This window comes from Acetobacter sp. P5B1 (genome assembly GCF_018811985.1).
Classification (GTDB): domain Bacteria; phylum Pseudomonadota; class Alphaproteobacteria; order Acetobacterales; family Acetobacteraceae; genus Acetobacter; species Acetobacter cerevisiae.
This window is the reverse complement of the sequence record NZ_JACRVS010000021.1, coordinates 1-47,026: the sequence shown is the minus strand read 5'-3', so window position 1 is coordinate 47,026 and position 47,026 is coordinate 1. Positions and strand designations below refer to the sequence as shown.

The window sequence follows — 47,026 nt, the reverse complement described above, 5'->3', positions numbered from 1 at the left end:
ATTATAATGGTCCGCAGCGCGATCCGATACCGTGCGTTGTGTGGTGGTACCTGTGGCTGCTGCCTTGGCTGCACCGACTGCACCCGTTACCTGATTTGTGATATTGCCGTACTGGTCCGGCTGCACGTAGCCGTTTGGCTTGTTAGCGTCGGCCTGTTGCACGCTGCTGTCGGCCATACGCGCCGTCTGCTCAACGGTGCCGCTTGACCCGTCTGCATACACGCCCGGCAGTAGCGTTGCGATTGCAAGACCTCCCTGCGGCGCAAACGGCTGATACGAAGCAGCCGAAACAACACCAGCGCCGAAGAAAAAAGCGCAGCCAGCAATAAGGATTTGTTTTGCGTTCATGTTATTTCCCTGTGGTCGGAGCGCCTGGCGTTACCGGTGCAGACGGGGTTGTTTTCTGGGGATGGGGCTGCACGCTCAGCTTTTTGAACTCGGGCCGGTCATGGTTGGGGCCTGCGAAAGCGGGCGCGGACAGAAGGACGGAAAGTGTGAGAGCTGTCAGGAGCTTTTTCATGATGTAGGGCCTTGGGAGATGTAGAGTGTGCCGCCGTTGTTCCAGAGGGCACCTTTGACCCCCGGGTCACTATCAGGGAGATCAAGAATCAGCAGCAAATGCCCGTCAGGCGTTGTCTCCCAAGCCTCAGCAATATTCGCGAGCTTTTCGAGCATTTCCTCAAGGGTCATATCGCCAACTGTGGCTTTACTTAGGTCCAAACCGGCAAACTGTAGCGCTTGAATGAGGGGGGCCACGAGGGCAGCCACCTGTCGGATTGGAACAGGCGTGTATTGGTCTGCGTCAGCCATAAGCCCTCGCATAAAAAAGCCGCTCAATGGCGACTATAAGTTTAAGGATTTTCCGGATTAGGTAGTAGTGTAGGTGCTGCCTATCGGATATTTTCCGGCTGGGTCAGCGATTGCTGCCAGTCCGTCGCCTGGGCTGTATTCAGATTTCCCGTCCCAGACAATCCTGTTCACGACAAAACCCACCTCTTCTGCATCAGAGGCGGCTGTTCGATAAACGGCATATGTAGATGTGCTGTCCGACATTTGCGCCTCAGGAGTATTCGTAAACGATGACTATCCCAGGAGCGCCCTTGCCGCCAGCCAAAGCTGCCCCACCTGAAGGAGAAAACGTCCCGCTTCCTCCAGCCCCCCAGCCGGTACCATCGTCTCCACTCGCGCCTCCAGACGCATTGCCGCCGCCTGCTCCGAATTTTGAGCTTCCGCCATTAGCACCCCACCCAACCGTGTTAGAAAGAGCCACTCCTTCTCCTCCAGCAACATCTCTCATAATTTCTAAAGGAGTAACGCTAGAAGAGTATGTTGGGGATCGATAAGGGTGGCCGCCCGTTGCCAAAGGTGCTGCCTGCTGGTTCCATCCCGAAGGGGAGCCTCCACCAGGGCACGTTATATAATCACCGAAGGATGATGCATTCCCTTCAATGCCAGCACCATTCCAACCATTCCCGGTCTGAGCCCCGATTGTTACCGTGCAGGCAATAGGATTTAATATTAACCCTTTCAAGTAAGTCCCCGCATTCCCACCCGACCCAACAGAGCATGTCCCAGCAGCAGCCTGACCAGTACAGCCATACCCTGATGATCCGCCGCCCTGAACTTCGACAATGATGCTTCTTGTGCCTAAAGTTTTCGTATATGTGCCTGATGATTCAAATCTCTGAATATTTAGGAGACGACCGCGTGCTAGCTGAGGAATCGTAGGGTAGAAGGCATCCAGCGGCGTAATAGTAGTGCCGGCTGCATTAGTGGCTCCAGAAGGGGTGCTAACGGTGTATAGGGGAACGACCGATCCGCCCGCCGGGGCCTCCGGAACAACACTAGCCAGCGTCAACATTACCTGAGCAACACGAGTAACTGGCAGAGATGTTCCCGCATTATTAGGGCCAGCCTGCGTCTGCGAGGGGGTATCCGCATTGTAGAACGGCAGGACAGTGGCGTCCGTGTCCGTCTCTGCGCAAACAGCATAAACCGTGGCAGTCTGTCCTGCGGTCAAAGTGAGAGTTGCACCGGGGCATTCGTATACGACGAAACCGGCGGACGTATCGGCGGTGATGCCGCCGCCATTACCTCCAAAGGCCACCTGATCTACCGCCCCGGACGCGCAAACCACACCCTCTCCAATCGTGAGAGAGAGGCCGCCAGCATCCTGCGTGATAGCGAAGCCAAAAGCAGCTGACACGGCGGAGAAGTCGCCATAAAGCAGATTTAGAGCCTGCCCCAATGCAGTTTTCAAGTTGCGCTGTCCCCACAGAAAATCTGCGTCGAGCGCCACCTGCCCTTGATAAACAATCCTACGCTGCATCAGTCCTCAACCCTTACCCAAGCCGCGACACCTTCGGCCCGCACGTTATTGATCGCGGCATAAATTGCCGCAGTAGAGGGTGCATTGCCCCTCTTGGTGGTCACGAAAAACTGCCCGCCATTCAGGCCGCCATAGTAAAAGCCCGGCACCCCGTATCCGTAGCCACCGCCCACAGCAGGCGACGCCAGCGTGGCCAGCCCCTTGCAGTCCGTCGCATTGGTTGGCTCCACAATGGCCGGCTCCTCTCCCGTCAACGACCGGAGCGTTTGCGCGATAGCGGCCCTCGTGTTCTTAGCCGCCACCAGAGATTGTTGAATGCGCGCCCTGTAGGCGTTGTCCGTCTCACCGGATGCTCTCGGCAGGCTATCGCCGAAATAATCGTAGACGATCATGTCGAGCATATCGCCGGATGCAGTCGCCAAGCGCATCTGAGCATTGACCTGAGTAAAAAGGGATAACACCCACTCGAGGACATTCCCCATTCCCTGCAAAACGCCATTTAGGACCGGCGCTTTTTCTTCCAGCGTCTGGCCGGGAGGCGAGGGGAACCAGCCAAACGGCAAAAGCTGTCGTATCCGCCGGGCGAAGTCTGCCTGATCTCCTGTTGCCATCAGCTTGAGGTCTCCAGCACATTTACTGTTACGGTCCCGGCGCGGATAACCTGCTTACTTTCCGCAGCAAGGTCTGCCTGCTCCCCGTTCAGCAGGACGCTGGTGATAGAGACAATATCGACCCCGGCATTATTGTAGGCCACCACAGGCAGGCGGCTGTAGGCATACCCGGCCCCGACTTTTTGCTTGTCTATATCCGCAGTGATGGCCGTCTGAATATTGTTCTGGACGGTCGCTGTTGCTGATCCGGCAGGCACTGTGACCGTCATGCTTACCGTCGCCAGCACTTCAATGGGGCCGATCACTGCAAAGCCAACACCATCAGCTCGGACCACATCGATTGCGGCGTATACGGACGCCACTAGCGTATCTGATGGCGTGCCGGTGCCGTCATCGACAACCACGGTGAAATATCCGGGGCGAAATGATCCATCTGCGGCCTGACAATTCAGGATCTGCCAGGTCAGATTGGTCTGGATGCCTGCAATGGCATTTTCGATTGCAGCATTACTGGCAGTTGCTTTTGCAGCCAGCCATTCTGGGAAGCGCGCCCGGAGCTGTGCGTCAGTCTCTTCATCAGATCCATTCACAAACGCCACCTCATTGGTGACGGTATCAATGCCCGCGATACTGGTCCCCAGCAGGCAAATCGCGCCCGCATCCACATTCCCCGCGCTTCCGGTTGCCTGGCACTCCACCGGCACGGAAATTGATCCTGTTCCCGCAGGCCTGATGTAGGACTGCGTTTCTGCCGACCACGCCGCATTGGAGCTATCCTCCAGCACCGCGAAATTCACGCCCGCAACAGTCCGCACGATAGCACCAACCTCAACCGATGCTGATTGCTGGTCTGGCTGGAACGAGGTCAACGTGACGGACCCTGTTGACGCGACACCCAGCATGCGCGCCATGCCGAAATCTGCGACCCAGCTATCAGCATCGGCCCCTTCAGACGTAGCAAGGCGCGACCGGGAGAGGATCAGCAGCGCGATATATTGCAGCCAAAGGCCAACACCGGCCATCGCCTCCATTATGGCCCGCAGAGGCGTTCCAACCGCCATATCTATCAATGACGAGCACGCGCCCTGTGTCGCGGCCACGGCTTGAGCAACCAGCGCACTATACGTTCTCAGAGGTAGAGACATGTGTTTCCCGTCAGGTCAGCGCCAAGGCATGCACGCTGTTGGTTTGGGCGTCTGTGTAGGCAATCAGGCAGGAGTATCCGCCGTTGCCATTTTCATTCAGCGTCACGGTCACGGGCTGAGTTTGGTCAATGCCATCTTCAAGGGCGCATTGAGCGCGTACGATGGCATAGAGTTCTTCCTGAGTGGTGATGGACCCAACGCGCTCGGGAAGCCCTGCGCCGTAGTCAGGCTGCCAGATATAGCCGTTCTGAGGCGTCATGAGCCGTCTCAGCAACCGCTGGCGTATGCCGTCATGATTGCTGGCAATTTTTAAGCCGCCAGATGCATCAAGCTCAAGGTCACCACCCCACTCATGAGACAAGCAACTCATCCAACAGGCCCCCCGGTATCGCTGCCGTTATTGCCGTTGGTATGAACGTGCCCATTCAGGCTGTGTGAACTTGTTTTGACATCACCTGCGGTCCGAACATTCTTGTCTGTGGAAATGTCGCCCCCAGAAACCGAAAAACCACCCGCCGATAGCGTTGCCGTAACATTTCCCGATTTCCAGACATGCTGACCGTTTGAAATGGCGGCGGTCGTCCCATCCCCGACCCCGGTGTAAAACGTGTCCCGTGTGACGTGCATCCATGGCGCGGCATCCGCCGCCGTCCCCACGTCCCGGCTTGTCGCGTCTATGGGCGGCGCACCACGCCCGGCCATCAGAAGATATTCACCCGGTTGGGCAGGTTTGCCTGTGGCGGGCGATATCGGCGGCGTCATCACCACGCAAAATACCGGACAGGCCACCACGGAATGCTCAGGGTCTCCGTCCACCGGCATGAGGTGGACTTGCGTCCCGACATTCGGCGGGCAGGCAATACATAAATCGCCAACCTGCATAGCAGAAAACGGCAGCCAGCCTGTTTCGTTTTCGCCCGGCTGGAGCGTGACCTTGACATCATGCGTCGCCGGGTCAACAGCAGAAATCAGGCCGTGATGAACCGCCCCCATCGTCCCGGTTACAGAGGATGCAATGGCCCGCGTGTCAGTCATATTCCTGCGCCTCGTCCTGCGTTACGTCTCTATTTCTGAGTGTGACTGATTGACGAAAGCCTGCGCCGCTATAGGCGGTCGCCACGGAATCAACCGCGTGCGTGCCGTCCCATGTCGAATTAGTCCCGGCCAGCCTCATGAAATGTCGCGGCTCAAGATCAATCATGCCCGGAGCCTCGTATGAAATTACCCGCTCATGCGCGACAATCTCATGATATAGCTGCTCAGCTTTCGCCTGCACTTCATCCATGCGCAGCCCCGGAAATTGGAAGCTGTGCAAGTTTCCAGCCTCAGAGGCCTTACGGGCTGATCCTCCATCTGGGCCGAAATACCACTCCACTTTCGTGCGCTGACGGCTATCCCATGACAGGACATGCACCATAACGCCTTTTGCTATCTGGTAGTCACGCCGCAGGCTAAGGCCTGACACACTCGCCCGGATCGGCATGCTGGGCCCGCCATCAACATATTTCAGCGCATGGACTACCGCTCCGCCAGAAGACGGAGAAAGCATCGGTTTGCAGATCAACGTCTTGCCGTCCACATACAGATCGGCCTGAGAGCTGTTGGCAATATAGCGAGCCAGGTCAAAGGCTGTGCGGAATCTGTTATTGCTGACACCGGAATGTCTCTTGTGTTCCGTCTGACGAAACTGCCCCTGCATGCCGCCTGTAATGGAAACATCCGCAACCAGTCCCGCCTTAGCCGCCATAGCCTTAACGATCTCCGGCCCGGTCATGTTCATCCATGAGCCAAGAACGCGCATATCAATTAACTTGGAGAGATAGTCGCGACACTCCACATTCAACGCGGCCTGTGTCGGCTGATATGTGACAGTATCAACGAGCCCCTGAAACATCGTTGTCCACTGAGCGCCTGACAGGGCCGCGTCTTGCATTTGCAGCGTAACGTCTATTTCCGGACCGACCGCTCCGCCAGAGGAATTTGGTTGGTCAAACCATCCGGCTCCACTGCCGCTTTTCGCCTGCTGCAGAGCAGTCCTATCGACGGCGCATGAAAAAGAAAGCGTGTCGGCTCGCGAATATCGAGTGCGCGTTAAAGAAAATTGCTGAATCGGCGTTTCCGCGCGCGCCACCCCGTTAATCAGAAGACGGCAGCGCGGCGCGCGGCACCAGTTGGCGGAGCTAGATCCAACCACCGTTGTGATATTTGTGGCCGCAGTCATGATGTGTAATCAGGTATGCCTGCGGTTTGGGTTTGGTCCAGGGATGGCAGAGCGAGCGTTACCGGCTGTGAAAGCCATGAAAGATCAGGATCACTCATTCCGTTTAGCTGAGCGATACGCCACCACTGGGTGGCATCGCCCAGTTCGCGGCAGGCTACATGGTAGAGCGTTCCATCAGCGGCACTGACTTTTACGGTGGCGGCCATCAGCTTGCAGCCGTCACAAGTTGCCAGCTTCCAGTTTTGTCTGCCGCCGCCAAAGTGTTTGCGTAACTTCTGTTCACCAAGGCGCTGGCGTCAACTGCTCCGCTCTGCGCGCCAGCGTTGGCTGTCACAGCAGCAAGGCTGGCCCCATTGCTGACAGATATGCCTCCGATGTTCGATGACGTCTGGCTGATAGTCGTCGTCAGACCTACTCCAGCGCTTTTCAGGCTTGTCGCAATAGACGCAACATTCTCAGGTGTGGACGCAAGGTTTACCCCGGCCCCAGAAAGCCCCTGAACCATCGTGAGTTTGTCGCCAACCGACGCGAGCGCGCTCCCGGCACCAACAATATTGGCAAGCGGGGCGACTTGGCCAATCACAGACTGACCTTGCGCAGCGATATTTGAGAGTGCCTGCGCGCCTGTCGCCAAAGTGCTTGTCACAGTCTCTACGGCGCTGGCTGCATCGTTGCCAATGAGCGCTGATAACGCGGACGTTTGTGTCACGCCGCTCTGCGTCGTCGCAGGCTGCCGCTCCAACTGGAGGCGATAAGGAATGATTGCCCCCTTACGGGAGTAATCAAACGCATACTCAGCAATAACGACCTTTTCGCTAACGCCCGGCGCTGAAAACGGCACAGGAATTCCTGCATCACGCATTTGCGCAACAGCCTGTGCGCGGGCCAGAGCATTGGGTCCGATAAATTTCGCAGACCAAGAAAAGCGGTCTGGGTCATTCCCAAGACGATCAATGACTTTCGTGCCGCCCGGCAGCCATTGCGCCACTATGCGTTGCTGGCCGCCGTTAGTCAGTACATCAGGGACTTCTACCCCGTAAAATGTAATGCTTCCTAAGACGACAGGTGCAGTGGTGCTGTAGCGCCCGATTGACCCGATAGCGGTTTCAATGCTGAGCAGACTAGCCATGGCACCAATAAAAAAGCCACCCCGAAGGATGGCTGATACATGTGTTGAATTTTGATTAGGTTAGAATTTTATGTCGCATCCTGTCAACAGGAAGATCATCACTGCACTACCCCCTGATTAGAGAACACTGGCCATTTTTGAAGGGGTGTTTTGGAATCACGGGGCACGAAAGCGCGATGAGAAACGTTAACATTCGGGTTTTCTGCCATCGCTTGCAAATCCGGGTCGGCACGCAGATCAAGCGGCAGGTTCTTGGCTTCATACACTGAGTGCGTGGCTAGATTTTCCGTACGCACACAAACGCCCGCAGCCATATCAAAATCTATTGGCCCCTTCATGTTGGGGGCCTTCAGCACGCGGCGCATGCATTGCGCGTCAGTCTCCAGCATGTCGCGACCGTAAGGCGTGCCGGGATGCGTGCAGGATGCCAGCGCGCATACAGATAAGATCAAAAAGACATTCCGCATTCTTCAATGTGCCTCGCTACCCCATCTCGATCAAGGGCGGCCTCTAGACCGCCCCGCTCACTTAAGCCAAAGCCTTCCTATTCTTCGCTTCCGGCTTTCCGGCGATGCGCTCCATCATATCAACGAGCGGCTCTTGCTGCTCGTCCAGATCCCGCCACATCTGCATGATGGCCCGCACTCCCGCTTGGAGATATTCCCGCGCCATCGGCGACGGAAGCCTCCCCTCCTCCATGTCCGCCACGACGCGCAATGTCAGGCCGAGGTTTGACGCGAGGGTGTAGCAGTTCATCTTCCCGCCAGCGTTGCCACCCCCGAAAGGGTGGCTGGCTTGTAGCCCGGTTACGCCGACGTTTTGGCAAAAGGGCGCAGGAACTCGATGACAGACGGTTTCCATTTGAGTTGCTGCTGAGAGCCCTTGCCCCCCTTGCGGGTTGTGTCGAACATCTTCCCGTAAGGCAGTCCCTTCTCGGTCATGCTCCAGTCACTACCGGAGGCAGAGCCGGGCGTGTGGACTTGGAGGTGCTTCTCTTCGCTCAGGATCTGGTTTACGCGCCGGCCAGAAAGACCAAGCTCTTTCCCCAGTTCCGTGGGTGTTTTGTAATTGTCCTCTGTCTGCGCAGGAAGCGCCGTGTAACCCATGACTTCAAGAGGATTGATGCCGCACAGGTTATGAGTGCCACGGGCCGCCATCAGGACCTTCTGGTTCTCGTCCACGTTCGGCAGGTGGGACACAACCCTCATGCAGCGGTCAAACGTCACAGCGAAGGACGGCTTGCGGATACGTTTGGGCTTGGCAATCTCTGGCCTAGCTTCCCCACGCTCATAGGCATCAAACCGCTCGATGATCTCGATCGTGATGTCAGTCGCTTCCGCCGTTTCGGATTTGGCGGTGATGAAGATTGCCTGCTTGCGGTTGAGGTAATATTCCGTAGCATTCCCGCCGTTTACTACCCGTTCCACCGTGGAACGGGGTCCAAGTTTGTCCAATTCGGGCAGGTAGCGCTTGATCAATTTCCGAATCATGCGGGGGGCAGAAAACCCTAGCCGCGCGGCTAGGTCTGTGTCGAGGATTCGGAGTTCGCCCTCATGCATTGAAGGAGTGATAAGGTTTGTGTTATCATTCGTCATAGCGAATAGATCCTATTCTGCGTGAGAGGCATCAGAGCGGTTCCCCAACCGAGGCTCTGGTGCCTTTTCTGTTTCCAAGACATTTTTTAGAATGGTGGAAAGTTCGCCATTGGCGCTGCGATCATTCATAGCGCCGCGTATTTTCAAAGCGCGTATTAGGCTCGCGTCCAACCTAAAAGTAATACTTCGCTTTTCTTCCATGATACCCTCGCAATTTATGCACCCGACGGGTGTATCATCTTTATGAACCCGCCGGGTGCATTGCGTCAAGAAAAAAATGGGTCCATTAGGGGTTCATGAAACAGCGCCATGATGACCCTCAATTCAAGTTCAGAATGCCGCCTGACATGAAGGCCGCGCTGGAAGAGTCTGCTAAGCGCAGCAATCGCACTTTGACTGCGGAAATTCTCACTCGATTAAACTCATCGTTATCTCAGCGCGCCGTCCCAGATGTTTCTTCAGCGGAAGACATGGATGAGGAAGAGAGAGTGCTTGTACTCTCATGGAGAGCTCTTGGCTCAGAAGAAAAGAGGAGCCTTATGGTCCTTTTGCGGGCGGCCATTGCAAATAATGACGCATCTTAGCCCCGCGCAGTCGCTGAGGGGCTAGCAGACAAAGCAGAAGGTGCTTCCTGACTCCCCAACTCCACCCCGTACGGCTATCGTCTCGCTGTTTCTAACGGGAGGTGGATTTGAGGCGCATCATTCTGGCCGCGCTGGCGGCCCTGACATTAACCGCCCCAGCCTACGCCCTAGACCCGTCCGCCTATCAAGGACAGACGCCCCCTACCCGGCCCCACATCCAGCAGCCGGACGAGAGCACCCTTCTGGAGCACCGGCATTACCGGAACATGGACGGCAACAGCATCCACTCCCCGGCACACACCAGCAGCAACCAAGCCCCATCGGGTGCCACCGCTAAATGCGGCGACGGGTCATTCAGCTTCAGCCAGCACCACAGGGGCACTTGTTCCCGGCATGGGGGTGTGGTGAGTTGGTTGTGATCAAATATTGCGAATAGAGATTGTCATGCGGAAATTATTGCTGGCGTCAGCGCTTGGGGTGCTGTCCTGTTTTTCCATCGGCCACGCCCAGACGGCCAACACACCAAAACTAACGCAGTGGGGTGTAACGCTCGCAGAAGTCGTCACGCCGACCTGCTCAACAACCGTGACAATCGACCAGCCGACGTTCGCGGCAAACGTTCAGGATATGGTCGATTCTGACATATTCAGCAAAAAAGTGAGCCCAACACTCGGCAACGTTGCCCCTCACTATCTCATGAATGTTTTTGAGGCAGAAACAGCGCCTTACATCGTGCGCAGCCTCTTCATGAGACATCCGGACGTAAACACCTGCCATTTCGTGTTCCAATACGTGAACCCGGATGACTATGGCAACGATACTACTCACCGAATGGTGTCATTCGACTTCACGCGCGCGATTTTCCAGAAAGTGAACTGGGATCGGTTCAATGTTGACAATCTCAGGAAGATTGCCCCCAATTTTAAAGGGGACGTAGCTTTTGTGAAACTCCTAAGCGATGAATCCATTGCCGCTATGCTGGATTTGAAGAGCAACGAATAGTTTGCATTTCCTCCTTTAGTTCGTCCCCCACGGCGTTCCTGAATAACGCGGCGAGGAGAGAGGATCGGGAGCAGAATTACTGGCGCGCATTTCGACAGCCTGCCGCCGACGAACCACCGTATCGACATGGCTGGCGATTTGCTGGCCGTCTAGGTAGACATTCACGTGCGTGTCGCCGGACGGCTGAGAGCCTTCCCATGCCCCACCTCCTGACGTTCGGGAGCGAACGGGAGCATTAACGACGCTGCCAATTCTTTCAGCCTGAACGTATCCCTCATGCGCAACGCCAGCAACAAAGCCAGCGGTAGCACCCGCCGCTGCGCCGGGCAGCGCACCTATCCCGCCGAACATAGCGCCCCCCGCACCGCCCGCCGTCGCGCCAGCAAGAGCACTTTCTAAGGGGCGGCGAAGAAAGCCTGGGATCGAGTTAAGTATCGCCCCAACGCCATGACCTATGCCCGCCAGCACATTGATTACCGCACTGATATCATCAGCAAACTGCTTGATGTCATTGGGATGCTTTGTAACAAAATCACTCATCCCATTAAACGCCCCCGTCAGAGTGTTCATGGACTTGACGAGCGGGCCTTGCGCCAAACGCCCAATGGTAAACTCGAACCGCTCGAAGGACGTAGCTAAAGCAGCCTGAGCCGCTTTCGGGCCTCCCGCCAAGGCACTTAGCGCCCCGGATGCATCAGTCCGGCGGGATGCCGCCGCCTGCCTTGCAATATTACCTTCTGCGCCGGTCGTTTCATTCAGCAAATCCTGAATGGTCATGCGCTGCACATGGCCCAGCAGTTCCGGATGGCTCTTGATGAGCGGGACCAGGTGCTTCGTGATCCAGCTGATAGGATCTGCCCCCAAGGTCTGCTGGTCCACAAACTGGCCATGCGCCCCCACCAAGCCAAGGCGTCTCTGGCTGAAGTATGCGAAGTCTTTGTCAGACATGCGCGTATGATCACCAAGGAACAGATCCTCGAATGACCTCACGGACGTGGCCGCGCGCGACGGATTTACGTCAATAAAATGCGCGAGGTTCAACATGCCTTCGTCAGAAAGGCGCATGCCAGCCGCACCGGAAGAACGAGCAAATGTCTGGAAGTTCTGGCCGCGCATGAACTGCCGGTTGGCAATGATCATGGAGAGGGCAGTATCAGTTGCCTTTTCGGCCTGCCCCAGCGAAAACTGACCCGTTTTCTTGTCGTAAAACCGGTTTGAAATGTCCTGCGCCCGGATGAAAGCGATGCTCTCCCGCATGGCATCTTGCGGAGATTTTCCCAGCAGCAGGAAGGTCTTATCAACCTGGTTTAGCAATCGGGCGATACTGGGCTGCTCGGACATTTCGCCGCCAGACACCTCGTACGACTCTTGCGCAATGCGTGCAGCATCGACCGGAGCCAGAAACGGGTTTTCCTTCATGGCCTGCTGTGCGCTGGCCTGAATGGCTCCCATGTTCTGCCGGGCCACCGGGTCACCCATCATGCCAAGGAATGTTTGATCGTAGGCCGCTGACTGATCGAACCCTGATGCCGCGAAATGCGCCGTGGCCGCAGCACCCCCGAGGATAGCCAGAGGCCCCACAAAATGTGCAATAGCATGCTTGGGCCTAATGGTCTGCAAGCGCGCCTTTCCTGCGGCATAGGCAGCAGCAACCGTCGCACCTGCCTCTGGAGCATTCAGGTTCGGCTGCCACGGACCAAACGTCCGGTTTCCCCCCATCCAGTATCCGTCGCGGTTCACCGGCCCCGTGTAGGGCACAAGGTCACGGCTTGGGACGCGTATCCAGTCGGGCTCGTAGTCGGCTGGATTTTCAAAACGGCGGAAATTGGGGATAGCGCCATAGCTATTTTCTGACCCCGGCACCGGGACCAGTGCTGTGCCGGCGGCGCGGGGTGGCGGCAGCATGAGCATGGGCGCGCCGGGAACATTGGTAGCTGCGGCGGAGTAAGGTGAAACATAAGAGCCGCCTGCATCCACGACCGGCGAAGCGGGCATTGGGGCCGACGTGCGCCGCCCGCGAGGACGAGATGCCTCACCACCCTCCTCAGCGCTGTATGCGCCTCCCCTGGCATTAAATGCAGGGGCCGAGGTTCGGAAGCGGGCCGACGCAGACGCGAACTCCCGCGCCGCCCGCGCCGCAGCATTCATGTCCGTAGCCAGACCGGACGCAAGCCGCCGTGCCGCGCCCAGAGACGACACCATGCTGTTAAAGCCCATCTGAGCTTCACGCTGCGCCGAGGTGAGGCGCGTCAAAGCCTCAATCATTTCCCCAATAGGGCCGACAACGCGCGTGGCGTCCGCGACCAGAGAAACGCCGATCTGGTACGCTTCAACAGACATGTGTTACTCTCGGCTTTATGGGATTTGGGAAGAGATTTGGACGCGCCTTGGCCTATACCGTCGCCCACTCGTTGCTGGACGATAGGCGTTATCAAGAGCGGTATAAACGTGATCTGGCCGCCAAGCAGGCCAAAGCAAACGTCCAGAAATATCGGGATGCTGTAAAGCGTTCTGATGGCACAAGTTTTGAGCATTCCTGCGCTCTAACGCTAGCTCAATGCGGCTGGAACGCCAAAAAACGCGGCGGGAGTGGGGATTGCGGCTGTGATGTTATGGCGACATACGCGGGATATCGGCTTGTCTTGCAATGCAAAGACACAGCGAAACCAGCCGGATCGTTAGCAGTGCAACAGGCGCTTGCCGCAAAGGCGCGCTACAACGCCGATTACGCTGGCGTGGTGTGTAACGCCGGATTCACTCCTGCGGCGCAAGATCTGGCGCATTATACGCGAGTAGAATTGCTTTCGAGCAGAGATTTGTTCTCGCTCCGAAAGCGCTTTAGACTGCCTGAAAGAAAATAGTTAGTCTTCAGCGGCTTCAGTTGCCCGAATATTCGGCAACCCGCGCCCCTCAATAGCCCGCACGACCATCCGGCCAATGCCAGCCGCAACCTTATGCTCATTGCGGAAAGCTGCCACCGACAGTTCCGGGCGCGGCGGCTGGTAGTTTGCCTGCTCCATGCGGCCCAGCTCAAACACAACAGCTTTGATGTCGTCAGACCCTATGGAGGCCTCTGTGCGCAATGCACCCTCTGATACGCGCACGCCGTAACTATCCCGCATATCGCCCGTCCGCAGGCCCGGCTCATCGGGTGTAAAGCCCTTCCGGATACGGTCATCAATCGTGCTATCGGCCAACGGTGCGGTCGGCAGGCCCGGCTCAGGCCCATCAAGATACTGACCAAGCTGCTTCTGCGTTTCTCGCTTAATCAACTCGCCGCCATCCTCCACGCCGCGATGCACGGCAAGTGGAAGATCAACAAGCACACGCCCTGAAAGATGCTTAATGAACGCGTCAATGGTTTTGAATTCACGCATCGGGCATCTCCAGAAACGTCATGCTTCCCCAATCGAATTCAGCGCCTTCCAGTTCACGGAAGGCTACACAAGCGGCAAGCCGCCGCGCTGAACTCCATTGCATCACAACGGACCATGGCACCCCATTCTTCACGAGGAAGAGTAGTTCACGAAAAACAGGGTGCTTGCTTAGTTTTTTGCCGTTTCAGTCGTGTCAGACGTTTTGGCGTCGGCTTTGGGGTAGAAAATCGGTGACAGCGCCGCGACACCATCATTGCCAATTTCCGTTGCGAGGTTACGCACCTCGTCCTTGGTCATCGGCATCTGCACGGGCACACCGTCAATGGACGTGACAGAGCAGATCATCTGAGCATAGCCCAGCCACGCCCCAGCAGAAGCTGAAGACATGGCCGAGCCTGCGGCCTCAATCAGATCCAGCATGTCGCCGGGGTTGATTTCCTTCAGGCCAAGCGTATGGCCCGCTGCGGTTGTGACTTCTGCTGGGATGTTCATGCAATTTTCGTCCTAATAGGTGAGAAGAAGCTGAGGGTCTGATAAACGATCCCCTCTTTCTGCCATGAGCCGCCAGCCGAAAGCGAAAGGCCAACCTGGCTAAACTGCCATTTCGACGTGCTGCCGTCCGGCTCGCTGATATACTGGTAGATGGTGCCGGAATTGATCGTGCCCGCTGACCAGAACCCGGCCTCAATGTCCGCAACCAGATCATCCAGCGCCCGGTTAGCGCGCGCCACGGTAAAACTGCCCCGCCAACCATTGGGGGTGGCAAATTCTACAGGAGTGCTGTTGAGCGGATCGGCCCGCTGCGTGGTGGTTTCCTGATTGGCCGTGAACCCGGTTACATCTCGCAGATCAACCCGACTACCGGCCCAGAGCAATGTCAGGCGGCAATTCCGGCCAATACTATATGGATTGGTCGCCATGTCTTAGCTCCCTGTTGCCACAGTGACAGTCACGCCCTGACCGCCCTGCAGGTTGACGATGAAGTAGCGCAGGATGCCCATGTATTTGACCTTCACATCCGCCTGCACATAGCCAAGCGCCGTCCGGCTATCGGGATTATTGCTGGTGTCGCAGATCACAGAATACGGGACAGCGCCGTTTGTGCTGCCCAGCATGCCCTCATCCAGCATGTTCGACAGGAATCCCGTCAGCGTGGCCTCAATGTTTACGAACAGATCGGCATTAATGGTCTGCCCGATATATGTGCCCATCCCGGTGGCGAACGTTTCGGCCAGATAGTTGGTCAGGCGCGTATAATTGTCGCCGTTGACCGCAGCTGAGGTGGAGCAGTTGATGCCGCCGCGCACGGCCCAATACTCACCGCCGGGAGCGGGGTAGCAGATCACGTCAATACCAGCGTCAAACAGCGCCGTCAGCTCAGCATCCGAGTAGGACGCCAACGTGCCGGAACTGGTCAGGCCCGCTTTCTGGCTGCCGATGACCCCATAGAGCTGCTTATTCAGCGTGGACTGCTCAGGAGAAAGCCCGGCCAGCTTGCCAGCGGCAAACGCTGCAGGAGAAACCAGCATATTGCCGTTGGTGTCATCATCCCACCATAGCCAGTCACCATGCATGACCTTCATCGCGTAGCTATCGGCACCCGCCCCAGTCAGCGCAGAAGCTGCGGCGGACACGCTGGTGCCGGACGGCAGCGCTGAGACCATGTAAAGCCCCTCACCCAACCCAAAATCAATCTGGGCAGAGAATGAGGAGGTGTCAGACAGGCCACACAGAAGGCCGATGGCACAACCCTGATTGCGCAGAGCGTAAAGGCCTGTGCGGGTGGTGCCATCAGAGCCGATAAATGCGGAAGTGGAAGGCGTTCCGCCATCAGCGCCCCCTGCGAGAGTAACGCTCCCTGCTGTGATGGCTGTTCCGCCCGAAACGACAACAAGAGCCGAGGTGTCGGATACTGCTGCGGCGGCAATCTCTGCCCAGGTCGTCCCCTGATAGGAGCCGGTGCCAAGCAGGCTATGACTAACTGTCAGTGTCCAGATGGCCGAGTTGATCGCTCCCTGCGTCAGTTTCGCAGAGATCGTATTGCCGGAAGTGCCCGTGCAGACCGCCGTAAGTGTGGCACCTGACAGCATGCCGGTAGCGGCCTTATCTGTGCCATCTGTCACACGCACGCACCGGAAATCCGACGCGCCCTGATACACAGCGATATTGACGTTCACGCCCATGTCACTGGCAAGCGCCTGCTTTGTGCCAAATGCAGCCTGATAATCTGGCATACCCCCAATCACGACCGGTGCATTCACCGGCCCCCATGAGGCAGTCCCGACAACACCAACACGACTGGACGAAACGCCATTCAGGAGTGTCACCAGCTGCTGAATCTGCACGTAAACATTCGGCACCGTGAGGGATGTCGTGTTCAGCGCGCCCGCCTGATAAATTTTCGCCATTATACGCTCCCAACAGGCACAGCGAAAAGCCGAATGGCTGCACCTTGCTTTTTGATTTCAGACTGATCCGAAATGGTTGCGCCGACACTGTAACCGTGGCCGGGCCGGATCACGCGATAAAGCGGTCCGCCCGGAACAGTCGCAGCAGGCACAACAGCGGCCTTCACGCCTGCCGTAGCGGGCGCGCCGTCCTGTGTGTCTGTCATATTGTCTCGCTGGTTAGGCCGGTTGCCCGGCTAGATTGGTGGCGGTGTCCTGCAGAACCACATCGCCAGCCTGATTGAGCATCAACCCTTCGTAGGGCTGCTCCACCGCAAACACGAGGTTCCCGGCGGCGTCTTTGTAAAACGTCCCCTGTTCGTCAGAGCTCAGCGCGCCAGCATTACCCGGGGTATCCCCAAAGGGATGAAGTGCTACGCCAATCTGTGTTGCTGCATGCGACAAGCCGACCCCAAACATCATCTGTGCCGCAGTCTGGGTATTGATGGTGTCAAAGGTGATTTTGAAGCGGAAGTCACGCCTATAAAGGCTCTGCATCTGCGCGCTGTCCACGTCATTGCTGCCAGCAAAAGTCAGCAGTGCATTCTGGCCGTCGAGCGTAGCAAGCCACGATTGGGCAGATAGCGCCGCGTCCAGAGCGCTTCCTAAATTATCACGAGCGTTGCCATTGCTGGACCAGAGGGAGACCAGAAATAACTGCTCCTGTCGCCGGGTTGTTCGTGTGATCTGGCCATACCCAGCCGTTGCTGCCTTAATGAGCGTAGCATTCGGGACAATCACCGTGGGCCCAGACGTATATGCACCATCGATCAGACCAGCCAGAGACTGCGCAATCAATTCAGGCGTGTCGTCCGACTGCACGGCATATGAAACGCACATGTTCGCCGGGAGTAGACCGGATCTGTCAGGAGTAATCCTCAGGCCAACAAGTCCACTTGGCGACACCCCTTCTGGAATACTGACTGTTGCCTGATTGCCAGCTGCCTCAACGCTGACAGAGCAAGCACTAACCGCGCCTTCTCTCCATGGCCATCCCAGAGGCTCGGCAATTTGCCGGTACGCGGAGCCATATGACGTGACCGTTACATAATCGACGCCTGACCTTAGGCCGCACGGTCCGGTATAGTCGGCATTGGTGATCCACCCGCGCCTGACAATGGTTCGGCGCCCTGTCAGCGGTGATGTCCCGGCACCGATACCAGACGGATAGAGGATCTGCGCAATGCTGTAAGCCAAGGCCCGCGAGATAGTGCCAATGTCTGCCATCAGATTTGATTAACCGACACAATAAGGCGGCTCCCATATTGCGAAACCTCAGCAGCATCCACCGTGTAAGACACGCCTAAATCATCTTCGATCTGCATGTAGGCCTTTGGCACGAAGCCGGGGATGATAGGGCACAGCACATCGAATTGGGCCTGACCAAGCGCGCCAGGCAGCCCGGTATCCATCTTGGAGCCTACGCCCCGACGCAAGATGCTGGCCGGCCATCCCGAAGCCTCAACCGTGACAGCACCGCTGTCATCTGTTTGGCCGCCGTATCCGTCCTGATAACCTGCCAGAGAGCAGGTTCCAGCTGATCCGTCTCCCGTTATGCCCGAACCACTTTGAGCGGTGGCGGAAAAGCTGATTACGCGATCTGTCAGGATGCAAATGACAGGCCGATATGGTTCAAACCGCGCCACAAAATACGTGCCCATAGGCGCGGCCAGAATATCACCGGCCAGCACATCTGTTGTGTCCAGCAGGCCGTAAACCGTCGGCTTTCCCCACAGCGGGGGCTTTTGGAACGTGAACGCCGCATCAGACGCAAAATCCGCCATCAGCGTTGCGTGCGCCGTTGCCATTGGGGCGGTTCGGGCCGCCGGGCGGTATTGCGTGGTCAGCGCGCCGAGCCTCTGTGCGGCCTTGGCATAACCTTTGGCGACTTTGGATTGTAGGCGCGCCTGATCCATTATTTCCGCTTTACCTGCCTCTGATTGAGGGCAACCACATCCCGGTCAATAGCTCGAGCCTGCGGGGTCTTTTTGAAATCACGCATCGTCATGCCGGTCAGGCTGGACATAAACCGGTCTTCTGTCTTGTCCTGCTTGGATCGCAGGTATGCGTCCATGCTGGTTGGACGTGCTGCAGGTTTAGCCATCACTCGCATCCTCCTGATCGTGTTCAGCTGCCAGCTTTTCTGCGTCCTCTTCCGGATGCACGTTTGCGGCGGCCAGCGCGATAGCCACGGAGCCGGACGGCTCAGCAGGCACGCCGCACGGCGCACAGTAGGCGGCCTCCCCCTCGCGCAGTGGATACCGGCCAGCGCGCGGCGCAACATTGCCGTGCCGATCAGCGGCAAACCCAATCTCGCACGGAACACCGGTCACGCGGATGGCGCGGGCATTATCCCACGGCGCAGGTTTGCCAGCCTCAACGGTGCGGATCTCGACCACAAAACCGTTCTCAATACGCGCCCACGTCTGGGGCGGAATTCTTGCGATGCTCATTTGTCCTCAGATCACAATGCGGCTGTCTGTGCGCAGGCCGGGGCCGGGCGGGACGCCAAGAAACTGGCAAAGCTGCCGACGCCACCGGTTAAACAGGCCCATCCGGTCCTGCACCTCGTTTTTGTTGTGGGTCCAGACGGCAGCCTTGTCTGTGTCCAGGTTGTCGCTGGCTGTCAGGATGGCCGTTTCCAGCGCGGCAATATCTTTGACGTATTGCCGCACCTGAGCGACTTCTGCGTCCGCAAGGTTTCTCAGCCGCCACTCGTTAAAGCCATAGACTTTGAAAAACCGCCATGACTGCTGGCTGCTGTTGATCCCACCCATCGCCGGAAACCCCATAAAACGCCGAACCGTGACCAGCTCGTCATCTGTCAGGGGATCGGTTGCATCTGCCATTACACAGGCTCCAGCGGCGCTCCGTGGGAGCGCAAAAGGGCAATTTCCGCAGGGTTGCGTACAACCTCGCCCGCCACCCACTCAAACCGTCCACGGTTATATTCCGTCTCGATAAATCCAAACGGATACGCCAGCCTCACGGCCTGCACAGGCGCGGCATCACTCTCGGCCTGCACAGGTGGGTCGGCCTGTTCAGCCGCCCCCCTGCGCGCGCGCCTCATCAGGCGGCAGCACCAAGCGAGGTTGCGCCCAAGCTCTCGATCACTACCCCGCGCTTGAGGTAGCTGTTGGTCGCTGTGGGAATGACCGTCGTGTTGGCGGTCAGGTCGGTTGGCAGAGCAAACCCGCCAATCCATGACCAGGACTGCGCAATAATCTGGCTCAGACGATCCAGCGGCGGGCGCGTGACCATCAGCACGTCGTCAATATGTTCAACCTCGCCCGGCAGGTTGGTATATGCCTGCGCCATGTTGGCATAATCACCCTCAATCAGCGCGCCGGAGCCACAGATGATGGCGCGGTGGATCTGCCCCTGCCCCAGAGACGCCTGCTGCGGCGCTTCCGTGGTCGGGATGAACCGGATGCCTAGCAGCTCAAAAACCTGACCGGTGCGGTATTCATCCGAGCCATACTGGCCGCGATACAGCAGTTTAAAGTCCGGATCGCGGAACAGCCCCAGAAGCTGGGAGTTGTCCAGGAAGCAGTTGTAGCAACCGTCAATCGTCGGGACATTGTTGTTACGCAGGGCAGCAACGGCGCCCAACATCGTATCGATTGTCAGGTAGTCGCCTGTCACAACCGTGCCGTTGGCGTCCTTGGAGCCAGACGCCAACAGCCCGGCGGTCGTGGCGCGGCCATTCGGGCGCAGAACCAGTGGGGCGGTTGCGGCCACAACGGCGGCATTTTCCGTGGCGTTCGCAGCGGCGACATTGCCAGAGAACGTCAGCGTGCCGGAAATGCCGCCCGGTGCCTTGCTGGTGTTGGCTGCATCGGCAGACACGCCGGTGAGCGTGTAAGAGCCTGCGCCGACGGTAACTGTCATACCGGAAGACGCGGAGACCGGCACAACCTGCCCTTCGGCAGTCATGAGGCGCTGGAAACCGCGAATGTCGTCAACCTGCACGGTGGTCCCATCAGCGCCCAGCGCCGTGGTCACGCGGGTGTTGCCGCCCAGATATCCGCCAACGCCGCCAATAGCACCCCCAAACAGAGCGTTACGGGCCAGACGGTCAAGGGACTGGCGGGCATTGATGCCCAGCACCTGCGCATTCTGCACAAACTGGTTGGCAATACCTACGCCCTCAGTGACCTGGTTGAGGTCCATAGTGTTGCCATACTGCGCAATTTCGAGGGTGTACTGTTCAACTGACCAGTCGCCCGGCGTCAGGCCGTTATCGAAATTGGTGTTGCTGGCCGGGTTCAGCGGTGTTTCGACGGGGGCCAGCAGGCCGCGCCGGGTGTCAGTGATCGTCTGACCAATACGGGCGGGGAACCCCATGCGGTCGGCAATGGAGCGGAAACCCAGCTTGGATTCAAGGCTGGCTTCAAAAGCACGAGCCAGAAAACCGTTCTGAATGACGGGCTGGAGTGCTGCGGGGAAATCGGCAATCGCCATTTTTTATCTCACTACTTGCGGATTATTACACAGCGCTCGCAGCATCAGCCGCCGAGCGGGACCACATCAGCGGTCGATCAGGAGGTCAGGAATTTCGGGTTGATCCCGAGTTCGCGGGCTTTTGCCGCAGTCTCTTCGGGTGTGGCCTTACGAGCATCAAACGGAACCGGCTTACCCGGATTGGGTGCGTTCGGCGCGGCGGTCGTGCCGGTCGCGGTGCCGGGCTTGGCCGGAACCGTAAACAGATACCCGCGCGCCTCTTTAGCGGCGGCCATCACATCGTCCAACCCCTCAATCTGCCCATCTTCGCCCATTTTGACGGTGGACAGATCGAGTAGCTTGACGACATCTTCGGGAGCGACTGCACCCAGCCGTGTTGCGGCTGCTTTGGCCTCAGCCCGGATAACAGCTGCGTCGGCCTGCGCTTTTGACTGCTCCAGAGCGGCGCTTGCCTCACTCTGCGCTGTCTCGGTCGCTTTCTGCGCTTCGGTCAACTTGGCTTCAAAATCGCCCTTCTGCTGGGCGAGTTGCCCCTTGAAACCATCGCGGGCCTTGATGGCCGCGTCACGCTCAGAGCGGATCGCGTCCCCATCTTCGCGGGCACGCTTCAGTTCCTCTCGAACGGAAACCAGATCCGCCCTTGCCCGCTGGAGTTCGCGCACGGTGTTCGGGTCAATGCCAGCATCAGCCGGATTGGTATTTTCTGCCATTTTCTCTCGCAATTTTATGGATGTTGACCGGCATCAGCCGGGTGCGTCAGGCTGTGACCTGATGCGTTTGTGTGCGCCCCGCCGCAGCCGCAGAGCGGTCGCCTTTCGCAAGGTCAGCGTCTCTTTTGCGGGCTGCCTGAAGGTTTGCGTTTACAAGATCCACCTGCACGCGCGCCCATTCCGTTGCCGGATCTGCGCCGCCAATTTTGCTGGCGAACAGGCTGCATGCCGTCTCGTTGGACAGGATGCCCGCATGCACGGCAGTCACGAGGCCCTGCGCCAACTGGAGCAGTTCTCCATCGGTCGGCGGAAAATACGGGGGCCACTCAAGAGCTAAGCCAGACGCATCCAGCACGACGCTTTCGCCGCCAACCTTGATCCCGCCGTCCAGCGCAATCGAAAAATCGCAGATCATGCGATAGAGCGACAGCAACGCGCCCTCGCCGTAGCAAAGCCGCAGACGGTCTGCCAGCCACACCAGAGACTGACACATCATCTCCATTGCCCGGCCCGACTGGCCGGAAGAGATTTTGTCGGAGTGCGCCCGGTTGCCGTGCAGCTGCTCCAGCACGATCGCCCGCAATTCTCGCCACTGCTCAAGCACGGAACTGGCAGCGTTGCCGTTAATCTCCAGCATTTTGGCGTCACCGTCAGGCGGGACGACAATGGCATTCGCTGCCCCACCTTGTGAGGCTGGTGCTTCTTCTCCCCCCGCTGGATCGCCACCGCCCGCCTTAAGAACCAGCTTGGGATCAGAGTAGTATTTCAGCCCGCGTCCGGATTGCGAGAGCAGATAATCCCCCTCAATCACGGTCGAGATTGCCCGCTCGAAGGTGCATTCACCGTCAGGATCACGAGCAGGTGGTGCAAGGTTGCGAACCCACACGATTGGCACAAACCCAAGGCCGTGCGGCGCTGGCGTCAGATCGGCTGACACGGACGGGCGATGATCGGTGTCAGACACGAGCCACGGCGCATAGACGCGGCACTCCGTCGTCGTCCACTCCCGACGATACCAATACGAAGCACGGTAATTTTCGGAAGGCACAGAGATGCCCATCGCAGCTGCATCCGCGCCAGCAATCTGGTACTGCTGCGTGACGCTCTCCAGCCGACCAGAGGCAGACCAGACCGGCGTCAGGTAGGCGCTCTCCAGCGTGCTAATCTGGATCTCGTTATCAACGGCCTCGACCAGAAGAGCAACAGAGCCGACGGAACCTTTGATCGCAGCCTCCATCATAACGGACGGAATATGCGCGTGTGACGTGATCGAAGTCAGGCCGGTTGATGTGCCCTCATTTCCCGCCTTGATCGTCGGCCAATGGCTCTCACCAAACAGCAGCGCAGCAGCATCCTCAACAACCACCCGGCAGAGGTTTGTCTGCACGGATGGGCGGCGCTGGCTGAGGGGAATGTAATTCCCAGCCACATACTCTGTGCTGAACCCATACTGAATGCCGTCATACTGCCGACCGTCACGCACAGCAGCCAGTCGAAGAAGCTCTTTCGTACGCTCCGGCAGGCTATCCGTAACTGGGATGTTTTTTTTGAGTTCCTGCCAGTCCATTTAGCGGCCTAGGTTGAATGTTGTGCGGACCATGCGGGCCGGTTGGGGCGCTTCCTCCAACATCAATTCCGTCAGCGCCCAGACCATCGCGTCCGCCCGGTCCGGAGATTTCGAACCCTGGAACCCAGCCGCCGAAAACTGGCACATCTGGTCCTCAAGATCCGGGAATCTGCCGTGGTGCGTCACTCGCCCCTGCTCATAGAGAGCCGCGATCGGCTCGGCCCGGACGTATTTGCCACGAGAGGCCGTGACCAATTTGACTGGGGCCGTAGCCCGAGCCGCCGTGATCGTGGCCTCCACCATTGCGCCGCCAAAATTACGCTCAGCAATGATACGGTCAGCATGCCACAGGTCCAGCGCGTCAATGGCCGTTTTTGCCCATCCTGCCGGCCCAGCCCGCAAAGTTAGGTCCGCCAGAACATGTCCGTTCTTGTCGCCATCGACCCCGCAAACAGAAATGCCGATTTCATCCGATCTGGTGTCTTCCGGCCCTGCGCAACCCGAAGGGTCAACAGCCACAACAATGCGTCGCATCTGAGCAACGACGGCAGCCCGGCTGGCGTCACCAACGGGTGCAGCCCGCTTGATACGATCCAGCGACCAGAGCGCGCCATCAATGGCCGCCTGGTAATTGCCAAAAAGAAAACGCTGCCGTTCTTTTTCCGGTAGCGCCTCAAGCTGAGCAAGATATTCCGGCGACAGGTTCTCCCGGTTTGCGTCCGGGTTGATCTGCATCGTCTGGTAGGACTCTGGATCCTTCAGAGGCTCTCCAGACTTTGGCTCAACCTTTTTTTCAAACAGGCTATATAGCCAGTGCGACGTGGTCGGCGGGTTGGCGTCGATATACTCTTTCAGCGCAAGCGGCGATTTTTGCGCCAGTCGCGTAATAAGCATATTGCGCGCGGCATAACTGATCTGGGACGCCTCGTTCATGTAAACGGTGGCGAATTCCAAACCGAGAATTTTTTCTGTCCGGTCTGAACTATCCAGCCCATGGAACAGTATTTCCGAACCATTTGGGAGAGTTACGAACCAGTCCGTCCGGTTGAGTGCATACGGGACATCCGGGAAACACAGACGCATAACCTTGGGGAACGTGTCGCCAATGATCGTGTGCTTGAGCGCATTAAAGCGATGCCGGAAAACGCCGTGTCGGGTTCCAGGCGCTTTCATGGCACGGATCGCAACTGCTCGGAGCAGTAAAAACGTTTTGCCGGACCGCGAACCACCCCGGAGCAGAATATGCGTAGCCGCACTCCCCAGCAGCCTATTCGCCTCGGCCTGCTTGGGGTTTAGCGTGGCAACCATCAGAGATTGTCATCGTCCTGCGTGATATTGATCGAGATATTGCCCGTATTTTTAACTTCGTGCCGCTCTCGGTATTTTTCGGGTCGATGAGCTTTAAGTAACAACGTCATGAGGCCGTCTGACCTCTTTCGCGTCGTTAGAAAGGCGCCCGTCTCCGGGTCCTTCACCAACTGCCCCATTGAAACGACGTATTCTTCATCGCCCTCTGTCGCCCGCCGTCGCGCTTCTTGCTCAAGGGCATCTATGCCCTCCTCTTCAGCATCATCCCAACGCTCAGCGAAGTCTGGCTCAACTGCACGCCACCGATGCACAGTGGTGCGGCTCACCCCTGCGTGCCGCGCTGACGCGGATACATTCCCTGTCAGCCGCAAATGCTCGATAAAGATATCGCGCACATCGCGCGTAGGGTCTGTAACATTTGTAACACGCCGAGGCTTTGACGGACCCTTTCGCCCAGCCATTCACCCTCCTAATTCAACCCAATATCCCGCCACTTTTCCTCAAGCGCCCGGATGCCGCGTTCTTTTTCAATCATCAGGTCAACCCGCTCCATACAGGCCGGAGAGACCTCGCCAACAACCTGCAAACCATGGTTGCGAACCGTATGCGGCCAACACCGAATACGCAGCGAAGTCGTCAGTCCACCCATCAGGCAATCCAACCAATCAAGCGGCAAATCTGCCCGATGCCACAAATCATCCGGCTGGATAACTTTGCAGACGAAAGCTTTCCTTCCCCTCACCTCAACGCACACAGCACGATAGCGCGCAAACTGCACGACGTGGCCGCGTTGGAGAGACATCAGGATTTCAGGATAAAGAAAAAGCCGCTCTATGGCGGCTTAAGCGTAAGTATGCGATTTTGAGTAATCTTGGATTTTATGTTGCATATAGTCAAGGGCAATTTTCTTGCGTTGAGGAAATGTCGAACGTGGAGGCGCATCAACCTGTGCTTTTTGGGCTGCCGGGTATGCGTTGGCTAGCTTTTTGAGAACGATCTCAGCTTGCTTCTCACATCGCGCTATCTGCTGGGTTCGGCACAATTCCGGCCACAAACTCGCCCCCAACTCTGACATCGAAAACTCACGCACAAGCAAGAAAATCAGCCAGCGATGCTCGTTTTCCGTCAGCATGGACCGCACAAGAGAAATGCGTTCTCCGGCCTTTCCGCGTGCGATGGCAAATGTATGCACATCGCCCTTCACATAGCCTTCCGGGAGCTCTGCATCGATCTCCAGAATGCCAGACTGGGAAAAAACATAATCATGATACCAGCGGTTCGCGATAGTCACGACTGAACCGTCAATGCGGCCAGAACGCTCAAGAGTAGCCAAGATGCTCCGTTTGCGACGAACTGTCTTTTTCCCTTCGGCGACAGTGTCGTAATCAGGCTTTGCGGCCCGCTCCGGCGTCGGCCCGTTATTGTCAGCAACGCGGATTTCGCGCTGCACATAAGTGCGCGGCTTTTTCATGGGCTGACCTTATCTACCTTCACTGAAAGTGAGCCAATATCAAAGAAATATTGCCGGATCATATCGGCAGCGCCTGCGGGGCCTATCACCTTGGTTTTCGTCAGAGTTCCGTCAGGTGGTATATGAGTAACGAGATATTGCTGAGTTAGATTTTCTGGCCTAATAGCTGTTTCCATATCACTACACGCCAGACATTTTCTGCTTATTCACCTCAGCATACATCCGCATCGCAGATAGCACAGTCAAAGCACTGGCAACCAAGGTTGCCACCACGCCGCAGCTTAATAGCGCCACTGCCATCTGATTTTTATTGTGCCGCACAACCCGCCTCCACTCTCCGCATTTGCGCCATAAGGTTGCGCGCTGCCCGACGGTCACCCGGCGTCGCTGATCCAAACAGAAAAGCGCCGCTGTCATGCCGCCATTTGACGTGACCACCATTCGTGATCTGCGCGACCCGCCCACGCTTTTTGACGGTTGCGAGAATCTGTTTGACGTGACGACTGGGCATGCTCATTTCCTCGCCTCCCTCACCGCCACCTTCTGCGCCTCAGTCAACGGCACCCCATGCTTGGCCTGAGTAGCCGCACAAGCCACCGCCCAATTCCTCGGCGGCGCGTAAACCCCAGCGTTATTGGGGTGGCGGCAGTCGGTGGGTTCAATGGTCATCGGCAATGGCCTCAACTCCTTCAACGTAGAGCGGCAAGTCAGGACGTCGTGTAGGCGCGAACTTCTTGCCATCCACAGTGAGATTGCCACGCAATTTTGTTGGAACTCCGTCAATGCTCACCCATCGCGTTACGGTTCCATCAGGGTGCGCTCTGTGTTCGTGGGGCAGGAGCATTTTTGCATTCATGAATTTTTGAATTAATAAACGCATAAATAATCATCCCCATCGCCAAAAGTACAGGCCTTTCTGTACTCCCCGCTCTATTCTAGGTGTTTTATTTCGGCCCCCTGAACCAGTCAGCTTCAAGCGGCAGGATCTCCTCATCCATCAGGCCGGGCTCTGGCTCGTGGATGGTCACGCTCCCTGCGACCGGCGCCAGAGGTTTAAACGGGTCCTGCCATTCGTCCCAAGGCACCTCTTCCCACTCATTAGTTCCAACTTTCTCGAACATACCCCTAAATCCCCCTACATTGCCCGCTGGTGATTTCCGGCACCCACGTATGCCGAGATTGGTTTCATTGCGCTGTGTGGCGCGCTGTGTTGATTTTTGGGTATAATCTGATCCTGTAGGCTCTTGATCATCGGCAAGAGCCATTCCGCTGCGGTCGGATCAGCCTTGATCTGCCTACGGTATTCCGCAATCCGCTCCGACACGCTCGGCATCTTGACCTCGGGCCGCCTGCGCTCCGGTTCTGCGTCCGGGTGCTGCGCGCGCCATGCGGCCATTTTCGCGACAACAGCGGCGCGCTCTTCTTCGCTCACGCCCTCGTCCCGCTTCCCTGCCCGCTCAGCCAACCGAACGATTTTGCGGCACCCTTCCACGTTCCGACGTAGCCGCTCGGCGTAGGGCAGCAGGTGGGCGTAGAGTTCGGCTGGGGCTGGCCAGAACTTGCCTTGCGGACCCTGGGTTGCCCATGCCTTGCGGGTCTCTGGCGTCCAAACGCCTGCCGGGAAATCCCCGCAGATTTCGCAAATGGCGCGGGTCTTGTTGGCGCTCTCGGTTGCGTCCGCCGGCGGATTGACGACAAGCGCGGTCAGCTTTTTCAGCCAAGCGGCAATCAGCATTTCCGGAGCTGGCCCGTCAGTTTCGGCCAGAGCCACAACGCCACGGGCTTCAGCGACACGCTCCGGGGTTAGGTCTCGGGCAAGCATCGGGACGCCCTGCCTCACAGCATCAGCCATAGCAGCAAGATCGGGCGAAAGGACCGGATGCGCGGCAGCCTGAGCTACGGCGTTCTGGCGGATTTTTGCAATGGCGGTCATGTCACACCCCCTCGATGTCGGGCACGTTGTCCCATATTTCGACTGACTGCTGGTACCGAGATTTCGGTTTCTGCGCAGGTTCTCGCTGAATGCCACTGGCGCTGATGGTCCCGGTGCGAATGGCGTCACTCACCGGCTTATCGAACCATGCCGGGGGCTTGCCTCGTCCGCCGTATTTGGCCTTTTCACGCACCACGCCGAGGATGATATCCCGTGCCCCGTCATAGCCGTAGCCCACAGCCCTGGCGTCCGCGAGCCACTGACGCACGCCGCCGGTCTGGACCATGCTGCGGGACGGGTCTGTGCCAGCTGCGGCAATGACTTCCTCCCCCAATTCCTGCCAGCGGTCCTCCATCGGCTTTTCGGGTGGCGCGTCGGGCGCGTTACAACCTACATCCGAACGAAGTGAGGATATATCTCTACTCTCTACTCTCTTACCTGCGACGAAACGCGTTTCGTTATCTGTTTCACCGGGTGTTTCAGAAACTGTTTCAGTCTGCGTTTCATTATCCGTTTCAGATTTGGTTTCGATATTTGGCTGATTACCGGTGTTTTTCTGTTTCGCGCGCCATGCTTTGAGGCGTTCGCGGTCGGACTCCCGCTTTTCATCTGATTTGAGGCGCAGATCGAATTTATCGAGAGCAATCTCGCAAAGCTCTTTGTGATAGAGGCGTCCGTCTGAGCATTTTACAAAGCCGCGCAGGGCTATTTCTTTCGCCTTGGCCCATGCGCGGTGATCCGTCCCAAAGTCGGCGAGCATGCCAAGCTCAATGTCGTCATCGGGCAAGCTGCCGCACGGGACTTGTGACCAAGCCTCCCACCATAGTTTCATTGCAGCCAGCCCAGCGCGCGGGTTGCGGGCGGCGGCCTGCATGTAACTGGATGATCGGAAATACCTCACCCCATAAAAAGGCATAAAGTCATAGCCGCGCAAATCGCAATCGGCTGGCGTTAGCGGATCAGGCATGGTACAGAAACTTTCAGCCATTCCTTGAGTCCCTTTCAAGCATTGGTCAGAAAGCCGCCCGGTGTTAGCGCACCGGCGGCTTTCGTCGTTTTAGCAGGTTCGCGCAGGGTTGGGTACTCTGTGCGGTGCGGAAATTTGTTGATTTTCACGACGCTTTCTCCACATCCGGAAGCCAACCCAGAGACGGTTCCCCTTTGTATCCCCGCTCAAAAACAAACCACGCATAGGCGATTGATCCGCCTTTGGCGGCCACATCCGTTCCGCCCGGTGGCATGGAAACACGTTTGCTGCACACCCAGACCCGCGCCAAGGAAGAGCGCATCAGCCATTCCCGGCGCTTTTGTCCTTCCAGGAACGCCAGCCGCAGTAAAACGCACACGCGATCAGTGGTTGTGGTCAGACAGGAATCAACGAAGTCCTGCGCCAGCCCATAGGGTGGGTTGCTCACCACACTATCGGGCCTCGCATCGAACAGAGATTGCGCATACCCCATCACTGAGAACTGGCCGTCTGCCCGGTCCCGAATGTCGGCCCCCTGCGCATGAACGCCGTTGGCGCGCAGGCGGGTGACGATGTTGCCTCCCCCGCAGCACGGGTCCAGAACTGCTCCAATGAATGGCCGCTCGACCTGCACAAGCGCATCCACGCACCACGCAGGCTCGACATACCAGTCGTCTGCGTGGCGTTCGTATCCTGACGCTCTCATGCCATCACCACGCCCTTCAACGGCACGTCATGCGTCTCCAGAAAATACATAACATCCTCCAGAGAGCGGCAGACGGCCACGGGTATGCCCGCGCCCTTAAGGCGTCGGTGCATGTCTTTCTGGATCTTGGAGACAGTGCCTTTTGGCGTCTTGATCTCCACCAGAAACGTGCGGCCCCGGTAGTGGATTTCCATATCCGGAACACCAGGCACACACCCGCGCATCTTCCGGCGCATACCTTCACGCGGCCCCATCTGTCGGTTCTCCGTGCTCCATGCTACGGCGTCGTCCGGCAGGAGGAATTGCAGGGCCTTCCAGATGTGGGTATGGAGGCGGTCCTCTTCGTTCTGGGCCATCTGTCACATCCCAATTGCGCGGCGGTAGATGTCGAGCAGAGTTTCCTGTTCTTCCACGTCTGCTGGCTCCTGCTTGCGCAAGCGGATGATCTGGCGGATAACTTTTACATTAAACCCGGCGCTATTTGCCTCGGTCATGATATCCTTGATATCGCCAGACAGAGCCTTACGCTCCTCTTCCAGCCGTTCGACGCGCTCAATAATCGACCGCAGCCGGTCAGCCGCTATGCCACCCACTGCTGCGTCGTCGCTTCCGGGAAACTGGTTGTTTTCGTCGTCATGGTTTTTCGGGAAAGGCATCAGATTTCATCCATCAGATAATATTCGGCAGGAGGCCGGACCACTTTGATTCCGGCCGCATTAAGCACGCGGTCTGAAAATGGCTTTTCGCCGTTGGTCATCTCGTTGAGCTGCTGACGCTTCATGCCGATTGACCGGGCCGCTGCCGCCTCAGACTGAAAAGTGTCAAGCCACCGCCTGACAAATCCCAATCTCTCGCCATCGGTTAGGGTGTTGCGGCGGGTCATTTCGCTGACTCGATAACATCAACATTGTTTTCCGGGCACGCCACAATAATCACAGCGCGCAGTCGATCTTCACGATCCTGCAGGGCAGCTCGGAGCTTTCCATTTTCCTGCTCCAGCCGTGACAAAGCTTCACGCTCACTGCGCATTGACTGCCATACGTTTTGCCGCAGGAAAGCAAAGCCAATTAGCCCCACGCGGATTTCAAAAAAACCGTCCCCGCGGTCAAAACCGAAGCCACGCCATTTCAGAGTTTGGATTGCTGTAGGCATTTCCTTGTTTCTTCGACCATCTGGCCGACCCTCTGTTCCAGCTCAGGGCAATCCGCCATCAGGACGATAAGATCCTGCATGCGTGGCGCATTGGTGCCGTAGAGCCAATTTTTGAAAGCCTTCACCGACCAGCCGCGTGCGCGTGACACCCGTTTGGCGGCATTGCGAAGATCCCCGTAACGCTCCTGCATGGCCTGACTGACGGCCTCTGCGCAGATTTCGTTCGAGGGAATTGGGGTGACATTTCGGGAAACATTTTCCCGAGAAAGTTCCATCATCATTGTCCATTCTCCGTTTTGCGAGAACGAGAGACTGGAGAAACCATGAAGAAGGAGACTGAATTTGGACCGGTGGAATACGGGGGAGAATATGTCACCAACGCATTCTCACCTCTGGACACTGCTGACACCGCACCCGACCACTTGCACACAGACACGCCATATCTTGCGCAGTCCCTGATCCGGACAGCGAAGATCTGGCGCTGGATGCATCCGCACGCGACCGTTGAGCAGCGTAGAGAACTGCTCAAGCTGGTCGGCGCGGAAATAGAGGTTGAATGCGGGGCCATTGGGTGAGTGGCTTAGAACGGGATTTCGTCGTCGAGGTCGGAATTGCTCGGCGCATCCCATCCGCCCGCCTGCTGGCTATTCTGCTGGCTGCGGTTGCTGCTCTGGGTGCGCTGGCCCTGCTGGGTCTGGCCTCCCTCTCCCGCATCCTTGCTATCAAGGAGCACAAGTTCACCCCGGAACCGCTCAACAATCACTTCGGTTGTGTAGCGTTCCTGCCCGGACTGGTCGGCCCATTTGCGGGTCTGCAAAGCGCCTTCCAGATAGACCTTGCGGCCTTTGCGCAGGAAGCGTTCTGCGACCTCTCCGAGCTTGTCATTGAACACCACAACGCGGTGCCATTCCGTGCGCTCCCGGCGTTCACCAGAGGCGCGGTCATTCCATGTGTCGCTCGTGGCAACGGAGAAGGAAACGATCTTCTGACCGCTCTGCGTGGTGCGGACTTCCGGGTCTTTGCCCAGGTTGCCCACGAGAATTACCTTATTGACGGAGCCAGCCATCTATTTCGCCCTCACATAAATAACGTCCCGGCCCTCGCGGTTGCCGTATTGGACCCACACGTCGGGATCGAGTGCCGCAACCTGCTCGAGGAGGATTGGAGAAAGTCTCTGCATTCCAAATGCGGACCATTCGCCGGTGCCGGATGTGCGGGAATAAGCAATCTTGAACCCGGCGGGCGGGTTGGCGGTCTTTTTGGCGAGGGTCATAGCATCGCGCTCCGCGCATTACCCCGGCACGTGCTGCACATACGCAGATACGGGCTTTCAACCGCTATCTTCGTGTTGCAGCACAGGCAGTGGCGACGGAACATACGGGGTTTTGGCTTAGCTGCTTGCTTATGGGCAGACCGCCCCTTGCTGTCCTTAAGATATCGCCGGGCGGTTTCAATGCTGACGCCTAATTCCACACAGATTTGCTGCTGGGTTAACCCGCGACGGTACATCGCCACAGCGGACGCCATACGCGCCTCGCGCGCCTCAGTCTGGGCAGTCTTGCCGCTGGTTCTGTGGAGGCGGATCATTGACGAACACCCCCATCCGTACGGGTATGCTGCGAGCGCAGATTGACCAGCGCCCGCAGCCCCACCACCATGGCAATCGCCACAACCACCATGGAGATTCGATGTGAAAAAACTTTTCCTTGAAAGCTGGTCCGAGCGCGCTTTGCAGGCTCACGAAAAAGAAGTCCCAAGCGAGCAAATGATGGAAGTGACCGTTGGCTTTGCGATCCTTGAAACTGATGGAAATCGTCCGGTTTCAGAACCTTTAAAAGTTCATGGCACACTAACTTGGCAAGCCGCTCGCGTTCCCGATGTGCGGCCAGAGGGTCGGATTGGTTGGCTGAAAGAGGCCCTGAAAGACTCTTTCTGAGGCGCGCTACATCCTCGTCAGACATGCTCTCATCTGCATAGACAGGGCCAGTCAGTGAGTAAGCGATCACTCTTTTAGGGTTTTCCTCACTCACGACCGCGCCTCCTGTGTGGCGGGGGTGCGCTCGGGAAGCAGTTCACGCAGCGGCAGCTTAAGAGCTTTGCTGATTGCCCTTACATGATGAACTGGGATAGTGCGCCACTGCCGGACGGCTGCGGGCGTCACGCCAACAATACCAGCGAGCGCCGTCATGCTGCCCGCCTTATTGATTGCCGCCTGTACACTGGGCGGCCTGTTGCCTGTGGGGTTTCTAGCCATATTCGATACGTAAGCCATACTTCCATGGTAAGCAAGTATTTCTTACGTATGGAGGCGTGCGAAAGCAGGGTAAAAAGAAAGAATGTCTTTCAGAGAGAATCTTCAGGCCGCTATGGCCGCCGCTGGGGTCGGCCCAACCGACATAGGAAACGCCTTGGGTATCTCGTCTCAAGCGGTAAGCCAGTGGCTATCCGGCAAGACGCACCCAACTGGAAAGCGACTGAAGGACCTCGCTGCTTTTTTGGGAACTTCGTGGGAGGCGTTGCATGCCGAGAAGGGCTTGGGGTCAGTAGTTCCCACCATTACCCATTCGCCCTCTTCTCACGTCACGATCCCAGAATATGATGTGGTGACGTCGGCTGGCCCTGGGGCAATACCAGAACTCTGCTCACCCGAAGACGGACTTCGGCCTGCTGAGCATTGGAAGATCCCCCGCACCTATATATCCGCCTTCACCGAAGAGCCGGATAAGTTGGCTATTATTCGCGTTGCTGGTGACAGCATGGAGCCTGAGTATCAGGCGGGGGACAGGGTGCTGATTGATACAGCTCACCGCACCCCATCGCCTCCCGGCATCTATGTTCTTTGGGATGGCTTTGGGCTGGTTCTTAAGCGGCTAGAACTGCTTCCGGGCATGGAAGAACCTAGGCGTGTACGGATTATGAGCATCAATCCCGCCTACTCGTCTTATGAGCTGACCCTTGAGGAGATCAGTATCAATGGTCGCGTAATCGGCAAGTGGGCTTGGAAGTGATTCCACTAAATGAGCAACTTAATCCACAATGAGCAAACCAAACTCCGCGCAAACTGGTTAAATGGGATTGCCGTTGCCGTCATCGGCGTCGTGACCCCGACTATCGCGGGCTACTATAAAACTGGCACTCGATCGCCACTTTATGTTAATTTAGTGGGCGGCCCATTTTGGGTATTGCTATCATACCGCCTGCATCAAGCGGCATCGTTAGTTCTGGGAGGGCTTATTGATGAGTAATGGTGATATTACATATATCGTTACGCCGATCGTACTCCTTGTGATCTCTCTCTTTTTCACTAAAGAGCGGATCAAAAAGATTTTTGGCGTAAAGTAAGGGGGTAGGCAACTCCCGTTATTCTCCCCCCGGCACCTCGCCCGCACACCACAATACCTCAGGCTCTCCGTAATCCCCCGCCTCTTCATCGACGGTCATACGGACAGCCTGAGCGCCTGCCACGCTGAGCAGGCCATTCCTCACCTTCTCAATCCTGCGTAACGCATCCTCGGCATCACGGCACGCAACGGGCGTTCCCGGCTCCAGCGCCGTACGCTTGCCGACCTTTTTCCAGACATAGGGTTGGAAGATGATTCGTTCAGTGGCGGCCATGCGCGATTCTCCTTCGCTTCCGTTCTTGTTGTGTTCTTTACATGTAAGCGCGCAAACCTATCAACGTAAGTTTTTCTTTCTTTTTCGCTTGACGAATAAGTAAGTATTTCTTACGTTGAACCCATCACAACGCAACAGGCGGATGGGCAATGACCTCCACACTCTCAATTCTCGGGACGACGATCCGGCAGGACGCTAAAGGCCGGTTCTGCTTGAATGACTGCCATAAGGCTGCTGGCGCAGCAAAAAAGGACGGGCCGTCCTACTGGCTTGCTACAACTGATGCCCAGAAGCTGGCTTCACGCCTTGATTCTGAAACTACCGGAAAGTCGGTAGTTACCAATGAGGGCCGGAATGGCGGTACTTATGTCGCTAAAGAGTTAGTCTACGCCTATGCTATGTGGATCAATGTTGACTTCCACCTCACCGTAATCCGCGCCTTTGACGCGCTGGTGACGCAGGGACTTCATAGCGTGAAGCCCCTCACCCGTGAGCAAAAGATAGCCGAAGCATTTGTTTTGCTTCACGAAGATCACGAAAAGGCCAAAGAGCAAATCGCAGTCCTCACCCCAAAGGCAGAAGGCTTCGACCGCTTCGCAAACTCCATTGGGCGCACCAACCTGCGAGAAGTCGGTAAGGCGCTCGATATCGGGTCAAAGCGCGGGATCGAACTGCTCCGGGAAACAAAATGGATTTTCCGGGCGCAGAATGGCAAGTGGCACGCATATGCCGACAAGATCGACGCGGGATATGTGGAAGTAAAATACGCCACATATACCAATACAGTGGGCGAAGAAATAAGCACACAGCAAGTATTCGTGACGCCAAAAGGTATGGCGCGTCTCTCCACACGCTTGCAGCAGCATTGAGGAATAGGGCAATGACACAGACGGTTGAGCGGAATGCTCCCTCTCTCAACAAAACACTCCAAACCAACGCAGGCTACATCGCTGGTCTGATCGTCGAGAACCCCTTTGTGCAGGCGCTTCTGGGCCTGCTGGTCTATGGCGGCATCGCGTTTGTGCTGATGTTCACTGATGCCGGTGAACGCATCACGGGCGACCTGCTCGATCTTCTGCTGGGGGTTTGTCAGCTGGTTGGGGAGTTGGTGTGATGGGTGAACCTAAATTCACCCCGGGGCCGTGGGCTTGGTTTGGTAGTGCTGGTGGAGCACCGGACATATACCTCGCCACAAACCATTCAGGCCGTCGCTACGTCATGAGCTTCCGGCGTTGGGGCCTCAATGGCGCTCAGCCGTGCTTTCAGCCTGAGGGCCGTGGCATGAAAAAAGCCTCTGATCTCCTGCAATTTGAGGTCGGTGACAAATCTATTGTCGGTATCGATGCTGCCAAAAAAGACACCAGCGTTTACCGGTATCAAATCCGTGGGATTGCGGCACCAGATGCCCACCTAATCGCCACCGCTCCTGATCTTTATGAGGCGCTTAAGTCGTGCCTCAACTTTATGGAAAATACCGAAAGCGAGCTTGGGTTTAGTCTTGAGTCTGCAGATCAGGCCCGCGCCGCCCTAGCCAAAGCCCGTGGCGAAACCCCCTGACACCCCCGCGTCACCCGGTTTGCGGACCGGGCTTCGTGGCCGTGTTGGCGGCAGATGATTTCCTTAGGGAGAATTGAAATGTCTGAGACATTAGAACGCCCGTTTCTGACGGTGCGCCTTGCACCTAACCCGCATCTTGAGCCCGCACCTGTCCCGTATTGCGCGGAAATGGAGCGGCATGCGCGGGCTGATGAAGCGGATCTGGTGAAATTCAGTGACATGCTCAAGGAGTGCCACAAGTTTGGCATGAAGCTCATGAGTGACCTGTATTTCGCCAAGGAATTGGAGGGGCTGCCGGAGAGCGTGCAGGCTTTGGCAAATGCCATTGCGGACACTGATAAGTCCGACATCCCCTATCTTTGGGATTTCATGTCGTGAGCGACCCCATCTTAACCGCTGTCAATCGTGCCTATGCCGAGTATCTCCATCAGGAAATCAGCGGCGTGAACCAGTGCATGAAGGCAATTCGTGCGCCGGATGCGAACACAGACGGGCAGGCTCTGGAATTGATCGGCGTTCTGGAAAATCTCGAACGGCGTGCAAAGCATGCGCGGGATCTGTTGCGGGCTGAGCTGTCCAACCAGATGCAGGCGGATGGTGTTGTGTGTCTGGAATCTGCGAACTGGAAAGCAACTGTGATGCGCCCGGCCTCGACAGCACATATCACTGACGAAAAGGCGCTCAAGGCAGCCCGGCCCGAACTGTGGAAACCCCAGCCGGACAAGCTGGACCGGGCAGAACTGAACAAATTGGTGCGTAACGGGCCGGTGCCCGGCGCAACCCTCACAAATGGCGGTGCTCCCACGTTACGGGTGAGCGCCAGGAAGGATATTTGAAATGAGTAATTCCCTAACGACACACAGCCCGGTCCTGCAGCCATCCAACTTTCAGGAGTTGGTTGGCTTTGCAAAGATGGCTGCTGGGTCAGACCTTATGCCGAAAGACTACAAGGGTAAGCCTGAAAACATCATGATTGCTGTCCAGATGGGGTCTGAACTTGGCCTTGCGCCAATGCAGGCAATCCAGAACATCGCAGTGATCAATGGACGCCCGAGCATCTGGGGGGATGCAATGCTCGGGCTTGTGCGCAGCTCAGGGAAATGCGCTTCGGTGCGCGAATACTTCGAGGGTGAAGGTGATAATTTCAAAGCTGTCTGCATCACTAAACGCGTAGATGGAGATGAAATTACCTCTGAATTCAGTGTTGCGGATGCGAAGAAAGCAGACCTCTTCGGTAAGCAGGGACCATGGCGGCAATACTTGCGCCGGATGCTCCAGATGCGCGCGCGCGGTTTTGCTCTCCGCGATGGTTATCCTGATGTGCTTAAGGGTCTGATCTCTGGCGAAGAGGCCCAGGACATTCCTCCTCAAACGATTGACGTAACCCCTCAGCCGCAGCGCGTCGAGCAGGCTCGCCCACCAGTTGACCACATTGCGCTTTTCCGTGACCGCCTCGCCAAATGCGATGACCTACGCTCCGTTGATGGAGAATGGGGCCGCTGGCAGACAACCATCAAGCGCGCCGAAGAGGCTGACCGCGCAATCAGCGAAGAAGTGCAGTCTGCCGTGCAGGACATGATTGCAGAGCGGCGCGCCGAACTGGAAGCTGAAGTTGCGCAGACCCCTGTTGAAGAAATGGCAGAGGCATGACCCAAAAAACCAAACTAGAAATCATCGGCCCGTACACGCCGGAGCATGAGGGGCCATATGGGTGGGGTAACAGCAAAGTTTTACCCTGCACTGTTCACTCAGTGGTTAAGGGTTGGGCGTTCGTGAGTACTAAATACGTTTGCCGTCCATTCTGCACAGAAATCGAAAACATACATAACGCCCGCGAAGTCCCTGTGCCGCGAGAGTTTTGGGTTAATGAATACCACGGCGGGAATCTTGTGGTTTATGACAGCCCAGAGAAGGCGCAGGAATTTCAGGTTTGCCTTAAGCGCACCATCCACGTCCGCGAAGTCCTGCCGGGAGAAACCGCATGACCGCCAAACCCACAGCCGTAGTCGTGCGGTTGCCGCTGAGTGACGCTCAGAAAACCTGCTTCTATTCCCGACACTACACAGGCGATCCAACCCCCGGACTCATCGCCATCGGCACGCCTGTTGCGGGTGGGGAGTTGGAATACTGTGCCCAGATAGTCTGGCACGATGACGCAGTGGAACCAGAAGTCGCCGCATGGCGAAACAAAGACATTAAAAAAGGTGCCAGCATAAAGGTTGTCCGCCAATCCGACGCCCAGGCCGCCCTTGCTGCTGCGCAGGCGGAGAATATGCGGTTGCGGGATCATCTGGAAACAGTGCGGTCATACCTCAAAGAAGCGCCATCTGTAACGGCAAGGCGCGGTGCATTGGACGTGATTGAAGAAGCCCTGAAAGGCCCGGCAGCATGAGCGAGGGACTGAAACTGTGCCCGTTCTGTGGGAGCGATGATGTTGAGCTTATTGATGGCAATCTGAGATACGTCACCTGCAATAATTGCTGCGGAACTGGACCAGATTGCCATTCAGGATATGAGGCTACTGAAGCATGGAACACCCGCGCAGGAGAGAAGTCGTGAGCATAAATTTTGAAAAATGGCTTTCTGATCTGAGTGCAATCTTTGCAGAAGAATGGGGTGCTACAGATTATGTCGAGAGCACAGGCCATGAATCATGGGTCTGCTACTGGGAAGATGGATACTCCCCGCAGCAGGCATTTGAGGAGGAAGCATCATATGCCTAACACTATGACCACCCCCACCAACTGGCCCAACCCCGAGCGGCCCGGAGTGCCTCCTAATCCTGATGTGAGTGGGTGGCATTGGGTTATGCGATTAGGTGAACTACTCGCAGTGAAATGGGATGCCCAATCGAAATCGTGGAAATCAGGAAATCACTCTTATTACACTGGACCAGATTGGGTTTTGAATTGGGAATACTGTTCTCCAATCCTCACCCCCACCCAGCTAACCGAGATGCTGGCGGGGGAGCGGGAGAGGTGCGCTCAAGAGGCCATACATATAGGCGAAAGCTGGGGCGGCACTGAACTTTCACCGACCAACACCGCGCACCATATTGCACACTCCATCCGTAACCTGGGAGACGCGGCATGAGGACGAGAGATGAGCAGGCATTAGAACTGGCAGTCCGTCTGGCTTACCCGCTGCATTATGATGACGGCCATCTGCGCGAGGCCGAAGACATGATCCTCGAAGCCGAACGCCGCGCAGAACAGCGCGTCCGGGCGGAGATTGGGCGCGATAGTGAGCGGCTGGATTGGCTATTATCTCGGACGCATTATGGGATACCCGGCTTTGACCCAAAAGTTTCTGGCCGCAACCCATCAGCACGCAAAGCTGATCTTATCCGAGCCATCGACGCAGCGCGGGAGGTGGGGTGATGTATGATTGGAAAGATACCGACGATATTTTGCATATCATCGCACAGCCTGAGCAACATGGTGACGCGCATATTCTAGGTACAAAAGAGGGCCTTACCCGGCTTCGGGGTGCAATAGACGATGCGTTAAACACACCGAACCAAACCCATAAAGCCGCAGAGATGACCAATGATGGAGAGGGATTTTATGCCCTTGTCCAGTGCATCTCTGCCGACCGTGTCGATGAATTGCCTCTTGGATACACAGAAGACTATGCCAAAGACGAAAGCAAATGGCCGGAGTGGATCGCATGACTGACCCGAGGATCGAGGCGGCCGCAAAAGAACTGAAGCGCCTGTTTTCTGAGAGTGATACTGCCACGGAAAGCATGTGGGTCGCCTGCGCTGAGACCGTCCTCGCAGCAGCAGACGCGGCGGCCAGAGCCCGTGTGGTACCGTTCCCTATCCCTGACAACAGAATGGAAACTGCGAAGAACACCCTTCTTTGCTGGAAAGGCGGCGCTCTTTCTGACGATGATGCCATTGGGATGATTGTGTGCGGGGTATCTGAACCGCCCGCAAGCATCGATGCGTTGGGAGGGGTAGAGCAATGAGCTCTGATCGCAAAGACACCATATATTGCAGCTTCTGCGGAAAGTCGCAGCACGAGGTGCGCAAGATCATTGCTGGCCCGACCGTGTTTATCTGCAATGAGTGCGTGGATTTATGCGTGGGAATTTGTGATGACATGCGCGCCGAGGAAGTAGCCAAGAACCTGATCGGCAAGGTTCTGAAATTGAGGCGCTCCATAAAGAGCGTAATGTCTGCTCGGTTCTGGGGAGGGGTTGATGGGTGATACGCTAGAGATCGAGCCTCTGTGGACGTGCCGGGATCTGGCTCGATACCTCAAGTATCAGGAGGCTACTGTACAGAAGCTGTCCAGCACGGCACCTGAGCGCCTTCCGCCGAAAGTGCCGGGCCTTGGCCGCCCACGGTGGAACCCTGAAACGGTGCGGAAATGGGCACTGACGCCAGAGGTTATTCAGAAAAAGCAAAAGGCCGGACGCCCTCGCTCTAATCCAACTTTTTAGCCAGATCGGCAGCATCTGGCCGGTAGTATCCTTTCAGGACGGTGAGCGACTTATGGCCGCTCACAGCCGAAAGCTCCAAGACGTTCGATAGCTTCTTGCTCATGCGCGTAATAGCCTCGCGCCGGGCATCATGGAACCGGATGGTGTTCAGCCCTACGGCTGACCGGGCGGCCCTAAAGTAGGCACACATGGAGCCATAATTCGCCGGGATCACCGGGGCATCATCTCTCTGCCTTGGCAAGATGCTCAAGAGGGCAGCAGCAGCAGAAGACAGCGGCACGTCCCGCGCCTCTCCGTTTTTCGTCATAGGCAGATGCAGCCACCTCTGTTCGATGTGGACGTTCCCCCACGTCAGAGAGAGCATTTCTCCCTTGCGCATGGCCGTCTCGATCCCAAGGCAAAAGGTAAACGCCGTCCATTGAGAGAGGCTTTCGGGCGCACTCTTCATGCCCCAGCCCAGCCGGGCAACGATCAAATCACGCTCTCGCTCTGTCACCCTGCGTGTTCTCGGACGCGGGTTCTTGGGGCGCTGGATGTTGTGGACAGGGTTTATTTTTATAGGGGCCTGCCATTCCTTAATCGCCTGATTGAAGACAGCAGACACCAAATTCAGCTCACGGTTGACGCTATATGCAGAGACCTCAGTCAAGCGCCTGTCGCGCCATGCGGCCAGTTCGACCGGGCCAAACATGTGGATGGAGAGAGCAAATGCAGGGTCACGTGCCAACTTGGCCAGACGCAAAACCTCCCACCTCTCGCCCCGCTTGGATGGGCTGACCTCGTGAGCATATCTTGTCATGAGAGCGGACACTGCCATGCGAGACGAGACTGGCTGAACCTCAGCAGCCCTCTGCCCGGAGAGAATGGCGGCCTCGGCCTGCACGGCCCACTCTTCCGCCTCCCGCTTACTGTCGAATGTGGCGCTCACTCTCTGGCCGCGCTTTACGACCATACCCCGCCACGAATCGCCCCTCTTGATGATTGATGCCATTTTTTGCTCCCTGCCCGGAGCGTTACGCCTTGGTGTAAACTTGGTGTAGTAGGTGCCAAAAAGAAGGGAAATTAATCAAAAACAAGGAATGATAATCCACTGATAAAACTCAATATTCCTTGTTTTCTGGGGTATTCATTGGCTTCTTCTGGGCACCAAAAAAAACCGCAGTTCGCTGCGGTTTTTTTGTATCTACTGCTCTTCATCCCCTCATGCTTTTTTGCATGACGGGGGATGAGAGTGGATCTCCCCCATTGTTTCCATTCTCAGCATGCAAATCCGCACGAGATGCTGTGTAATTTTTCAGCTTGTGCTTATGCCGCTCGCTTCTGAGCCATTCTCTTAGCCACATCACCTGCTTCGTGATGCTCGGGCTGTAAGAGGCGCACACCTGATTGCCATCCCCTACCGCCTTTTGCCGAAAGCTCTCTGCACTTATCCCCAGAATCTGAGGATGCCTGCGGGGGTAAGCCTGTGGATAACGGGTACATCTTTCCGGGATTATGTCAGCATTTCTAACACCCTGATATTCCATGACTTTCGATAACCTGAGCTTGAAAGCTCCCAGAATCAAAAAAAGAAGCCCGGCTCCTCCTGCATCAGCAGAAAGAACCGGGCTTTTTTGAAAGAACATGATTATCAGAAATTATCTGGGCTTTTTGAGCTGCCGGAACAGCATAATCAGAAAACCCGCCACAGCCGCACTCACAGCGACAATGATGCGGGCCACCGGTTTCTGACGAGTTTTGAAGTCTTCAGACAGTTTTTCCATGGAAGTATCCTCCTTACCTAAGAWAAAAACGTTTGGCCGGAGACACTGTYCCCGCACTGGCACCGCCACAAACCAATCAATCTTGTCTTTTCTCGCATACCCGATGGTCATACGCAGCAATCATTGACCAACAGGCACCGTAAGCTTCCTTACGCAGACCGATCCTGACTTCCACAAGCCCTTACTGCCCGACAAAGCCTGCTACCTATTGAGGGCATATTTGCGGCGAGTCAGAAGACTACATCAGTAACTTTATCAACCAAACACATCATTCTGACGCTTTTTCCAGGACAGGAAGGCGGCGAGGCCTGATCCCAGCACCACAGTGCTCAGGCTGCCTAAGATCAGGCCACACTCAAAGCTCGTCATTGCACCGCCAGCACCGAGAGTGCTGTTGCCTCCTGCTCGTCTGTAACGCTTGGCAGGCTGATACCCAGAACCCCCTCAAACGCATCAATCACGGTCCGAAGTGCGTTAAAGGTGGTGATCGCTGTATTGATCACGCTGTTGGTCACAGTCTGCTGAGCTGCGACCAACCCGGCACGGATTGCCACGGCAACATTATTGAGGTCCACCAGCAACGTATCAATGCGCGTTTTAGCATTCGTGTTGTCGTAGCTGACTGTCAGGCTACCATTCGTCTCGCTCGCCAACGCAGAGAGTGCGGTAGACAAAGCGCCTCCCGCAGCCTCAATAACGGCCACTGCCGGAGCCCCCATAGCAGTGGATACGGCCGTGATGCTGAGAATAGTTGTGACAGCATTGATACCTGCCTGCGCATAGGCCTTAACTTTGGTCGTGTTCAGCGTAAGCGTGGTCGTTTTTCCACTTGTCGTAACCGTGCAAGCAGTGAGCGTCCCGGCCGCAGCCACGAGGCTGGCGGAGCACAGGAAAGTGCGACGAGACTGGATCATGGTTGTTTGTCCTGCACAGTGGATGAGGCTTGCGCAGCCAAACTCTGAGATGTATCGACCCGCGCTCCGATGTGATTGACGGCCCAGCCGATGTTTAGGCCTATGACGGAAACGACCTGATAGGGAATCGTCCATTTGCTACCGGCTTGCGGGGGCTGGATTGCTGCGGTCACACCGCCACAAATGATGATCACCCCGGAGATGACCGAACTCCACGGTTCCGGGATTGCTGAAAACAAAAGGGGCACCACCGTAGTGATGCCCCCAATCTTGGCCGCATTAACCGCAAAAGCGTTTTTCGTGGTGTCTGTCACATCCCATCTCCCCTCAGGCCAACACGATAAAATGCGTGATGACCAATAGTGCATTTATAAAAGCGACCTTGCGCCCAATAGGGCCTCTGGCCACGCCAGTCGTAATAGTGATCCGCTCCACCAGTCAGGTCAGACAGGCGGCCGTTCACAAGACAAGCAGCCAGACCCTGAGCCTCGCGAAACTGCATGTCTGAGTCAGAAACTGTTAGAAGCTTTTCACGGTTGGGATCGCTGGCATCCCAACAGGAAAACTGGGCATGTGCCTGACACACTCCGGCAATATCATGCCCCCACCAGCCTGGATGTTTCGCCCGGTTACCGATGACATTCAGGACCGCCTGCATGCCCCGTGTTCCCTCCCCCCTGGCCTCACCCCAAGCCGTGCGGGAAGCTGCCTGCACGGAGTCAGTGATTGGTAGTGTGATTGTCATGATTTTTCCCAACTTCTGGGAGCCAGTGCATAGACAGAATCTTGCGGTTGAGGCTGCGGCGCAGGAACTGGAATATGATGCCGATGCAAAAAACCAACGTTGCCAAACAAGTAATCATCCCAGGTTTGGCTGGAAAGAATCGTGCCGCCCGCTGCCGCAGCAATAGTGCAAATAATCCCGACAATGACTGATCGTGTCCGCCAGCGGCGCAGGTTTTCTTCAGCAAGCCGGTTCTGGTTTTCCTGAGCGCCAGTGAGTTTTGCGAGCTGTGTTACCAGATCAAAAACTCTTACTTCCAGACGGCTGATTCCCGCTGTCGTCGCCACAGTGCGCGCATTTTCTTCAGCCCTCATAGTCGCAAGATCTTTGCTGATGCCGTCCAGCTTTCCGTCAGTCGCGTCCTGTCGCCGCTCAACGGCAGCGAGACGAATTTCATGACCACCAACAATTTCGCGCAGGTCACCATCAGCCGCGACAATGATGCCACTCTGTTCTTCAGTCATAGATTTTCCGGATACAAAAAACCGCCCACACGGCGGTATGTTCTAGCGTATGGGCGGTTAATTTGTTAGCCGCTATAGCCCCACTGCGCGTCGATCCATGCAATGCGCGTTGCCGCGTATCGCATGATATACGCAACTGACCATTTCCCGCCTGCCTGCATTGAGGCAGGAGCGCCGGTCGCAATATCGAGCGGCCAGTTTTCAATATCCTGCACCATTGAAGCCGGGTCGATCAGATCAACCTGACGCTTGATCGCAGCGTTGATATTCTGTGAGGAAATAATGCCAGCATCCCGCAACTCACGCCAACGCGCACGTAGTTCCGGCAGGAACACGGTATGTGCCAAATTGAAAAAGCCGGGATCCTGATCTGCCTTGCCACCCTTTTTAGTGACCCATCCGATCTGATCTGCATCTGATTGAGCACCTGTCAGGAAGTAAACCAGCCCCCATGTCTCGTCTTCATCATACGGCCAGAAATACCAGATCCCGGTAGATGCGGTAGCGTTCCAACTTCCGAATTCAAAGTTGTTCTGCATGCTGTCAAACGAACCAGCCAGCTCACAAATCAGCACATAGTCCAGGAACGAAGGCAGATCGAGATACTGCCTATAGGTAGCTCGGACGTCAGTCGTGCCTTTGTTGCACGCTCCCATCCAGGCGATAATGCGCTGACATGCCGCATTGATATCCGGTGAAGATGTCGAGATATCGTCCTGGTCGTCGTAGCCACTGAGCGCGGGAGACTGCACGGACCATTCTGTGGAGTTGAACGTGCCCCCCCACACACCGGTGGCGTGCTGCGGCTGGATCAGAATATGCTGATTATTACTGTCATCCATCAGGTAGTCGTTAACATCAGCCGGACTGCGGAGCACATAAAGACCCATAAATGCGCCGTTCTGCCAGACTTCAACAGGAAAACCTGCCGTACTGAAGAGGGCAGACGTATGCGTCCCGAAATCTGCTCCATCCCAGTAGCTATAGGCTGATTGAGAGGCAAGAAGACCCGCAGGATAACTGTGCATCTGACGCCAGATGTCGGTTGTCATGCTGTCACGCACCAGCGTCCTGTCTGTCCCGTAGGCCTTCAGCGTTACGCTGCTCATCGGGAACCAGTCACCGATTTTGACAGACAGCTTATTGCCCGTCACCGAATTGCGCAGCTTCAGTTTCCAGTTTTTCTTATCTGCGTTGGCGGTGCTTTGCCCTTGCACCTGCCATGTGCCTGATGCGGAAAACACTGGGACGGTACCGTCGAACACAGAAACCGAGACAGACGGCGTTGTCGTCAAGGTGGGCAGATCGCCCTCAATCAGAATCCGCCAGGGCTGCAATGGGAATGGAACCGTAACGTAATCCCATTGCTCCGCAATATTGTTGACGCCAAGCTGCACCTGTATACCGTCATTGGTATATCCGGTTGTCGGCGTCGGATAGGATTTAGCCAAAGATCCGTCTCCCGTAATAGCGGCCATCGCCGTCAAACATGATTTCGGCGCACATCACAGCACCCGCGCGGCTGTCCACGAACGGCGCACCGTTGGGCCAGATGACATTTGTGGGCCATGTGACCACGCAGTTGCCGGAAGGAGGCTGAATAATCAGGATACGCATGATCTGGATCTGACCAGACTGGCCACCAGAAAGCGCCAGAGTGCAGTCAGCATCTGGCATGATGCGATAGCCGTTATCACCACATGCCGCGTAGGACAGTGAGCAGGTCGCTCCAGGGTTGATAATGGCGGTCATGGGTGCGCCACTGATAATGGCATCTACCATCTGGCCACCGGAGAGCGTGTCACCACGTCCCCCGACTGCAACCCCCGCCGAAAAATCAAGCAGGGTGGACATTACGCACCTGCCTTGGCTTCAAGGGCAGCCACACGCGCCGCAAGAGTCTGCATTTCCGCTTCCCCTGCGGCAATCAGCAGCATGCTCAGCTCGTCATAGCGAAGAGACTGACGGTAAACCTGCTCGCCTTTGGCATCCAGCACTGGCTTCGTTTCAATGTCTGTCAAAGCGCCATTTTCGTCGCGCACTTCAACCTGCTGCGTCAGAGCATCCTGCCCCCAAATACCGAACGATGCCGGGTCAAGCCCCGCTGCCTGAAGAGCACTGTAAACCTGCTGGGCGATAGCCCCCACATGCTGGCGTGTGCCACCATCCAGAAAGGTGAAAACAGTGATGGCCTTGCGGATAGCCTGCCCCGCCTTAATCAGCTTCTCGCTATCCGCATAAGCGGTGTCTCCCAGAACCCCGACAACTGCTTTCATGTTGGCGTCTGACGTCTGGATGGTTCCTGTTCCAGCGAAAATCTGAGAGAACCGAAGAGAGGCGCTACCCAGTGGAATAGTATTGTCCGTTCCGGGAATAAAGGATTTACCTTTAAACGACACTGTGCTGTCGTTGGCTCCCGTACCACCGGAAAATATGAAGACTGCACCTGTTGCGCTGTCTTCGTTGGTCGAGGAGGTGGTGCCGCTAAACGCTTTCAGGATGCAGACGCTGGTCTTAGAGGGTGTTATGCACTTTGGATGAGCAGGTTAGCTGCGTTTCTAAGCATGAAACCTGCGAAGGCGATGGTATGCATTGCGGCAAGCGTTGAGGCGCAGCGCTCGTAGTCTTTCACCAGCCTCCTGCACCGCGTTGCCCACGCGAACGATCTCTCTACGATCCAGCGACGTGGCAGCAGCACGAAACCCCGTTTAGCCTGAGGTAGTCTGACGATTTCGAGAGTGATATCCTGCTCTTTGGCGGCT

77 protein-coding genes and 2 pseudogenes are annotated in these 47,026 nt (G+C 56.7%); 21 read left to right on the top strand and 58 right to left on the bottom strand.

The genetic code is table 11. The features are described from left to right. From KP703_RS12010 to KP703_RS11950, 13 genes and pseudogenes are all read right to left on the bottom strand, one after another. Positions 1 to 348, bottom strand: a pseudogene (locus KP703_RS12010) (hypothetical protein); the annotation flags it as partial. 168 nt (positions 349 to 516) lie between these two features. Next, complete coding sequence (locus KP703_RS12005) at positions 517 to 810, bottom strand: hypothetical protein (RefSeq protein WP_215755111.1); 294 nt, start codon at positions 808 to 810, stop codon at positions 517 to 519. Positions 811 to 1,060: 250 nt separating this feature from the next. Continuing rightward, positions 1,061 to 1,270, bottom strand: a complete 210-nt coding sequence (locus KP703_RS12000) for a hypothetical protein (RefSeq protein ID WP_215755110.1) — start codon at positions 1,268 to 1,270, stop codon at positions 1,061 to 1,063. Between the two features lie 1,058 nt (positions 1,271 to 2,328). Further along, complete coding sequence (locus KP703_RS11995; RefSeq protein WP_215755109.1) at positions 2,329 to 2,940, bottom strand: hypothetical protein; 612 nt, start codon at positions 2,938 to 2,940, stop codon at positions 2,329 to 2,331. After that, positions 2,940 to 4,085 (bottom strand): baseplate J/gp47 family protein, encoded by a 1,146-nt coding sequence (locus KP703_RS11990; RefSeq protein WP_215755108.1) that lies wholly within the window; start codon positions 4,083 to 4,085, stop codon positions 2,940 to 2,942. The genes KP703_RS11995 and KP703_RS11990 overlap by 1 nt, the downstream gene beginning before the upstream one ends. 10 nt (positions 4,086 to 4,095) lie before the next feature. Then, on the bottom strand, positions 4,096 to 4,455 hold the full coding sequence (locus KP703_RS11985; protein WP_062143508.1) for a hypothetical protein: 360 nt from the start codon (positions 4,453 to 4,455) through the stop codon (positions 4,096 to 4,098). Continuing rightward, the gene (locus tag KP703_RS11980; RefSeq protein ID WP_215755107.1) at positions 4,452 to 5,120 is read right to left on the bottom strand and encodes a phage baseplate assembly protein V; all 669 of its coding nucleotides are present in this window, start codon (positions 5,118 to 5,120) and stop codon (positions 4,452 to 4,454) included. The genes KP703_RS11985 and KP703_RS11980 overlap by 4 nt, the downstream gene beginning before the upstream one ends. Continuing rightward, on the bottom strand, positions 5,113 to 5,979 hold the full coding sequence (locus KP703_RS11975) for a hypothetical protein (RefSeq protein ID WP_252354041.1): 867 nt from the start codon (positions 5,977 to 5,979) through the stop codon (positions 5,113 to 5,115). Before KP703_RS11975 ends, KP703_RS11980 begins: the two co-directional genes overlap by 8 nt. Before the next feature lie 323 nt (positions 5,980 to 6,302). Beyond that, on the bottom strand, positions 6,303 to 6,512 hold the full coding sequence (locus KP703_RS11970) for a hypothetical protein (RefSeq protein ID WP_062143500.1): 210 nt from the start codon (positions 6,510 to 6,512) through the stop codon (positions 6,303 to 6,305). After that, positions 6,512 to 7,435 carry a hypothetical protein gene (locus KP703_RS11965; protein WP_215755105.1) on the bottom strand — a complete coding sequence of 308 codons (924 nt, stop codon included), beginning with the start codon at positions 7,433 to 7,435 and terminating at the stop codon, positions 6,512 to 6,514. The genes KP703_RS11970 and KP703_RS11965 overlap by 1 nt, the downstream gene beginning before the upstream one ends. Before the next feature lie 98 nt (positions 7,436 to 7,533). Further along, positions 7,534 to 7,887: a hypothetical protein gene (locus KP703_RS11960; protein ID WP_252354040.1), complete on the bottom strand. Its 354-nt coding sequence runs from the start codon at positions 7,885 to 7,887 to the stop codon at positions 7,534 to 7,536. Positions 7,888 to 7,963: 76 nt separating this feature from the next. After that, a complete protein-coding gene (locus KP703_RS11955; protein ID WP_215755104.1) occupies positions 7,964 to 8,191 on the bottom strand; it encodes a hypothetical protein in 228 nt (75 codons plus the stop codon). A 50-nt stretch (positions 8,192 to 8,241) separates the two neighbouring features. Further along, positions 8,242 to 8,925 (bottom strand): Rha family transcriptional regulator, encoded by a 684-nt coding sequence (locus tag KP703_RS11950; RefSeq protein ID WP_215755103.1) that lies wholly within the window; start codon positions 8,923 to 8,925, stop codon positions 8,242 to 8,244. Between the two features lie 401 nt (positions 8,926 to 9,326). Here KP703_RS11950 and KP703_RS11945 point away from each other — a divergent pair, with 401 nt between their 5' ends. From KP703_RS11945 to KP703_RS11935, 3 genes are all read left to right on the top strand, one after another. Continuing rightward, on the top strand, positions 9,327 to 9,614 hold the full coding sequence (locus KP703_RS11945) for an Arc family DNA-binding protein (RefSeq protein ID WP_215755102.1): 288 nt from the start codon (positions 9,327 to 9,329) through the stop codon (positions 9,612 to 9,614). 107 nt (positions 9,615 to 9,721) lie between these two features. Then, the gene (locus KP703_RS11940) at positions 9,722 to 10,033 is read left to right on the top strand and encodes a DUF3761 domain-containing protein (protein WP_215755101.1); all 312 of its coding nucleotides are present in this window, start codon (positions 9,722 to 9,724) and stop codon (positions 10,031 to 10,033) included. Between the two features lie 25 nt (positions 10,034 to 10,058). Continuing rightward, the gene (locus KP703_RS11935; RefSeq protein WP_215755100.1) at positions 10,059 to 10,616 is read left to right on the top strand and encodes a hypothetical protein; all 558 of its coding nucleotides are present in this window, start codon (positions 10,059 to 10,061) and stop codon (positions 10,614 to 10,616) included. Positions 10,617 to 10,631: 15 nt separating this feature from the next. On the opposite strand, the gene KP703_RS11930 is transcribed toward KP703_RS11935, so the two are convergent. Continuing rightward, positions 10,632 to 12,956, bottom strand: a complete 2,325-nt coding sequence (locus KP703_RS11930) for a hypothetical protein (protein ID WP_215755099.1) — start codon at positions 12,954 to 12,956, stop codon at positions 10,632 to 10,634. Positions 12,957 to 13,003: 47 nt separating this feature from the next. Here KP703_RS11930 and KP703_RS11925 point away from each other — a divergent pair, with 47 nt between their 5' ends. Beyond that, the gene (locus KP703_RS11925) at positions 13,004 to 13,477 is read left to right on the top strand and encodes a restriction endonuclease (protein ID WP_215755098.1); all 474 of its coding nucleotides are present in this window, start codon (positions 13,004 to 13,006) and stop codon (positions 13,475 to 13,477) included. On the opposite strand, the gene KP703_RS11920 is transcribed toward KP703_RS11925, so the two are convergent. The 29 genes from KP703_RS11920 to KP703_RS11780 form a co-directional block, all read right to left on the bottom strand. Next, positions 13,478 to 13,993 (bottom strand): hypothetical protein, encoded by a 516-nt coding sequence (locus KP703_RS11920; RefSeq protein ID WP_215755097.1) that lies wholly within the window; start codon positions 13,991 to 13,993, stop codon positions 13,478 to 13,480. A gap of 168 nt (positions 13,994 to 14,161) precedes the next feature. Beyond that, complete coding sequence (locus KP703_RS11915) at positions 14,162 to 14,485, bottom strand: hypothetical protein (protein WP_215755096.1); 324 nt, start codon at positions 14,483 to 14,485, stop codon at positions 14,162 to 14,164. Further along, positions 14,482 to 14,913, bottom strand: a complete 432-nt coding sequence (locus KP703_RS11910; RefSeq protein WP_215755095.1) for a hypothetical protein — start codon at positions 14,911 to 14,913, stop codon at positions 14,482 to 14,484. Before KP703_RS11910 ends, KP703_RS11915 begins: the two co-directional genes overlap by 4 nt. Before the next feature lie 3 nt (positions 14,914 to 14,916). Further along, on the bottom strand, positions 14,917 to 16,401 hold the full coding sequence (locus tag KP703_RS11905; protein WP_215755094.1) for a phage tail protein: 1,485 nt from the start codon (positions 16,399 to 16,401) through the stop codon (positions 14,917 to 14,919). Then, entirely contained in the window at positions 16,401 to 16,607 is a 207-nt protein-coding gene (locus KP703_RS11900) for a hypothetical protein (RefSeq protein ID WP_215755093.1), read from the bottom strand. Before KP703_RS11900 ends, KP703_RS11905 begins: the two co-directional genes overlap by 1 nt. Positions 16,608 to 16,620: 13 nt before the next feature. After that, complete coding sequence (locus KP703_RS11895; protein WP_215755092.1) at positions 16,621 to 17,280, bottom strand: hypothetical protein; 660 nt, start codon at positions 17,278 to 17,280, stop codon at positions 16,621 to 16,623. Between the two features lie 386 nt (positions 17,281 to 17,666). Continuing rightward, positions 17,667 to 18,356, bottom strand: coding sequence for a hypothetical protein (locus KP703_RS11890; RefSeq protein ID WP_215755091.1), 690 nt, complete (start codon positions 18,354 to 18,356; stop codon positions 17,667 to 17,669). Continuing rightward, positions 18,356 to 18,544, bottom strand: a complete 189-nt coding sequence (locus KP703_RS11885; RefSeq protein ID WP_215755090.1) for a hypothetical protein — start codon at positions 18,542 to 18,544, stop codon at positions 18,356 to 18,358. Before KP703_RS11885 ends, KP703_RS11890 begins: the two co-directional genes overlap by 1 nt. Continuing rightward, positions 18,537 to 18,893: a hypothetical protein gene (locus tag KP703_RS11880; protein ID WP_215755089.1), complete on the bottom strand. Its 357-nt coding sequence runs from the start codon at positions 18,891 to 18,893 to the stop codon at positions 18,537 to 18,539. Before KP703_RS11880 ends, KP703_RS11885 begins: the two co-directional genes overlap by 8 nt. Positions 18,894 to 18,899: 6 nt before the next feature. Further along, on the bottom strand, positions 18,900 to 19,289 hold the full coding sequence (locus KP703_RS11875; protein WP_086653098.1) for a hypothetical protein: 390 nt from the start codon (positions 19,287 to 19,289) through the stop codon (positions 18,900 to 18,902). Further along, positions 19,289 to 19,510 carry a hypothetical protein gene (locus KP703_RS11870; protein ID WP_215755088.1) on the bottom strand — a complete coding sequence of 74 codons (222 nt, stop codon included), beginning with the start codon at positions 19,508 to 19,510 and terminating at the stop codon, positions 19,289 to 19,291. Before KP703_RS11870 ends, KP703_RS11875 begins: the two co-directional genes overlap by 1 nt. After that, a complete protein-coding gene (locus KP703_RS11865) occupies positions 19,510 to 20,904 on the bottom strand; it encodes a DUF4043 domain-containing protein (RefSeq protein WP_215755087.1) in 1,395 nt (464 codons plus the stop codon). Before KP703_RS11865 ends, KP703_RS11870 begins: the two co-directional genes overlap by 1 nt. Before the next feature lie 77 nt (positions 20,905 to 20,981). Then, the gene (locus tag KP703_RS11860; protein ID WP_215755086.1) at positions 20,982 to 21,614 is read right to left on the bottom strand and encodes a phage scaffolding protein; all 633 of its coding nucleotides are present in this window, start codon (positions 21,612 to 21,614) and stop codon (positions 20,982 to 20,984) included. Between the two features lie 46 nt (positions 21,615 to 21,660). Then, the gene (locus KP703_RS11855; protein ID WP_215755085.1) at positions 21,661 to 23,181 is read right to left on the bottom strand and encodes a phage portal protein; all 1,521 of its coding nucleotides are present in this window, start codon (positions 23,179 to 23,181) and stop codon (positions 21,661 to 21,663) included. Continuing rightward, entirely contained in the window at positions 23,182 to 24,489 is a 1,308-nt protein-coding gene (locus KP703_RS11850; protein ID WP_215755084.1) for a phage terminase large subunit, read from the bottom strand. It lies immediately after the preceding gene. Continuing rightward, positions 24,489 to 24,884 (bottom strand): hypothetical protein, encoded by a 396-nt coding sequence (locus tag KP703_RS11845; RefSeq protein WP_215755083.1) that lies wholly within the window; start codon positions 24,882 to 24,884, stop codon positions 24,489 to 24,491. Before KP703_RS11845 ends, KP703_RS11850 begins: the two co-directional genes overlap by 1 nt. Before the next feature lie 74 nt (positions 24,885 to 24,958). Further along, a complete protein-coding gene (locus KP703_RS11840; RefSeq protein WP_215755082.1) occupies positions 24,959 to 25,291 on the bottom strand; it encodes a hypothetical protein in 333 nt (110 codons plus the stop codon). Between the two features lie 39 nt (positions 25,292 to 25,330). After that, positions 25,331 to 25,960, bottom strand: a complete 630-nt coding sequence (locus KP703_RS11835; protein ID WP_215755081.1) for a hypothetical protein — start codon at positions 25,958 to 25,960, stop codon at positions 25,331 to 25,333. A 307-nt stretch (positions 25,961 to 26,267) separates the two neighbouring features. After that, positions 26,268 to 26,477 carry a hypothetical protein gene (locus KP703_RS11830; protein ID WP_215755080.1) on the bottom strand — a complete coding sequence of 70 codons (210 nt, stop codon included), beginning with the start codon at positions 26,475 to 26,477 and terminating at the stop codon, positions 26,268 to 26,270. Positions 26,478 to 26,618: 141 nt separating this feature from the next. Then, a complete protein-coding gene (locus KP703_RS11825; protein ID WP_215755079.1) occupies positions 26,619 to 26,840 on the bottom strand; it encodes a hypothetical protein in 222 nt (73 codons plus the stop codon). A gap of 64 nt (positions 26,841 to 26,904) precedes the next feature. Continuing rightward, a complete protein-coding gene (locus KP703_RS11820; protein ID WP_215755078.1) occupies positions 26,905 to 27,081 on the bottom strand; it encodes a hypothetical protein in 177 nt (58 codons plus the stop codon). A 14-nt stretch (positions 27,082 to 27,095) separates the two neighbouring features. Beyond that, the gene (locus tag KP703_RS11815; protein WP_215755077.1) at positions 27,096 to 27,893 is read right to left on the bottom strand and encodes a hypothetical protein; all 798 of its coding nucleotides are present in this window, start codon (positions 27,891 to 27,893) and stop codon (positions 27,096 to 27,098) included. Between the two features lies 1 nt (position 27,894). Further along, the gene (locus KP703_RS11810) at positions 27,895 to 28,881 is read right to left on the bottom strand and encodes a hypothetical protein (RefSeq protein ID WP_215755076.1); all 987 of its coding nucleotides are present in this window, start codon (positions 28,879 to 28,881) and stop codon (positions 27,895 to 27,897) included. Between the two features lie 124 nt (positions 28,882 to 29,005). Further along, positions 29,006 to 29,566, bottom strand: coding sequence for a hypothetical protein (locus KP703_RS11805; RefSeq protein WP_215755075.1), 561 nt, complete (start codon positions 29,564 to 29,566; stop codon positions 29,006 to 29,008). Then, a complete protein-coding gene (locus tag KP703_RS11800) occupies positions 29,563 to 29,922 on the bottom strand; it encodes a VRR-NUC domain-containing protein (protein WP_215755074.1) in 360 nt (119 codons plus the stop codon). The genes KP703_RS11805 and KP703_RS11800 overlap by 4 nt, the downstream gene beginning before the upstream one ends. Positions 29,923 to 29,925: 3 nt before the next feature. Continuing rightward, complete coding sequence (locus KP703_RS11795) at positions 29,926 to 30,222, bottom strand: DUF2312 domain-containing protein (protein WP_215755073.1); 297 nt, start codon at positions 30,220 to 30,222, stop codon at positions 29,926 to 29,928. Further along, positions 30,222 to 30,449 (bottom strand): hypothetical protein, encoded by a 228-nt coding sequence (locus tag KP703_RS11790; RefSeq protein ID WP_215755072.1) that lies wholly within the window; start codon positions 30,447 to 30,449, stop codon positions 30,222 to 30,224. The genes KP703_RS11795 and KP703_RS11790 overlap by 1 nt, the downstream gene beginning before the upstream one ends. Further along, the gene (locus tag KP703_RS11785) at positions 30,446 to 30,718 is read right to left on the bottom strand and encodes a hypothetical protein (RefSeq protein WP_215755071.1); all 273 of its coding nucleotides are present in this window, start codon (positions 30,716 to 30,718) and stop codon (positions 30,446 to 30,448) included. Before KP703_RS11785 ends, KP703_RS11790 begins: the two co-directional genes overlap by 4 nt. Next, positions 30,694 to 30,999 carry a hypothetical protein gene (locus KP703_RS11780; protein ID WP_215755070.1) on the bottom strand — a complete coding sequence of 102 codons (306 nt, stop codon included), beginning with the start codon at positions 30,997 to 30,999 and terminating at the stop codon, positions 30,694 to 30,696. The genes KP703_RS11785 and KP703_RS11780 overlap by 25 nt, the downstream gene beginning before the upstream one ends. A gap of 42 nt (positions 31,000 to 31,041) precedes the next feature. On the opposite strand from KP703_RS11780, the gene KP703_RS11775 reads away from it, so the two are divergent. Beyond that, complete coding sequence (locus KP703_RS11775; RefSeq protein WP_215755069.1) at positions 31,042 to 31,293, top strand: hypothetical protein; 252 nt, start codon at positions 31,042 to 31,044, stop codon at positions 31,291 to 31,293. A 5-nt stretch (positions 31,294 to 31,298) separates the two neighbouring features. On the opposite strand, the gene ssb is transcribed toward KP703_RS11775, so the two are convergent. The 4 genes from ssb to KP703_RS11750 form a co-directional block, all read right to left on the bottom strand. Then, positions 31,299 to 31,784, bottom strand: coding sequence for a single-stranded DNA-binding protein (gene ssb, locus KP703_RS11770; protein ID WP_215755068.1), 486 nt, complete (start codon positions 31,782 to 31,784; stop codon positions 31,299 to 31,301). Beyond that, positions 31,785 to 31,991: a hypothetical protein gene (locus KP703_RS11765; protein WP_215755067.1), complete on the bottom strand. Its 207-nt coding sequence runs from the start codon at positions 31,989 to 31,991 to the stop codon at positions 31,785 to 31,787. Positions 31,992 to 32,301: 310 nt separating this feature from the next. Next, a complete protein-coding gene (locus KP703_RS11755) occupies positions 32,302 to 32,748 on the bottom strand; it encodes a hypothetical protein (RefSeq protein ID WP_215755065.1) in 447 nt (148 codons plus the stop codon). Then, complete coding sequence (locus KP703_RS11750; protein WP_256441414.1) at positions 32,745 to 32,972, bottom strand: YdaS family helix-turn-helix protein; 228 nt, start codon at positions 32,970 to 32,972, stop codon at positions 32,745 to 32,747. The genes KP703_RS11755 and KP703_RS11750 overlap by 4 nt, the downstream gene beginning before the upstream one ends. Positions 32,973 to 33,054: 82 nt before the next feature. Here KP703_RS11750 and KP703_RS11745 point away from each other — a divergent pair, with 82 nt between their 5' ends. Then, a complete protein-coding gene (locus KP703_RS11745) occupies positions 33,055 to 33,726 on the top strand; it encodes a LexA family transcriptional regulator (RefSeq protein ID WP_252354039.1) in 672 nt (223 codons plus the stop codon). 9 nt (positions 33,727 to 33,735) lie between these two features. Beyond that, positions 33,736 to 33,963 (top strand): hypothetical protein, encoded by a 228-nt coding sequence (locus KP703_RS11740; protein ID WP_215755063.1) that lies wholly within the window; start codon positions 33,736 to 33,738, stop codon positions 33,961 to 33,963. Between the two features lie 115 nt (positions 33,964 to 34,078). Here KP703_RS11740 and KP703_RS11735 read toward each other — a convergent pair whose 3' ends face one another. Further along, on the bottom strand, positions 34,079 to 34,333 hold the full coding sequence (locus tag KP703_RS11735; protein ID WP_215755062.1) for a hypothetical protein: 255 nt from the start codon (positions 34,331 to 34,333) through the stop codon (positions 34,079 to 34,081). 149 nt (positions 34,334 to 34,482) lie between these two features. Here KP703_RS11735 and KP703_RS11730 point away from each other — a divergent pair, with 149 nt between their 5' ends. From KP703_RS11730 to KP703_RS11665, 14 genes and pseudogenes are all read left to right on the top strand, one after another. Beyond that, positions 34,483 to 35,202: a phage antirepressor KilAC domain-containing protein gene (locus KP703_RS11730; protein WP_215755061.1), complete on the top strand. Its 720-nt coding sequence runs from the start codon at positions 34,483 to 34,485 to the stop codon at positions 35,200 to 35,202. 11 nt (positions 35,203 to 35,213) lie between these two features. Then, positions 35,214 to 35,447, top strand: a complete 234-nt coding sequence (locus KP703_RS11725; RefSeq protein WP_215755060.1) for a hypothetical protein — start codon at positions 35,214 to 35,216, stop codon at positions 35,445 to 35,447. A gap of 167 nt (positions 35,448 to 35,614) precedes the next feature. Then, entirely contained in the window at positions 35,615 to 35,890 is a 276-nt protein-coding gene (locus KP703_RS11720) for a hypothetical protein (RefSeq protein WP_215755059.1), read from the top strand. A gap of 78 nt (positions 35,891 to 35,968) precedes the next feature. Beyond that, a complete protein-coding gene (locus KP703_RS11715) occupies positions 35,969 to 36,268 on the top strand; it encodes a hypothetical protein (protein WP_215755058.1) in 300 nt (99 codons plus the stop codon). Then, positions 36,265 to 36,726, top strand: coding sequence for a hypothetical protein (locus tag KP703_RS11710; protein WP_215755057.1), 462 nt, complete (start codon positions 36,265 to 36,267; stop codon positions 36,724 to 36,726). The genes KP703_RS11715 and KP703_RS11710 overlap by 4 nt, the downstream gene beginning before the upstream one ends. Positions 36,727 to 36,823: 97 nt before the next feature. Beyond that, positions 36,824 to 37,540 carry a hypothetical protein gene (locus tag KP703_RS11705; RefSeq protein ID WP_252354038.1) on the top strand — a complete coding sequence of 239 codons (717 nt, stop codon included), beginning with the start codon at positions 36,824 to 36,826 and terminating at the stop codon, positions 37,538 to 37,540. Further along, positions 37,537 to 37,875 (top strand): hypothetical protein, encoded by a 339-nt coding sequence (locus KP703_RS11700; RefSeq protein ID WP_215755055.1) that lies wholly within the window; start codon positions 37,537 to 37,539, stop codon positions 37,873 to 37,875. The genes KP703_RS11705 and KP703_RS11700 overlap by 4 nt, the downstream gene beginning before the upstream one ends. Continuing rightward, on the top strand, positions 37,872 to 38,282 hold the full coding sequence (locus KP703_RS11695; protein WP_215755054.1) for a hypothetical protein: 411 nt from the start codon (positions 37,872 to 37,874) through the stop codon (positions 38,280 to 38,282). Before KP703_RS11700 ends, KP703_RS11695 begins: the two co-directional genes overlap by 4 nt. Continuing rightward, positions 38,279 to 38,449, top strand: coding sequence for a Lar family restriction alleviation protein (locus tag KP703_RS15930; RefSeq protein ID WP_215755053.1), 171 nt, complete (start codon positions 38,279 to 38,281; stop codon positions 38,447 to 38,449). Before KP703_RS11695 ends, KP703_RS15930 begins: the two co-directional genes overlap by 4 nt. Then, on the top strand, positions 38,419 to 38,613 hold the full coding sequence (locus KP703_RS11685; RefSeq protein ID WP_215755052.1) for a hypothetical protein: 195 nt from the start codon (positions 38,419 to 38,421) through the stop codon (positions 38,611 to 38,613). The genes KP703_RS15930 and KP703_RS11685 overlap by 31 nt, the downstream gene beginning before the upstream one ends. 366 nt (positions 38,614 to 38,979) lie before the next feature. Beyond that, positions 38,980 to 39,270, top strand: a complete 291-nt coding sequence (locus KP703_RS11680; protein ID WP_215755051.1) for a hypothetical protein — start codon at positions 38,980 to 38,982, stop codon at positions 39,268 to 39,270. Beyond that, positions 39,270 to 39,563: a hypothetical protein gene (locus KP703_RS11675; RefSeq protein ID WP_215755050.1), complete on the top strand. Its 294-nt coding sequence runs from the start codon at positions 39,270 to 39,272 to the stop codon at positions 39,561 to 39,563. The genes KP703_RS11680 and KP703_RS11675 overlap by 1 nt, the downstream gene beginning before the upstream one ends. After that, positions 39,560 to 39,862: a hypothetical protein gene (locus KP703_RS11670; protein ID WP_215755049.1), complete on the top strand. Its 303-nt coding sequence runs from the start codon at positions 39,560 to 39,562 to the stop codon at positions 39,860 to 39,862. The genes KP703_RS11675 and KP703_RS11670 overlap by 4 nt, the downstream gene beginning before the upstream one ends. After that, positions 39,859 to 40,032: pseudogene (locus KP703_RS11665) on the top strand (ClpX C4-type zinc finger protein); the annotation flags it as partial. The gene KP703_RS11670 and the pseudogene KP703_RS11665, both read left to right, overlap by 4 nt. Before the next feature lie 290 nt (positions 40,033 to 40,322). On the opposite strand, the gene KP703_RS11660 reads toward KP703_RS11665, so the two are convergent. The 10 genes from KP703_RS11660 to KP703_RS11620 all read right to left on the bottom strand — a co-directional run. Then, positions 40,323 to 41,267: a site-specific integrase gene (locus KP703_RS11660; protein ID WP_373687489.1), complete on the bottom strand. Its 945-nt coding sequence runs from the start codon at positions 41,265 to 41,267 to the stop codon at positions 40,323 to 40,325. A 709-nt stretch (positions 41,268 to 41,976) separates the two neighbouring features. Then, on the bottom strand, positions 41,977 to 42,102 hold the full coding sequence (locus tag KP703_RS15805) for a hypothetical protein (RefSeq protein ID WP_256441413.1): 126 nt from the start codon (positions 42,100 to 42,102) through the stop codon (positions 41,977 to 41,979). A gap of 365 nt (positions 42,103 to 42,467) precedes the next feature. Then, complete coding sequence (locus KP703_RS11655) at positions 42,468 to 43,016, bottom strand: hypothetical protein (RefSeq protein WP_215755047.1); 549 nt, start codon at positions 43,014 to 43,016, stop codon at positions 42,468 to 42,470. Then, positions 43,013 to 43,330 carry a hypothetical protein gene (locus tag KP703_RS11650; RefSeq protein ID WP_215755046.1) on the bottom strand — a complete coding sequence of 106 codons (318 nt, stop codon included), beginning with the start codon at positions 43,328 to 43,330 and terminating at the stop codon, positions 43,013 to 43,015. The genes KP703_RS11655 and KP703_RS11650 overlap by 4 nt, the downstream gene beginning before the upstream one ends. Continuing rightward, positions 43,327 to 43,761, bottom strand: coding sequence for a cell wall hydrolase (locus tag KP703_RS11645; protein ID WP_215755045.1), 435 nt, complete (start codon positions 43,759 to 43,761; stop codon positions 43,327 to 43,329). Before KP703_RS11645 ends, KP703_RS11650 begins: the two co-directional genes overlap by 4 nt. After that, on the bottom strand, positions 43,758 to 44,264 hold the full coding sequence (locus tag KP703_RS11640) for a hypothetical protein (protein ID WP_215755044.1): 507 nt from the start codon (positions 44,262 to 44,264) through the stop codon (positions 43,758 to 43,760). Before KP703_RS11640 ends, KP703_RS11645 begins: the two co-directional genes overlap by 4 nt. A 65-nt stretch (positions 44,265 to 44,329) precedes the next feature. After that, positions 44,330 to 45,715: a CotH kinase family protein gene (locus tag KP703_RS11635; protein WP_252354037.1), complete on the bottom strand. Its 1,386-nt coding sequence runs from the start codon at positions 45,713 to 45,715 to the stop codon at positions 44,330 to 44,332. After that, positions 45,708 to 46,118 (bottom strand): hypothetical protein, encoded by a 411-nt coding sequence (locus KP703_RS11630; protein ID WP_215755043.1) that lies wholly within the window; start codon positions 46,116 to 46,118, stop codon positions 45,708 to 45,710. Before KP703_RS11630 ends, KP703_RS11635 begins: the two co-directional genes overlap by 8 nt. After that, the gene (locus KP703_RS11625) at positions 46,118 to 46,540 is read right to left on the bottom strand and encodes a hypothetical protein (protein WP_215755042.1); all 423 of its coding nucleotides are present in this window, start codon (positions 46,538 to 46,540) and stop codon (positions 46,118 to 46,120) included. The genes KP703_RS11630 and KP703_RS11625 overlap by 1 nt, the downstream gene beginning before the upstream one ends. Positions 46,541 to 46,788: 248 nt before the next feature. Further along, positions 46,789 to 47,026 (bottom strand): transposase (locus tag KP703_RS11620; RefSeq protein WP_215754726.1); only part of this gene is annotated, 238 nt, incomplete at its 5' end.

Excerpts from the sequence above, each read along its gene's own strand:
- KP703_RS12005 (WP_215755111.1), bottom strand. The coding sequence starts at position 810 with ATGGCTGACGCAGACCAATACACGCCTGTTCCAATCCGACAGGTGGCT.
- KP703_RS11995 (WP_215755109.1), bottom strand. The coding sequence starts at position 2,940 with ATGGCAACAGGAGATCAGGCAGACTTCGCCCGGCGGATACGACAGCTT.
- KP703_RS11990 (WP_215755108.1), bottom strand. The coding sequence starts at position 4,085 with ATGTCTCTACCTCTGAGAACGTATAGTGCGCTGGTTGCTCAAGCCGTG.
- KP703_RS11985 (WP_062143508.1), bottom strand. The coding sequence starts at position 4,455 with ATGAGTTGCTTGTCTCATGAGTGGGGTGGTGACCTTGAGCTTGATGCA.
- KP703_RS11980 (WP_215755107.1), bottom strand. The coding sequence starts at position 5,120 with ATGACTGACACGCGGGCCATTGCATCCTCTGTAACCGGGACGATGGGG.
- KP703_RS11975 (WP_252354041.1), bottom strand. The coding sequence starts at position 5,979 with ATGTTTCAGGGGCTCGTTGATACTGTCACATATCAGCCGACACAGGCC.
- KP703_RS11970 (WP_062143500.1), bottom strand. The coding sequence starts at position 6,512 with ATGGCCGCCACCGTAAAAGTCAGTGCCGCTGATGGAACGCTCTACCAT.
- KP703_RS11965 (WP_215755105.1), bottom strand. The coding sequence starts at position 7,435 with ATGGCTAGTCTGCTCAGCATTGAAACCGCTATCGGGTCAATCGGGCGC.
- KP703_RS11955 (WP_215755104.1), bottom strand. The coding sequence starts at position 8,191 with ATGAACTGCTACACCCTCGCGTCAAACCTCGGCCTGACATTGCGCGTC.
- KP703_RS11950 (WP_215755103.1), bottom strand. The coding sequence starts at position 8,925 with ATGATTCGGAAATTGATCAAGCGCTACCTGCCCGAATTGGACAAACTT.
- KP703_RS11945 (WP_215755102.1), top strand. The coding sequence starts at position 9,327 with ATGAAACAGCGCCATGATGACCCTCAATTCAAGTTCAGAATGCCGCCT.
- KP703_RS11935 (WP_215755100.1), top strand. The coding sequence starts at position 10,059 with ATGCGGAAATTATTGCTGGCGTCAGCGCTTGGGGTGCTGTCCTGTTTT.
- KP703_RS11930 (WP_215755099.1), bottom strand. The coding sequence starts at position 12,956 with ATGTCTGTTGAAGCGTACCAGATCGGCGTTTCTCTGGTCGCGGACGCC.
- KP703_RS11920 (WP_215755097.1), bottom strand. The coding sequence starts at position 13,993 with ATGCGTGAATTCAAAACCATTGACGCGTTCATTAAGCATCTTTCAGGG.
- KP703_RS11915 (WP_215755096.1), bottom strand. The coding sequence starts at position 14,485 with ATGAACATCCCAGCAGAAGTCACAACCGCAGCGGGCCATACGCTTGGC.
- KP703_RS11910 (WP_215755095.1), bottom strand. The coding sequence starts at position 14,913 with ATGGCGACCAATCCATATAGTATTGGCCGGAATTGCCGCCTGACATTG.
- KP703_RS11905 (WP_215755094.1), bottom strand. The coding sequence starts at position 16,401 with ATGGCGAAAATTTATCAGGCGGGCGCGCTGAACACGACATCCCTCACG.
- KP703_RS11900 (WP_215755093.1), bottom strand. The coding sequence starts at position 16,607 with ATGACAGACACACAGGACGGCGCGCCCGCTACGGCAGGCGTGAAGGCC.
- KP703_RS11895 (WP_215755092.1), bottom strand. The coding sequence starts at position 17,280 with ATGTGCGTTTCATATGCCGTGCAGTCGGACGACACGCCTGAATTGATT.
- KP703_RS11890 (WP_215755091.1), bottom strand. The coding sequence starts at position 18,356 with ATGGATCAGGCGCGCCTACAATCCAAAGTCGCCAAAGGTTATGCCAAG.
- KP703_RS11885 (WP_215755090.1), bottom strand. The coding sequence starts at position 18,544 with ATGGCTAAACCTGCAGCACGTCCAACCAGCATGGACGCATACCTGCGA.
- KP703_RS11880 (WP_215755089.1), bottom strand. The coding sequence starts at position 18,893 with ATGAGCATCGCAAGAATTCCGCCCCAGACGTGGGCGCGTATTGAGAAC.
- KP703_RS11875 (WP_086653098.1), bottom strand. The coding sequence starts at position 19,289 with ATGGCAGATGCAACCGATCCCCTGACAGATGACGAGCTGGTCACGGTT.
- KP703_RS11870 (WP_215755088.1), bottom strand. The coding sequence starts at position 19,510 with ATGAGGCGCGCGCGCAGGGGGGCGGCTGAACAGGCCGACCCACCTGTG.
- KP703_RS11865 (WP_215755087.1), bottom strand. The coding sequence starts at position 20,904 with ATGGCGATTGCCGATTTCCCCGCAGCACTCCAGCCCGTCATTCAGAAC.
- KP703_RS11860 (WP_215755086.1), bottom strand. The coding sequence starts at position 21,614 with ATGGCAGAAAATACCAATCCGGCTGATGCTGGCATTGACCCGAACACC.
- KP703_RS11855 (WP_215755085.1), bottom strand. The coding sequence starts at position 23,181 with ATGGACTGGCAGGAACTCAAAAAAAACATCCCAGTTACGGATAGCCTG.
- KP703_RS11850 (WP_215755084.1), bottom strand. The coding sequence starts at position 24,489 with ATGGTTGCCACGCTAAACCCCAAGCAGGCCGAGGCGAATAGGCTGCTG.
- KP703_RS11840 (WP_215755082.1), bottom strand. The coding sequence starts at position 25,291 with ATGTCTCTCCAACGCGGCCACGTCGTGCAGTTTGCGCGCTATCGTGCT.
- KP703_RS11835 (WP_215755081.1), bottom strand. The coding sequence starts at position 25,960 with ATGAAAAAGCCGCGCACTTATGTGCAGCGCGAAATCCGCGTTGCTGAC.
- KP703_RS11830 (WP_215755080.1), bottom strand. The coding sequence starts at position 26,477 with ATGAGCATGCCCAGTCGTCACGTCAAACAGATTCTCGCAACCGTCAAA.
- KP703_RS11825 (WP_215755079.1), bottom strand. The coding sequence starts at position 26,840 with ATGCGTTTATTAATTCAAAAATTCATGAATGCAAAAATGCTCCTGCCC.
- KP703_RS11820 (WP_215755078.1), bottom strand. The coding sequence starts at position 27,081 with ATGTTCGAGAAAGTTGGAACTAATGAGTGGGAAGAGGTGCCTTGGGAC.
- KP703_RS11815 (WP_215755077.1), bottom strand. The coding sequence starts at position 27,893 with ATGACCGCCATTGCAAAAATCCGCCAGAACGCCGTAGCTCAGGCTGCC.
- KP703_RS11810 (WP_215755076.1), bottom strand. The coding sequence starts at position 28,881 with ATGGCTGAAAGTTTCTGTACCATGCCTGATCCGCTAACGCCAGCCGAT.
- KP703_RS11805 (WP_215755075.1), bottom strand. The coding sequence starts at position 29,566 with ATGAGAGCGTCAGGATACGAACGCCACGCAGACGACTGGTATGTCGAG.
- KP703_RS11800 (WP_215755074.1), bottom strand. The coding sequence starts at position 29,922 with ATGGCCCAGAACGAAGAGGACCGCCTCCATACCCACATCTGGAAGGCC.
- KP703_RS11795 (WP_215755073.1), bottom strand. The coding sequence starts at position 30,222 with ATGCCTTTCCCGAAAAACCATGACGACGAAAACAACCAGTTTCCCGGA.
- KP703_RS11790 (WP_215755072.1), bottom strand. The coding sequence starts at position 30,449 with ATGACCCGCCGCAACACCCTAACCGATGGCGAGAGATTGGGATTTGTC.
- KP703_RS11785 (WP_215755071.1), bottom strand. The coding sequence starts at position 30,718 with ATGCCTACAGCAATCCAAACTCTGAAATGGCGTGGCTTCGGTTTTGAC.
- KP703_RS11780 (WP_215755070.1), bottom strand. The coding sequence starts at position 30,999 with ATGATGATGGAACTTTCTCGGGAAAATGTTTCCCGAAATGTCACCCCA.
- KP703_RS11775 (WP_215755069.1), top strand. The coding sequence starts at position 31,042 with ATGAAGAAGGAGACTGAATTTGGACCGGTGGAATACGGGGGAGAATAT.
- ssb (WP_215755068.1), bottom strand. The coding sequence starts at position 31,784 with ATGGCTGGCTCCGTCAATAAGGTAATTCTCGTGGGCAACCTGGGCAAA.
- KP703_RS11765 (WP_215755067.1), bottom strand. The coding sequence starts at position 31,991 with ATGACCCTCGCCAAAAAGACCGCCAACCCGCCCGCCGGGTTCAAGATT.
- KP703_RS11750 (WP_256441414.1), bottom strand. The coding sequence starts at position 32,972 with ATGGCTAGAAACCCCACAGGCAACAGGCCGCCCAGTGTACAGGCGGCA.
- KP703_RS11745 (WP_252354039.1), top strand. The coding sequence starts at position 33,055 with ATGTCTTTCAGAGAGAATCTTCAGGCCGCTATGGCCGCCGCTGGGGTC.
- KP703_RS11740 (WP_215755063.1), top strand. The coding sequence starts at position 33,736 with ATGAGCAACTTAATCCACAATGAGCAAACCAAACTCCGCGCAAACTGG.
- KP703_RS11735 (WP_215755062.1), bottom strand. The coding sequence starts at position 34,333 with ATGGCCGCCACTGAACGAATCATCTTCCAACCCTATGTCTGGAAAAAG.
- KP703_RS11730 (WP_215755061.1), top strand. The coding sequence starts at position 34,483 with ATGACCTCCACACTCTCAATTCTCGGGACGACGATCCGGCAGGACGCT.
- KP703_RS11725 (WP_215755060.1), top strand. The coding sequence starts at position 35,214 with ATGACACAGACGGTTGAGCGGAATGCTCCCTCTCTCAACAAAACACTC.
- KP703_RS11720 (WP_215755059.1), top strand. The coding sequence starts at position 35,615 with ATGAAAAAAGCCTCTGATCTCCTGCAATTTGAGGTCGGTGACAAATCT.
- KP703_RS11715 (WP_215755058.1), top strand. The coding sequence starts at position 35,969 with ATGTCTGAGACATTAGAACGCCCGTTTCTGACGGTGCGCCTTGCACCT.
- KP703_RS11705 (WP_252354038.1), top strand. The coding sequence starts at position 36,824 with ATGCCGAAAGACTACAAGGGTAAGCCTGAAAACATCATGATTGCTGTC.
- KP703_RS11700 (WP_215755055.1), top strand. The coding sequence starts at position 37,537 with ATGACCCAAAAAACCAAACTAGAAATCATCGGCCCGTACACGCCGGAG.
- KP703_RS11695 (WP_215755054.1), top strand. The coding sequence starts at position 37,872 with ATGACCGCCAAACCCACAGCCGTAGTCGTGCGGTTGCCGCTGAGTGAC.
- KP703_RS15930 (WP_215755053.1), top strand. The coding sequence starts at position 38,279 with ATGAGCGAGGGACTGAAACTGTGCCCGTTCTGTGGGAGCGATGATGTT.
- KP703_RS11685 (WP_215755052.1), top strand. The coding sequence starts at position 38,419 with ATGGAACACCCGCGCAGGAGAGAAGTCGTGAGCATAAATTTTGAAAAA.
- KP703_RS11680 (WP_215755051.1), top strand. The coding sequence starts at position 38,980 with ATGAGGACGAGAGATGAGCAGGCATTAGAACTGGCAGTCCGTCTGGCT.
- KP703_RS11675 (WP_215755050.1), top strand. The coding sequence starts at position 39,270 with ATGTATGATTGGAAAGATACCGACGATATTTTGCATATCATCGCACAG.
- KP703_RS11670 (WP_215755049.1), top strand. The coding sequence starts at position 39,560 with ATGACTGACCCGAGGATCGAGGCGGCCGCAAAAGAACTGAAGCGCCTG.
- KP703_RS15805 (WP_256441413.1), bottom strand. The coding sequence starts at position 42,102 with ATGGAAAAACTGTCTGAAGACTTCAAAACTCGTCAGAAACCGGTGGCC.
- KP703_RS11655 (WP_215755047.1), bottom strand. The coding sequence starts at position 43,016 with ATGATCCAGTCTCGTCGCACTTTCCTGTGCTCCGCCAGCCTCGTGGCT.
- KP703_RS11645 (WP_215755045.1), bottom strand. The coding sequence starts at position 43,761 with ATGACAATCACACTACCAATCACTGACTCCGTGCAGGCAGCTTCCCGC.
- KP703_RS11640 (WP_215755044.1), bottom strand. The coding sequence starts at position 44,264 with ATGACTGAAGAACAGAGTGGCATCATTGTCGCGGCTGATGGTGACCTG.
- KP703_RS11630 (WP_215755043.1), bottom strand. The coding sequence starts at position 46,118 with ATGTCCACCCTGCTTGATTTTTCGGCGGGGGTTGCAGTCGGGGGACGT.
- KP703_RS11625 (WP_215755042.1), bottom strand. The coding sequence starts at position 46,540 with ATGAAAGCAGTTGTCGGGGTTCTGGGAGACACCGCTTATGCGGATAGC.